This window comes from Candidatus Gorgyraea atricola, assembly GCA_030765235.1.
GTDB lineage: Bacteria > Omnitrophota > Gorgyraeia > Gorgyraeales > Gorgyraeaceae > Gorgyraea > Gorgyraea atricola.
Genome location: JAVCCW010000008.1, coordinates 1 through 53,252, shown reverse-complemented (window position 1 = coordinate 53,252; position 53,252 = coordinate 1). Strand labels below are relative to the sequence as shown.

General features: G+C 42.2%; 57 protein-coding genes and 3 tRNA genes. 10 read left to right on the top strand and 50 right to left on the bottom strand.

From position 1 onward, the window contains the following. Nucleotides 1-313 precede the first annotated feature (313 nt). The 21 genes from P9L93_01965 to polX all read right to left on the bottom strand — a co-directional run bounded on the left by P9L93_01965 (nt 314) and on the right by polX (nt 17,846). Nucleotides 314-387: transfer RNA gene (locus P9L93_01965), tRNA-Gln, on the bottom strand. A 78-nt stretch (nt 388-465) separates the two neighbouring features. Continuing rightward, nucleotides 466-819: a PilZ domain-containing protein gene (locus P9L93_01960; protein MDP8229849.1), complete on the bottom strand. Its 354-nt coding sequence runs from the start codon at nt 817-819 to the stop codon at nt 466-468. A 23-nt stretch (nt 820-842) separates the two neighbouring features. Then, a complete protein-coding gene (gltX, locus tag P9L93_01955; protein MDP8229848.1) occupies nt 843-2,120 on the bottom strand; it encodes a glutamate--tRNA ligase in 1,278 nt (425 codons plus the stop codon). After that, a complete protein-coding gene (locus P9L93_01950; GenBank protein ID MDP8229847.1) occupies nt 2,107-2,646 on the bottom strand; it encodes a 2-oxoacid:acceptor oxidoreductase family protein in 540 nt (179 codons plus the stop codon). The genes gltX and P9L93_01950 overlap by 14 nt, the downstream gene beginning before the upstream one ends. Next, nucleotides 2,643-3,371, bottom strand: coding sequence for a thiamine pyrophosphate-dependent enzyme (locus P9L93_01945; protein MDP8229846.1), 729 nt, complete (start codon nt 3,369-3,371; stop codon nt 2,643-2,645). Before P9L93_01945 ends, P9L93_01950 begins: the two co-directional genes overlap by 4 nt. Then, entirely contained in the window at nt 3,352-4,443 is a 1,092-nt protein-coding gene (locus tag P9L93_01940; GenBank protein MDP8229845.1) for a 3-methyl-2-oxobutanoate dehydrogenase subunit VorB, read from the bottom strand. Before P9L93_01940 ends, P9L93_01945 begins: the two co-directional genes overlap by 20 nt. Before the next feature lie 64 nt (nt 4,444-4,507). Next, nucleotides 4,508-4,714, bottom strand: a complete 207-nt coding sequence (locus P9L93_01935) for a 4Fe-4S binding protein (protein MDP8229844.1) — start codon at nt 4,712-4,714, stop codon at nt 4,508-4,510. Then, nucleotides 4,702-6,594: a 1-deoxy-D-xylulose-5-phosphate synthase gene (dxs, locus tag P9L93_01930; protein ID MDP8229843.1), complete on the bottom strand. Its 1,893-nt coding sequence runs from the start codon at nt 6,592-6,594 to the stop codon at nt 4,702-4,704. The genes P9L93_01935 and dxs overlap by 13 nt, the downstream gene beginning before the upstream one ends. Then, nucleotides 6,587-7,369, bottom strand: a complete 783-nt coding sequence (locus tag P9L93_01925) for a polyprenyl synthetase family protein (GenBank protein MDP8229842.1) — start codon at nt 7,367-7,369, stop codon at nt 6,587-6,589. The genes dxs and P9L93_01925 overlap by 8 nt, the downstream gene beginning before the upstream one ends. Next, the gene (gene xseB, locus P9L93_01920) at nt 7,366-7,587 is read right to left on the bottom strand and encodes an exodeoxyribonuclease VII small subunit (GenBank protein ID MDP8229841.1); all 222 of its coding nucleotides are present in this window, start codon (nt 7,585-7,587) and stop codon (nt 7,366-7,368) included. The genes P9L93_01925 and xseB overlap by 4 nt, the downstream gene beginning before the upstream one ends. Nucleotides 7,588-7,847: 260 nt before the next feature. Further along, complete coding sequence (gene xseA / locus P9L93_01915; GenBank protein MDP8229840.1) at nt 7,848-8,975, bottom strand: exodeoxyribonuclease VII large subunit; 1,128 nt, start codon at nt 8,973-8,975, stop codon at nt 7,848-7,850. 1 nt (nt 8,976) lies between these two features. Continuing rightward, nucleotides 8,977-9,771, bottom strand: coding sequence for a TIGR00282 family metallophosphoesterase (locus P9L93_01910; protein ID MDP8229839.1), 795 nt, complete (start codon nt 9,769-9,771; stop codon nt 8,977-8,979). Between the two features lie 3 nt (nt 9,772-9,774). After that, nucleotides 9,775-11,346 (bottom strand): ribonuclease Y, encoded by a 1,572-nt coding sequence (rny, locus tag P9L93_01905; protein MDP8229838.1) that lies wholly within the window; start codon nt 11,344-11,346, stop codon nt 9,775-9,777. A 40-nt stretch (nt 11,347-11,386) separates the two neighbouring features. Then, nucleotides 11,387-11,947, bottom strand: a complete 561-nt coding sequence (locus tag P9L93_01900; protein ID MDP8229837.1) for a 5-formyltetrahydrofolate cyclo-ligase — start codon at nt 11,945-11,947, stop codon at nt 11,387-11,389. After that, entirely contained in the window at nt 11,944-12,342 is a 399-nt protein-coding gene (nifU, locus tag P9L93_01895; GenBank protein ID MDP8229836.1) for a Fe-S cluster assembly scaffold protein NifU, read from the bottom strand. Before nifU ends, P9L93_01900 begins: the two co-directional genes overlap by 4 nt. Nucleotides 12,343-12,346: 4 nt before the next feature. Next, entirely contained in the window at nt 12,347-13,006 is a 660-nt protein-coding gene (locus P9L93_01890; protein ID MDP8229835.1) for a methylenetetrahydrofolate reductase C-terminal domain-containing protein, read from the bottom strand. Further along, nucleotides 13,003-13,512 carry a TlpA disulfide reductase family protein gene (locus P9L93_01885; GenBank protein MDP8229834.1) on the bottom strand — a complete coding sequence of 170 codons (510 nt, stop codon included), beginning with the start codon at nt 13,510-13,512 and terminating at the stop codon, nt 13,003-13,005. Before P9L93_01885 ends, P9L93_01890 begins: the two co-directional genes overlap by 4 nt. An 11-nt stretch (nt 13,513-13,523) precedes the next feature. Continuing rightward, a complete protein-coding gene (locus P9L93_01880; protein ID MDP8229833.1) occupies nt 13,524-14,240 on the bottom strand; it encodes a cytochrome c biogenesis protein CcdA in 717 nt (238 codons plus the stop codon). A gap of 16 nt (nt 14,241-14,256) precedes the next feature. Next, entirely contained in the window at nt 14,257-14,487 is a 231-nt protein-coding gene (locus P9L93_01875; GenBank protein ID MDP8229832.1) for a hypothetical protein, read from the bottom strand. Between the two features lie 369 nt (nt 14,488-14,856). After that, nucleotides 14,857-15,804: a hypothetical protein gene (locus tag P9L93_01870; GenBank protein MDP8229831.1), complete on the bottom strand. Its 948-nt coding sequence runs from the start codon at nt 15,802-15,804 to the stop codon at nt 14,857-14,859. Nucleotides 15,805-16,142: 338 nt separating this feature from the next. Continuing rightward, entirely contained in the window at nt 16,143-17,846 is a 1,704-nt protein-coding gene (gene polX / locus P9L93_01865) for a DNA polymerase/3'-5' exonuclease PolX (GenBank protein MDP8229830.1), read from the bottom strand. A 54-nt stretch (nt 17,847-17,900) separates the two neighbouring features. Here polX and P9L93_01860 point away from each other — a divergent pair, with 54 nt between their 5' ends. Then, nucleotides 17,901-19,451, top strand: a complete 1,551-nt coding sequence (locus P9L93_01860) for a SurA N-terminal domain-containing protein (GenBank protein ID MDP8229829.1) — start codon at nt 17,901-17,903, stop codon at nt 19,449-19,451. Nucleotide 19,452: 1 nt separating this feature from the next. Here the strand turns inward: P9L93_01860 and nrdR are convergent, their stop codons facing one another. From nrdR to eno, 14 genes are all read right to left on the bottom strand, one after another. Then, nucleotides 19,453-19,911, bottom strand: coding sequence for a transcriptional regulator NrdR (nrdR, locus tag P9L93_01855; GenBank protein MDP8229828.1), 459 nt, complete (start codon nt 19,909-19,911; stop codon nt 19,453-19,455). After that, nucleotides 19,908-21,155, bottom strand: coding sequence for a serine hydroxymethyltransferase (gene glyA / locus P9L93_01850; protein MDP8229827.1), 1,248 nt, complete (start codon nt 21,153-21,155; stop codon nt 19,908-19,910). Before glyA ends, nrdR begins: the two co-directional genes overlap by 4 nt. A 77-nt stretch (nt 21,156-21,232) precedes the next feature. After that, on the bottom strand, nt 21,233-21,655 hold the full coding sequence (gene rpiB, locus P9L93_01845) for a ribose 5-phosphate isomerase B (GenBank protein MDP8229826.1): 423 nt from the start codon (nt 21,653-21,655) through the stop codon (nt 21,233-21,235). Beyond that, nucleotides 21,652-22,686: an L-threonylcarbamoyladenylate synthase gene (locus P9L93_01840; protein MDP8229825.1), complete on the bottom strand. Its 1,035-nt coding sequence runs from the start codon at nt 22,684-22,686 to the stop codon at nt 21,652-21,654. Before P9L93_01840 ends, rpiB begins: the two co-directional genes overlap by 4 nt. Before the next feature lie 115 nt (nt 22,687-22,801). Further along, entirely contained in the window at nt 22,802-23,218 is a 417-nt protein-coding gene (gene purE / locus P9L93_01835) for a 5-(carboxyamino)imidazole ribonucleotide mutase (GenBank protein ID MDP8229824.1), read from the bottom strand. A gap of 132 nt (nt 23,219-23,350) precedes the next feature. Further along, nucleotides 23,351-24,625: a phosphoribosylamine--glycine ligase gene (purD, locus tag P9L93_01830; GenBank protein ID MDP8229823.1), complete on the bottom strand. Its 1,275-nt coding sequence runs from the start codon at nt 24,623-24,625 to the stop codon at nt 23,351-23,353. Then, on the bottom strand, nt 24,622-25,581 hold the full coding sequence (gene purM, locus P9L93_01825; protein ID MDP8229822.1) for a phosphoribosylformylglycinamidine cyclo-ligase: 960 nt from the start codon (nt 25,579-25,581) through the stop codon (nt 24,622-24,624). Before purM ends, purD begins: the two co-directional genes overlap by 4 nt. 97 nt (nt 25,582-25,678) lie before the next feature. Beyond that, nucleotides 25,679-26,383, bottom strand: coding sequence for a phosphoribosylaminoimidazolesuccinocarboxamide synthase (locus tag P9L93_01820; protein ID MDP8229821.1), 705 nt, complete (start codon nt 26,381-26,383; stop codon nt 25,679-25,681). Nucleotide 26,384: 1 nt separating this feature from the next. Then, nucleotides 26,385-27,677 (bottom strand): adenylosuccinate lyase, encoded by a 1,293-nt coding sequence (purB, locus tag P9L93_01815; protein ID MDP8229820.1) that lies wholly within the window; start codon nt 27,675-27,677, stop codon nt 26,385-26,387. A gap of 139 nt (nt 27,678-27,816) precedes the next feature. After that, nucleotides 27,817-28,107 (bottom strand): GIY-YIG nuclease family protein, encoded by a 291-nt coding sequence (locus tag P9L93_01810; GenBank protein ID MDP8229819.1) that lies wholly within the window; start codon nt 28,105-28,107, stop codon nt 27,817-27,819. A gap of 245 nt (nt 28,108-28,352) precedes the next feature. After that, nucleotides 28,353-28,429, bottom strand: a tRNA-Met gene (locus tag P9L93_01805). 44 nt (nt 28,430-28,473) lie between these two features. Continuing rightward, entirely contained in the window at nt 28,474-30,708 is a 2,235-nt protein-coding gene (gene purL / locus P9L93_01800; GenBank protein ID MDP8229818.1) for a phosphoribosylformylglycinamidine synthase subunit PurL, read from the bottom strand. A 202-nt stretch (nt 30,709-30,910) separates the two neighbouring features. Then, nucleotides 30,911-31,177: a septum formation initiator family protein gene (locus P9L93_01795; GenBank protein ID MDP8229817.1), complete on the bottom strand. Its 267-nt coding sequence runs from the start codon at nt 31,175-31,177 to the stop codon at nt 30,911-30,913. Further along, complete coding sequence (eno, locus tag P9L93_01790; GenBank protein MDP8229816.1) at nt 31,165-32,451, bottom strand: phosphopyruvate hydratase; 1,287 nt, start codon at nt 32,449-32,451, stop codon at nt 31,165-31,167. Before eno ends, P9L93_01795 begins: the two co-directional genes overlap by 13 nt. 222 nt (nt 32,452-32,673) lie before the next feature. On the opposite strand from eno, the gene P9L93_01785 reads away from it, so the two are divergent. Together P9L93_01785 and P9L93_01780 are read left to right on the top strand one after the other, a co-directional pair. Next, entirely contained in the window at nt 32,674-34,299 is a 1,626-nt protein-coding gene (locus P9L93_01785) for an AAA family ATPase (GenBank protein ID MDP8229815.1), read from the top strand. After that, on the top strand, nt 34,296-35,528 hold the full coding sequence (locus tag P9L93_01780; protein ID MDP8229814.1) for a hypothetical protein: 1,233 nt from the start codon (nt 34,296-34,298) through the stop codon (nt 35,526-35,528). Before P9L93_01785 ends, P9L93_01780 begins: the two co-directional genes overlap by 4 nt. Here the strand turns inward: P9L93_01780 and purN are convergent. The 10 genes from purN to P9L93_01730 all read right to left on the bottom strand — a co-directional run bounded on the left by purN (nt 35,521) and on the right by P9L93_01730 (nt 43,210). Continuing rightward, nucleotides 35,521-36,120, bottom strand: a complete 600-nt coding sequence (gene purN / locus P9L93_01775; GenBank protein MDP8229813.1) for a phosphoribosylglycinamide formyltransferase — start codon at nt 36,118-36,120, stop codon at nt 35,521-35,523. The two genes, P9L93_01780 and purN, sit on opposite strands and share 8 nt — an antisense overlap. Beyond that, entirely contained in the window at nt 36,120-36,437 is a 318-nt protein-coding gene (trxA, locus tag P9L93_01770) for a thioredoxin (protein ID MDP8229812.1), read from the bottom strand. Before trxA ends, purN begins: the two co-directional genes overlap by 1 nt. 139 nt (nt 36,438-36,576) lie before the next feature. Beyond that, nucleotides 36,577-37,374: an RnfABCDGE type electron transport complex subunit B gene (locus P9L93_01765; protein ID MDP8229811.1), complete on the bottom strand. Its 798-nt coding sequence runs from the start codon at nt 37,372-37,374 to the stop codon at nt 36,577-36,579. Between the two features lie 2 nt (nt 37,375-37,376). Next, nucleotides 37,377-37,985, bottom strand: a complete 609-nt coding sequence (locus tag P9L93_01760; GenBank protein MDP8229810.1) for an RnfABCDGE type electron transport complex subunit A — start codon at nt 37,983-37,985, stop codon at nt 37,377-37,379. 2 nt (nt 37,986-37,987) lie between these two features. Beyond that, entirely contained in the window at nt 37,988-38,578 is a 591-nt protein-coding gene (locus P9L93_01755) for an electron transport complex subunit E (GenBank protein ID MDP8229809.1), read from the bottom strand. Beyond that, nucleotides 38,575-39,501 carry an RnfABCDGE type electron transport complex subunit D gene (locus tag P9L93_01750; protein ID MDP8229808.1) on the bottom strand — a complete coding sequence of 309 codons (927 nt, stop codon included), beginning with the start codon at nt 39,499-39,501 and terminating at the stop codon, nt 38,575-38,577. The genes P9L93_01755 and P9L93_01750 overlap by 4 nt, the downstream gene beginning before the upstream one ends. Continuing rightward, the gene (locus P9L93_01745; GenBank protein MDP8229807.1) at nt 39,491-40,084 is read right to left on the bottom strand and encodes an RnfABCDGE type electron transport complex subunit G; all 594 of its coding nucleotides are present in this window, start codon (nt 40,082-40,084) and stop codon (nt 39,491-39,493) included. Before P9L93_01745 ends, P9L93_01750 begins: the two co-directional genes overlap by 11 nt. Before the next feature lie 61 nt (nt 40,085-40,145). Beyond that, complete coding sequence (gene rsxC, locus P9L93_01740) at nt 40,146-41,426, bottom strand: electron transport complex subunit RsxC (protein ID MDP8229806.1); 1,281 nt, start codon at nt 41,424-41,426, stop codon at nt 40,146-40,148. Between the two features lie 258 nt (nt 41,427-41,684). Beyond that, nucleotides 41,685-42,917: an MFS transporter gene (locus P9L93_01735; protein ID MDP8229805.1), complete on the bottom strand. Its 1,233-nt coding sequence runs from the start codon at nt 42,915-42,917 to the stop codon at nt 41,685-41,687. Between the two features lie 220 nt (nt 42,918-43,137). Further along, nucleotides 43,138-43,210, bottom strand: a tRNA-Thr gene (locus P9L93_01730). A 128-nt stretch (nt 43,211-43,338) separates the two neighbouring features. Here P9L93_01730 and P9L93_01725 point away from each other — a divergent pair. Genes P9L93_01725 through P9L93_01695 form a run of 7 tightly spaced genes read left to right on the top strand, consistent with a single transcriptional unit; the run spans nt 43,339 to nt 47,742 of the window. Next, on the top strand, nt 43,339-45,480 hold the full coding sequence (locus P9L93_01725) for a PKD domain-containing protein (protein MDP8229804.1): 2,142 nt from the start codon (nt 43,339-43,341) through the stop codon (nt 45,478-45,480). Between the two features lie 47 nt (nt 45,481-45,527). Further along, nucleotides 45,528-46,040: a hypothetical protein gene (locus P9L93_01720; GenBank protein MDP8229803.1), complete on the top strand. Its 513-nt coding sequence runs from the start codon at nt 45,528-45,530 to the stop codon at nt 46,038-46,040. A gap of 3 nt (nt 46,041-46,043) precedes the next feature. Next, on the top strand, nt 46,044-46,481 hold the full coding sequence (locus P9L93_01715) for a hypothetical protein (GenBank protein MDP8229802.1): 438 nt from the start codon (nt 46,044-46,046) through the stop codon (nt 46,479-46,481). A gap of 20 nt (nt 46,482-46,501) precedes the next feature. Then, nucleotides 46,502-46,840 (top strand): hypothetical protein, encoded by a 339-nt coding sequence (locus P9L93_01710; GenBank protein MDP8229801.1) that lies wholly within the window; start codon nt 46,502-46,504, stop codon nt 46,838-46,840. Then, the gene (locus P9L93_01705; GenBank protein ID MDP8229800.1) at nt 46,807-47,037 is read left to right on the top strand and encodes a hypothetical protein; all 231 of its coding nucleotides are present in this window, start codon (nt 46,807-46,809) and stop codon (nt 47,035-47,037) included. Before P9L93_01710 ends, P9L93_01705 begins: the two co-directional genes overlap by 34 nt. A 7-nt stretch (nt 47,038-47,044) precedes the next feature. Next, the gene (locus P9L93_01700) at nt 47,045-47,395 is read left to right on the top strand and encodes a hypothetical protein (GenBank protein MDP8229799.1); all 351 of its coding nucleotides are present in this window, start codon (nt 47,045-47,047) and stop codon (nt 47,393-47,395) included. Then, nucleotides 47,392-47,742, top strand: a complete 351-nt coding sequence (locus tag P9L93_01695) for a prepilin-type N-terminal cleavage/methylation domain-containing protein (GenBank protein MDP8229798.1) — start codon at nt 47,392-47,394, stop codon at nt 47,740-47,742. The genes P9L93_01700 and P9L93_01695 overlap by 4 nt, the downstream gene beginning before the upstream one ends. A 1-nt stretch (nt 47,743) precedes the next feature. On the opposite strand, the gene P9L93_01690 is transcribed toward P9L93_01695, so the two are convergent. The 5 genes from P9L93_01690 to P9L93_01670 all read right to left on the bottom strand — a co-directional run bounded on the left by P9L93_01690 (nt 47,744) and on the right by P9L93_01670 (nt 52,845). Further along, nucleotides 47,744-48,160 (bottom strand): methyl-accepting chemotaxis protein, encoded by a 417-nt coding sequence (locus P9L93_01690; protein MDP8229797.1) that lies wholly within the window; start codon nt 48,158-48,160, stop codon nt 47,744-47,746. 16 nt (nt 48,161-48,176) lie between these two features. Next, entirely contained in the window at nt 48,177-48,548 is a 372-nt protein-coding gene (locus P9L93_01685; GenBank protein MDP8229796.1) for a prepilin-type N-terminal cleavage/methylation domain-containing protein, read from the bottom strand. A gap of 4 nt (nt 48,549-48,552) precedes the next feature. Then, entirely contained in the window at nt 48,553-49,233 is a 681-nt protein-coding gene (locus P9L93_01680; GenBank protein ID MDP8229795.1) for a hypothetical protein, read from the bottom strand. A 222-nt stretch (nt 49,234-49,455) separates the two neighbouring features. After that, complete coding sequence (locus P9L93_01675; protein ID MDP8229794.1) at nt 49,456-50,559, bottom strand: site-specific integrase; 1,104 nt, start codon at nt 50,557-50,559, stop codon at nt 49,456-49,458. Between the two features lie 444 nt (nt 50,560-51,003). Then, complete coding sequence (locus tag P9L93_01670) at nt 51,004-52,845, bottom strand: AAA family ATPase (protein ID MDP8229793.1); 1,842 nt, start codon at nt 52,843-52,845, stop codon at nt 51,004-51,006. Nucleotides 52,846-53,252 lie beyond the last annotated feature (407 nt).

Below are 53,252 nucleotides of genomic sequence, written 5' to 3'. Positions count from 1 at the left end.
TACAGCTGTTGGTGCAGATTGTTTTTATGCTAATTAATTATATCACAAACTGTCATAAAAATATCCCTTAATAGCCATTTACTACAGCTCCTTTACTAAACCGCAATATGGAGATAAAGAGATGGTTCGATGAGATTTTTTTGGGTATTTTTGTATAAAATCGAGATTGCTTCGGCCTGCTCTGCAGGCCTCGCAATGACATGGCGGAATAATTTCCCTAACCCTTTGGAACATGCGAAGATAAAAAAGCCCTGACGAAAATTACTTATCAGGGCTTGCGTTATCTCTCCCTCTGGAATTAGAGAGATTTATGTGGCTGGAGGAGATGGATTCGAACCATCACGACGAGTTCCAGAGACTCGCATCCTACCATTAGATGATCCTCCAATTTTGCGAAGCAAATTTGATCCCGAGCAAACCAAATAATGCGAAGCATTATTTGGTGCGTCGAGGGACCAAATCTTACTATTGCTTTCTTTCCCTTATCTCATTCGCTATATATATCTTAAGGCGGTTTTGGTCTTTTGGGTCGACCCTGGTAAACTCCACACCTACCTCAAATGTCTTCTCGTGTTCCTGGCCTGTATTTCTAATCCATGCTACCTTGCCATTTGCGAATATAGGCAATGAATCAAAAGGAGTCTGGATCTGCATGTTGAGTTTTGTGCCTTTAGCAAGTCTCTCATAGACAACAAAAGAGACCCCACCTTCACTTATATCTTTGCCAACAATCTGATCCTCGGTAAAGGGCTCCTCAAGCGTAGTGTAAAGCACGATAACTGGCCACTGGATCCTTACAAACCTTCTCTTCTCTTGCATAATATACCTATTGTAGGGCAGGTTTAAACCTGCCCTACTGTGTGGATAACTTTCTCTAGTCTTCTTATGGTTTTCTCTTTACCTAAAATCGCCAGGACCTCAAAGATGCCTGCTGAAACACTCTTGCCTGTAACTGCGACTCTTAAAGGATGTATTAAATCCCCGCCCTTGATATTCAAATCCTTCATGAGGGCCCTCATCTCAGCCTCTATTTTTTCAGGGCTGAAATCTTCTATTCTTTCCAGGCGTTCTCTAGCTAACTTTAGTATATCTAAAACTCCCTCTTTTTTCAAAAACTTTTCCTTTGCCTCTTCTCTATAATTCACCTCGTCAGATACAAAGATATCGAGTTCTTCTTTAAATTCAACAAGGGTCTTCACCCGAGGGTGGTAAAGCTGGGCAAGCTTTTTAAACCATGCCGCGTCATATTCGCCTTTAACAAAAGGTGTAACCACCTCTATAAATCTATTTACATCCATTTTCCTTATGTGCTCGCCATTAAGCCAGCGTAGTTTATCCTCATCAAACTCAGCCCCGCGCTTATTGACGCGTTTAAGGCCAAACTTTTTTATTATCTCTGGCGTTTCCATGAATTCCCTGTTATCTCCAGGAGCCCACCCTAATAGCGCAAGATAATTAACCATTGCGTCTGGAAGATATCCTTTTTCTCTATATTCAGAGATCGCCACTGCGCCGAATCTCTTGGAAAGCCGAGACTTATCTGACGCGAGTATCAATGGAATATGCGCAAATTTCGGAGGTTTTACCTTGAGCGCGTTGTACACGGCGATCTGCTTGTTCGTGTTGGAAATATGGTCATCCCCTCTTATTATATGCGTGATCTTCATATCCATGTCATCGATTACACACGCAAAATTATAGGCAGGTGTCCTGTCTGATTTTATCAAAACAAGTTCGCCGATAAGGGCATTGTCTATTTCTATCTCGCCATGGACAATATCGTACATCTTTATCTTTTCAGCAGGCACCTTAAATATGATCGCCTCGCCGTCTTTATACGCGGCTCCTTCTTTGACCAATTTCTCAGCGTGCGAAAGATATATATCCTGGCGTTTGCTCTGAAAATATGGGCCTTCATCCCAGTTCATGCCCAGCCACTCGAGGCTGGAAATGATCTCTTTTAGGTACGCCTCGCTTGAGCGCTTCTTATCTGTATCTTCTATCCTGAGAATAAATTTCCCTGACTGCGCCCTTGCGTATAGCCAGTTAAAAAGCGCTGTCCTGGCGCTTCCTACATGCAAATTCCCTGTGGGGCTTGGCGCAAACCTAACGCGAACCATATTCGTAACCCTCTCTTATTGCCTTTTCATTTAAAGGTATCATGCTGTGACGAGATTTCGGAATAACATCTTTTAAAGAATCTATCAATGCCTGCACCGGCAATATGCCCTTCTTTGATAGAAGCGCGCCAAGCATGATCATGTTTGCAATGCGCTGGCTCCCTAATTTAGAAGCCATATCTGTGGCAGGGATATCTAATACCTCTATATCGTTTCTCTTTGATCCATCTTCTGCCAAAGATTTATTTATGAGTAAAATCCCTTTTTCTTTGACCTTGGCCTCAAATTTCAAAAGCGAAGGCTTGTTCATGACTATGCAAATGCTTGGCTCCCGTACAATAGGAGAAGCGATCTCTTTATCTGAAATAACCACCATGGAATGCGCAGTTCCGCCTCTTACCTCCGCGCCATAAGAAGGCATCCATGTAACAAACTTTCCTTCTTTCATCGCGGCACAAGAAAGGGCCTTCCCCATCAGCATTATGCCCTGGCCTCCAAATCCCGCAAAGACGATTTCTTCTCTCACTTAAATACTCCCAAAGGATATTCTTTTATCATGGTCTCGCCCATCCACTTGACAGCCTCTTCAGATGAAAGTCCTAGATAAGTAGGGCATGCTGAAAGCACTTCAACAATAGAAAGGCCCTGACCATCAAGCTGACTTTGAAACGCCTTTTTTATCGCTCTTTTTGCCTTTAAAATATTTTGAGGAGAATGCGTGGACACCCTCTCTGCATATGAAACACCTGGCAGTGTAGATATGAGTTCGCATACCTTGAGTGGAAAACCATCTCGTTTCTGATCCCTGCCAAAAGGTGAAGTAGCTGTTTTTTGTCCAAGCATCGTGGTCGGCGCCATCTGGCCGCCTGTCATCCCGTAAACCGCGTTATTGACAAAGATAATGGTTATGTTCTCTCCCCTGTTTGCCGCGTGCACGATCTCTGCTGTGCCTATTGCCGCGAGGTCCCCGTCTCCCTGATATCCAAACACTATATTCTCAGGACTCATCCTTTTTATACCTGTAGCAACTGCTGGCACCCTGCCGTGCGCTGCCTCTGTCACATCAAAATCCCAGTAGTCATATGCTATAACTGCGCAGCCAACAGGCGCAATGCCTATGACTTTTTCCCTTATACCAAGATCATCTATTGCCTCGCAGACAAGACGATGCACTATACCATGACCGCATCCAGCGCAATAATGGGTAGATATATCTCTCATGCTGTTTGGCTTACAGAATATTTTTTTCATAAATATAACTGATTATGTCTTCCTCTGTAGGGACCCCGCCGCCTGAACGTCCATAAAAATAAACTGAGCGCTTACAGTCTATGCCAAGCTTGACGTCTTCCACCATTTGTCCGCAGTTCATCTCTACTACTAAAAATTTTTCAATCTTTTCGGCTAACTCTTTCAATTGTTTCTCTGGGAAAGGCCACAGGGTCAAGGGCCTGACCATGCCTATTTTTTTTCCGTCACTGCGAAGTTTTTCAACAACGCTCCTGCAGATCCTGCTGGTCGTGCCATAACTGACTATCATGATCTCACTATCATCTCCGTGCAAGATCTCGCAACGCACCTCTTTTTCTTTAATCTCTTCATATCTTTTCTGCAGTTTCTCATTAAATCTTTCTAATTCGCCATCACCCAACAAAAGCGACTTTATCACCCGCGGCTTCCTGCCTTTACATCCATCCAAGACCCAATCCTTTTTTGCCTGCCCCGTACTGGAGCGAAGCGACTGGTTCGGGGTCCCTTGTCCCTTGTCTCTTGTCTCTAATATCACCGGCTCCATCATCTGCCCCAAAATACCATCGCTTAAAATCATAACAGGCATCCTGTATTGATCTGCTAGATCAAACGAAAGCACAGTCAAATCCACTATCTCCTGCAACGAGGCTGGCGCCAGCACTATCTGACGATAATCGCCATGGCCTCCGCCCCTTGTAGCCTGAAAATAATCACTTTGACTCGGCGCTATATTCCCAAGGCCAGGTCCGCCTCTCATTACATTTACTATTACTGCAGGAAGTTCACAGCCAGCAAGATACGATATGCCTTCCTGCTTAAGGCTGATGCCTGGGCTTGAAGAAGATGTCATTGCCCTCGCGCCTATAAGTGACGCGCCAAAGACCATATTGATGGCGGAAATTTCACTCTCTGACTGCATAAACACGCCTCCTGATTCTGGCATGCGCCTCGACATGTAAGCTGGAAGTTCATTTTGCGGAGTAATAGGGTAGCCGGCGTAAAACCTGCATCCTGCCATTATCGCAGCCTCTGCCAAAACCTCATTACCACACATCAATACTTTTTTAGCCATTGTCTCACCTAACCTTCTTCCTCTGTAGGCCGGGTTTAAACCCGGCCTACAGAGGAAGAAGGAATCATTTATACACTGTTATGCACAGGTCCGGGCATACAATCGCGCAAAAACCACATCCTGTGCATTTCTTATCTTTATCTATAAACAAAACCGGATTAGCCCCTCTTTTATTAATAGAGTCGTCTGATTCAATGCAGGCCTTGGGACAAAATACCACGCAAAGCCTGCAGCCTTTACATTTTTCTCTACCTATCTCTACTTTAGGCACAATAATACCTTTTCCTTGATACGCTCTGCGGAAAGTCCATATTTATCCAATAAAATGTCTCTATCCCCATGTTCAATAAATCTATCTGGAAGCCCTATTGTCTCCATTATAACCTTTTTCCGCGCCTTATCAATAAGAGATTCTGAAACAAAAGAGCCAAAACCCCCGCTCGCTATACCTTCTTCGATTGTAAAGAGTCTCCCTGTCTTTGAAATAGAGTTTAATATTAATTCCAGGTCTAATGGCTTGATAAATCTGGCATTTATAACTTCGCAATCCACACCTTGAGATGATAATAATTCTGCCGCGTGCAAGGCAACACGAGACATATAGCCAACACATAACAACGTAACATCCTTGCCTTCCCTCAATATCTCTCCTTTACCAAAGCCGAGGTCCAGCCTCGGCTTTTCAAAAAGCCGAGGCTGGACCTCGGCTTTTTCGGCACGATAGCTCCCTCCCCTGGGATACCTGATAGCAATGGGTCCATCATTATAGGAAATAGCAAACTTAAGCATCTCTTTTAATTCTTCTTCATCCTTAGGCGCCATCACTACCATATTTGGCATATTCCTTAAATACGAGATATCAAACACGCCGTGATGCGTGGGCCCGTCTTCACCCACAATACCTGACCGGTCCAGCATAAATATCACATTGAGATTCTGCAGGCACACGTCGTGTATTATCTGGTCGTAAGAACGCTGCAAAAAAGTAGAATACACCGCTACGACTGGCTTTAGTCCTGCGCTTGCCAGGCCTGCCGCAAAACCCACTGCATGCTGCTCTGCCATACCAACATCAAAAAATCTATCAGGGAAGATACTTGCAAATCTATCCAGGCCTGTACCTTCTGGCATCGCGGCAGTTATAGCAATGATCTTATTATTTGCTTTTGCGGCATCTATCATTGCTTCGCCAAATGTATTGGTAAAATTCTCTTTGGCTGGCTTTTTCGCGCCAGTAGCCACGTCAAATGCTCCCACGCCGTGAAATTTTTCAGGCACGTCTTCCGCATACGAATAACCTTTGCCTTTTTTTGTCAATACATGCAAGAGTACTGGCTCATTCATATTGATTATATTCTTCAATGTGCTGACTACCGCGCGCACATCATTGCCATCAATGGGGCCAAAATACCTAAATCCTAATTCTTCAAAAAACATACCCGGCACCAAAAGGCTCTTCAGTCCTTCTTCTAATCGCCTGGCTGCCCTTATCACCCCGAAACCGAATCTTGGCACGCGTTTCAAAAGCGCCTCTACATCTTTTCTGATCTTATTATATCTGGGGGCTGTTATGATCCTATTTAAATATTTACTTAACGCGCCTACGCTTCGAGATATGCTCATCTCATTGTCATTAAGTATTACAAGAAATTTTTTGCGAAGATGTCCCGCGTGATTGAGCGCCTCAAAGGCCATGCCTCCTCCTAAAGACGCGTCACCTATAACAGCTACCACCCTATGCGATTTATTTTCCAGGTCTCTGGCAGCGACCATGCCAAGCGCGGTAGAGATAGACGTAGATCCATGCCCTGTAGTAAAAACATCAAACTCGCTTTCAAATCTATTTGGAAATCCGCTCAGGCCCCCAAGCTGCCGTAATGTCTTAAACCTGTCCTTCCTGCCGGTCAACAGCTTATGCGCATATGCCTGATGCCCTACATCCCATATAATAATGTCTTCAGGCGCGTTAAAACAATAATGTATGCCTGTTATAAGCTCTGCCGCGCCAAGACTCGAGGCAAGATGCCCGCCAGAATTGGAAACTGTCTCAACAATAGCATCCCTTAACTCCTGAGTCAAAACTGGCAATTCATCTACGCTCAGCTTTTTTAAATCAACTGGGTTATTTATATTATCAAGCAACTTAGTCATGTCTTTTCAATATAAGATCTGCTATTTCCTGTAAGATCTTGGCTTTTTTGCCAAAAATATCCAGGTGGGCCTTTGCGCGTCTTGTCAAAAGCTCTGTCATTTTTCTGAGGTGAGGCGCCCCGTAAACTTTTACATAACCATCTTTATCTATCAGGTCATCTATGAGTTGAAATGTAAAACCAATATCTCTACCAAACTTGCTAAGGGCGGTTAGTTTTTTCTTTCCAACGCCTTTAAACATGCCTCCGGCCTTTAGCGCAACTTCAAAAAGCGCGCCTGTCTTGTGACTTGTAACATAATCTAAATCCTTCTTACCCTTGGCCATATCTAAGACCTGGCCTCCTATAGTGCCCTGGCTCCCTATGGCCCTTGAGACTTCCTTTACGATATCCGACTTACTTGTTAACTCAAAGCCCAGTGTCAATAGCGCATCTCCCGCCAAAAGCGCGATCGCCTCATTGAATTTCTTATGGCAGCTCAATTTTCCACGCCTATAATCATCATTATCCATGCAAGGCAGATCATCATGAATAAGCGTATACGTATGTATAAGTTCTATCGCGCAGGCGACTGGCATAATAGCATTTCCTTTTCCCTCGCATGCCTCAAAACTAGCAATAGTCAAAATAGGCCGTATCCTCTTCCCGCCCGGAAGCACTGCATACCTCATAGCCTTGTGGATCACTGCCGGCTTTGTCGTTGCGCAAGGCAAATACCCATCCAATGCCTTATCTATAACCTTTTTCTTATTCGTAATATATTTTTTGATGTTCATTCCTCGAATGGCTCCGTTGTAAGCTTGCCGCCTTTTTTAACCAGGACCTCGACCTTGCGTTTTGTCTCGTCTAGCCGCTTCCTGCATTGATGAAGAAGCTTAACACCATCCTCGTATTTCTTCAATGACTCATCCAGAGGCATCTCGCCACTCTCTAAATCATTCACGATTGTCTCCAGATTTTTCATCATCTCTTCGAATTTTAATTCCTTTGCCATTATAACCCCCTTCAATGAGCAGACAAGTTACGAAAATTGAAAATTTTCGTAACTTGTAGCCATTGGCATCGCAGATGCCAATGGCGTCTGCGAATTGAACCCCGTTCCAAATTCTTAAAGATCATCAAACAACCTATCAGAATTGTACGCGAGTAGTTCCAAAAAATAAATCGCGCATCACTCAGAATTTGGAACGGGGTCGAATTCGGACTAATAAGTTACGAAAATCATAGATTTTCGTAACTTATGTCCTCATTCGACTACTCTACTCTGCTTCTGAAGTTTCCTTTTGAAAGTCTCGTCTCTATCATATCCCCTGTCTTGAGAGATTTTACGTCTTTAAGGACTTTTCCTTCTGGCAATTTAAAACTAATGCTATACCCGCGGCCTAAAATTCCCAGAGGGCTTAATATCTCTAATTTCTCAGAAAGCAGCCTAAAATTCCCTTCCTTGATCTCAATATAATGCCTGAATCTCAGACTCAATCCATCTTCTATATCATCTAATCGCTGCTCATATTCCTTTACTATATTCAAAGGATACTCCTTGAGCCTTCTTTCCAGATTCTCCAATCTCTCAGCGATCTCCCCTTTATTCGCAATAGCGCGCTCTGCAGCCACAGAAGGTGTTGGCGCCCTAAGGTCTGCTACAAAATCACTGATCGTCCAGTCTATCTCATGGCCCACAGCGCTTATAACAGGTATCTTTGAAGCATGTATGGCACGGGCAACTATCTCTTCATTAAACGCCCACAGATCTTCTAAGCTTCCGCCGCCTCGTCCTACTATCATTACGTCAATATTGCCCAGCTTATTAAAACCCTCTATTGCCCTTACTATCTCTTCTTTTGCTCCCTGGCCCTGCACCTTTACAGGATTTATCACTACTTCTACATTTGAAAATCTCTTGTCCAATACATGAAGCATGTCTCTGATAGCTGCGCCAGTCGGAGAAGTCACTATACCGATCCTGTTCGGAAGCATTGGTATTGGTCTTTTGCGCGCCTGGTCAAACAGGCCTTCTTTAAAAAGTCTCTCTTTTAATTGTTCAAATGCCAGCTGCAAGGCCCCTACGCCCTTGGGCTCCATCTTTATGACATTCATCTGATACTGGCCTCGCTTTTCAAACACACTCACCCTGCCAAAACATATCACCTGCATGCCATCCTGTATTTCAAATTTATTTTTTACATTACAATTTTTGAAAAATGTGCATTTTAATTCACTCCTGTCATCCTTTAATGTAAAATAAAAATGACCTGATGAATGACTTTTAAAATTAGAGATCTCGCCTTCCACCCATATATTGGAAAAAGAGGACTCAAGAACTGTCCTTATGCCTGAGGTTAATTCGCTTACCTGGTATACAAAGGTTCCTTCTTTGACCATATTATAAATAGCTTTCTATTTTTTCTTTCACTCTTTCTATAGAGACTGCCTTGCCTGTCTTTTCATCTACCTCAACTATCGCCCCCTGAAGCTCTACATCCTTATCTGCCATCTCGAATTTCGTTGGCATATAGGTAAGAAAATGCTCTACAATAGGCTCTACCTTTCGACCTATAACTGAATCTTGAGCGCCTGTCATGCCCAGATCTGTTATATAAGCGCTTCCATACGGCAGGATCTTCTCATCTGCTGTCTGGACATGCGTGTGGGTCCCGAATATCGCGCTTACCTTTCCGTCGAGAAATCTCCCTAAAGCTATTTTCTCGCTCGTAGCTTCCGCGTGTATATCCACCAGGATGATCTTTGTCTCTTCAGAAAGTTCTTTTACTTTTCTTTCTGCGGTCTTAAAAGGACACGCGTCAATGTTATTCATAAAAACCCTGCCAAGCACATTTACCGCGCCTACCTTTTTACCAGAACCCAGTTTAACAACAGTTGACCCTCTACCAGGACATTCGTCTGGATAATTTGCTGGCCGCAAGATCCTTTTATCTTTCTCTAACTTCTCATATATCTCTTTTTTCTTCCATATATGATCTCCTGCAGTCAATACATCCACTTTAGCGTTTAAGAGCTCGTCCGCAGTATCAATAGTAAGACCTGAGCCGCCAGCAATATTCTCAGCATTCGCAATGACAAGATCTATACACCTATCCTTGCGAATCTCAGGCACTATTCGCTTAACAGCCTCTCTTCCAGGCCTACCAACTATGTCACCAATCAGTAGAATTTTCATATTTTATTTTGCGTACTCTATCGCTCTCGTCTCCCTGATCACAGTCACCCTTATCTGACCAGGGTATTCAAGGCCTTCTTCTATTTTCTTACTTATCTCTCTGGCAAGGCCTATTGCCTGCAGGTCACTGACCCTGTCTGGCTGGATCATTACTCTTATCTCCCTGCCTGCCTGTATAGCATATGCCTTTTCAACACCCTTGAACGAATCCGCTATAGCCTCTAATTTCTCAAGGCGTTTTATGTAGTTCTCAAGCGTCTCTCTTCGCGCGCCAGGCCTTGTCGCGCTGACTGTGTCAGCAGCCTGTAAAAGTATGGCGTAGATAGAGCTTGGCTCTTCTTCCTCGTGGTGAGAGGCGATCGCGTTCACGATCTCCTGAGATTCGCCATATTTCTTTGCTAGCTTTGCGCCTATCTCAGCGTGCGGGCCTTCTACTTCGTGAGTAACTGCCTTTCCTATATCATGCAAAAGCCCTATGCGTTTTGCCAGAGTCACGTCCAGATTTAATTCCCCGGCCATAACAGCCATGATAATGCTTACCTCTTTCATGTGCTGTAAAGCATTCTGGCCATAACTGGTCCTGTATTTCAGCCTACCTATAAGCCTGACGATCTCAGGATGCACGCGCTGAAGGCCTAATTCAAAAATAGTATGCTCGCCTTCTTCTTTTATGGTATTATCCATCTCGTGCTTTACCTTGCCTACGACCTCTTCTATGCGGCCTGGATGAATCCTGCCGTCCTGCAAAAGTCGCTCAAGGCTTGCCCTGGCTATCTCGCGCTTTACCATATCAAAACCAGAAAGTATTACTGCCTCTGGAGTATCATCGTTGATCACGTCAATACCTGTGGCGACCTCGAGAGCCCTTATGTTTCTGCCTTCCCTTCCTATGATCCTTCCTTTCATCTCATCATTCGGAAGAGGCACCACAGACACAGTGGTATTAGTGACATGCTCTGCGGCGCATTTGTGTATAGCGCTTGATAAGACCTCTTTTGCCTTCTTGTTCGCAGACTCCTTGGATCTGTCCAGGATCTCCTTGAAAAGCTTCTGCGCCTCTTGCTGCGCATCATCTTCTACCCTGCGCAAAAAGAGTTTCTTTGCTTCTTCTACGCTAAGGCCTGATATCCTCTGAAGTTTTTGCCTTTCCTCCGCGATGAGCCTTGAAAGATCGTTTTGTCTCGTTTCAATAGACTTCTCTTTACCCACAAGAAGGCCTTCTCTCTTCGAGATATCCCCATCCTTCTTATCAAGTATATCTACTTTGCGATCGATATTTTCCTCTTTTTGCAAGAGCTTCTTTTCAAGATTTGTGATCTCGAGGCGCTTTTCCTTTGTCTCGCGCTCAAAATCTGAACGGACCTTATATTTTGAATCCCTTGCCTCAAGCTCAAGCTCTTTCTTTCTATTATCCAGCTCCTTCTTTGACTCCTCTAAGATCTTTTTCGTCCTCTCCTCGTTCTCTCTCAGATGTTTTTCAGAAAAGAACTTTCTTATAAAATATCCCGCGAAAAACACCAGGATAAAAACCAGGACCTCTATTACAGAGATGATCGTCTTAATATTCGATTCCATTGTAAACACCTCCTGACTGTATATGTAAAATGTGACTTGCCTAGTTAGTGATGACAGCAGTGAGAGGGATGTCGCGAGCAGTGGTAGGTATTTTATCCAAAACCTGAAATCTAAAGCCTAGGCCTATCTTAGGCGTATCCTTGGGTATGCGTTTTAAAAAACTATCATAATAGCCCTTACCACGACCGAGCCTGTTGTTCTTTTTATCAAAAGCTACGCCAGGTACTATTATCAGATCTACCTTCTTCGCATTAAAAGATTTTCCAGGTTTAGATTCTCTTGGTTCGTAAATACCATACAGGCTTTTTTTCATGCCCTGCTTGAAACCTGTAAAACAAACAGGCCTCAAATTCTTCTCTCTCACTAAGGTAACTGGTAAAACCACCTTTTTGCCCATTGAAAGGGCCTTTTTTATTATAGGACCTGCCTCTACTTCGGCCGTGCCCTTTGAAACATAAAGCATCACGCACTTTGATGTTAAAAATTCTTTTTGTGAAAATAGCTTTTTTTGTATAGCTTTGCTTTTGATTCTCCTTTCCAACTTTGTTTGACGATTTAATAGTTGTCTCATTTTTTTCCTTAAGACTTCTTTTCTATTCATGCCTTTTTCTTGCCACTCTTTTCTAAATAATCATCGATTGCTGATTTAAGTGCCTGCTCTGCGAGCAGCGAGCAATGCATCTTTATAGGAGGTAATCCCCCTAGCGCCTCTGCAACAGCCCTGTTAGAAAGTTTCAGTGCCTCGTCGACAGTCTTTCCCTTGACAAGTTCTGTCACCATACTGCTAGTGGCAATAGCTGCGCCACATCCGTACGTTTTAAACTTTGCATCCACAATTATATTGTCTCTCACCTTAATATAGAGCTTCATGATGTCTCCACAGACTGCGTTTCCGACATTCCCAATTCCATCTGCGTCCAGAATCTCTCCCACATTCCTGGGATTCCTGAAATGCTCCATCACCTTTTCACTGTATTGAGTGTTAAACCCTTCCATGACCTTATTCTCCTTTTACTAAAAGTTTTCTCGGCTTAGTAGTCTTAGAATAATCCTTTGCTGGCCTTCGCTTCTTCATATTCTCTAAGCTGCCTAATTCCTTAAGCCTATTATAGATCAATATCCATGCGCAGTCCTGATCCTTATCTATTTCGCATTTTCCCTTATCTGAACCACCGCATGGCCCGTTTAAAAGACCCTTTGCGCACCTTGTAACAGGACAAATGCCTCCTGTAACATTAAGCACGCATTCCCCGCACATTGCGCATCTTTCGAAAAATCCAACGCCAGTCTTATCTACTATAGATCCGAACAGCGTATCGCATCCCGTACAAACAAGTCTCTTTGCCCTGTCATTATCCAGAACAGACTGTACTCCAAGACCACATGAAAGCACTAAAAACGCGTCAGATGCGTCGATTGCCTTCTTGTTCTTTGCAAAGACCATCTTTGTCTGGCTTGCAATACACGGAGAATCAGGTATTGCCCATCCAGTAACAGTCTTGCCATTTTCTTCCAGGAGTTTTTTCATTTCCAAAACTTCTTTTTCTCCACCAGTCTTGCAAGTAGTAGCGCAATCCCCGCAGCCAACTAAAAAGACATTCTTCTTTGACCCCAACGCTTTCAATATTTCTTCAAAGGGTTTTTTTTGACTGACGATCATAAAAGCTCCTTTATGTCTTTCTCAAATACTTCTTTTCCCTTGTAACCTATATATCTTTTTCTTATGCCGCCATCTCTATCTATGACAAAGGTTGTAGGTAGAGACATTATGCCGCCATATAGGTCGCTGACCTCGTCTGTCCCTATTAAAAGCGTGTAATTAATGCCATTCTCTTCTGCAAAACCGCCTAATATCCTCTCTGCATTCCAGTCAAATGAAATACCTATTATCTCAAGACCTTCATCTCTATACTCATCCTGAAGCTCTATAAAGTGCGGTATCTCTGCCTTGCAGGGCGGACACCATGTTGCCCAAAAATCAAGTATCACTATATTGCCTTTCAAATTAGACAGAGTAGTTTCATTACCATTTATATCCAGAAGCGCAAAATCAGGGGCAGGCCTATAAACTACCTCGGGCACCTTATTGATCCCGCTGAACCAGGTGAATAAAATAATAGCTGTCAAAACAAGGACTGATATAATAATAATGGTTTTCTTACCCATGAACTTTCCCTCTATGCAGCAAGCATGCCTGCAAGTTTTGAAAATATCCCTAAGAATAGCAGTATGCCTACGCCTATTAAGAATACTCCTGTAATTATCGGGACGAATTTCATAAAACCCTTGAAGCGGTTAAATATAAAAAGAAACTGGTTTATCAAGAGACTCGAGATCAAAAACGGTACGCCCAGACCCATTGAATAAAACGACAAAAGCATTATTGCCCTGGGCAGGCTCTCGAGCGTGGACGCGTATATAAGTATTGTTGAAAGTATAGGGCCCACACACGGTGTCCAGCCAAAAGCAAATGCCATACCTATTAACAAAGAGCTAAAATAACCTGTTTTTCTTTTAGCAAGGGCTGTTTTTTTCGCTCGACTCAAAAAACCCAGATTAAACACGCCAGCCATATGCAGGCCGAATAGAATTATGAGTATCCCGCCTGCTTTTTCCAGCCAGCTCTTTCTTATGCCAAAGAAGCTTCCCAGGTACGCGAATGTGATACCGAGAAGCATAAATACGATAGAAAACCCGAGTATGAAAAATAAGGAATGTAAAACAGTGATCTTTCTTATATTAAAGGAAGATCCGCCAGTCTTTAAATCCTCAAAAGACCGCCCTGTTATATATGTTATATATGAGGGAAAAAGAGGTAGGACACACGGAGAAAGAAACGTCAAGAGCCCGGCCACAAAAGATACAATAATAGAGACTTCGCTTGTACTAGTCATAGTTTCTCCTTGGGTTCTATCGCGAAGCCCTGACCCTTATTATATCCTGCTGCGCCCGTACATCCTCGAGACGCGCTATCATATCCTGTTGATTCTTTAAAACTTCATCTATCTTCTCTGAGAGCTCTTTAATGTCTTTGGCATCACTGGAAGATTTTTGCTCCCTGCCAAAGCCCTTAAGAGTGAACACCCCCAAAGAGATTATGATCGCCAGAAAAAGCGACAAAAGCCATGCTCTTCTCGCCATAATTCACCTCTTTCAAATGAGCACGCAATTTACGGAACAACGTGAACGTAAATTGCTGTGCGAATTTGCCCCGTTCCAAATTCTTAAAAATCATCGAATAACCCATTAGAATTGCACGCAAGTAGTTCCAAAAAATAAATCGCGCATCACTCAGAATTTGGAATGGGGTAACTTATATCTGTATTCATTATAACAAATCAAGAGTAGGTAGTCAATAGTAGGTTTTGGCAGGGCCGGGCTAGGGCCTTCGGCACTGGAGAGATTTTGCCGTCCGCTACGGTCCGCCTTAGGCGGATCCTTGCGGACATTTGCCAAAACCTTCCTAATGTGCCTACGGCCCCAGCCCTGCCAAATATAAACAAATTAAGCTTACATCCCCTTTCTGACTTGTATTTCGGGGATAACCACTTCTTCTACAATCTGTTCTGTCTGTTTTTTTGATATTTTCTTTGCAAATAAAGTTTTTTGTCTCTCAAAGATTTCTTTTGTGTCTGTATTTGTTTCAGAAAAGATAACCAACTCAAATGGTTTTCTGATATTAATTTCTCCAACAAAAATACTTACCAAGAAAAGTATATCTATTATAGGCTCGCTAACTTTAAGTGATAAAACAAGTCTGCCATCCTTTTCAGCTTGATGAGCTTCTTTTGTCTCAATTAAATCTTTCTGTTTCAATGCCTTCAATAGTTGCCTTAGAGCTTCTTCCTTCAAAACCAAAGTAGCGCGGTTTTGATAAATCGAAGTAAAGTCTGCTCCTAGCAAAATCTCACCAGCTATTTCAGTATAAAACTCATGCACTTCTTTATCTTTCAAAATACTAAATGACAATTTTGTCTTGCATTCTGTATCTGGATGAGGGTAAGACTCTACCTTTGCGAAGCTATCGTAAATATAAGATAATCGTTTCCGAGGTAACGCCTTAGAATCTATAGAGATGTGATAATAATCCCCGTCTCCGGTTACACTACCTTTAACATAAATATACCTTCTCAATTTACCTAGTCTAACAAGAGCTCCTAAGCCATATTCATAGCCAGAGAGTTCGGACATAGTATCAATGTTTTCGCCTTCTAATATCCTTTCACGTAGCCTATTAACTTCAAAATAAGGATCGTACTTTACTTCTAAACCAGAGGAAATCATAATCACTCGTGCAAAATCAAGACTGTTGACATTTTCCCTTAGATTAAAAGTGGACATCATCGGTATTCTTAATGCATAGGCAAAACTCTGATACGCCAGTATTGCTATTGTCATAAATACTAAGGCTATATTAACCCTCAACCTAAAATTATACCTTTTTCTAAACTTCCTCATAATCCACCCAAAAAAATAGCCTTTGCCTTTCTCTTAACTAGTTTTTATTATAACATAAAAAGCGTGATTATTAAAGGTTTTTTACGTGTCTTAAACCCAAAAGGAGGCCTGGTCGCTCCCCTGCACCACTCAGACCAAGGGGTATTGGGGCTTCTTTTACGCGAGCGGGCACGGTGCTAAAGTAGACAAAACAGTCAGTGACTGTTTTGTCTACTTTAGCGAGCGAGCGTAAAAAAAGAGCAAAATTTTCACGCTGGGAAAATTTTGCGTCCCCAAGACCCCTTGGTCTGAGTGGTGCAGGGGAAATTTTCACCTGAGCGACCAGGCTTCCTTTTGGGTTAAAGCCTATCCCTCAATTTCTCAAAGGACAAAGTATTTATTACATCCTTTTTCTCAAGCCAGCCTCGGCGGGCTACGGAGATGCCTAGGTTAATATTATCAAGTTCTGCGGCAATGTGCGCGTCTGTATTTATTGCTATTTTAACGCCCTTTTCCTTTGCCATGCGGCAACCTGTGTCATTTAGGTCCAGCCGCTGGGGATAACTATTTATCTCAATGGCTGTATTTGTATCCCTACATACCTTAAGTATCTCTTCGAGCTCTATCTCATACGGCTCTCTTGCGCCCCAGAGCCTACCAGTAGGATGCGCCAAGATATTAACATACCTGTTCTGGCATGCCTTAATAATACGCTCGGTTATCTTCTCCTTTGACTGCTTAAACCCAGAATGTATTGCAGCTATAACAATATCCATATCCTTTAAGATATCGTCAGGATAATCCAGGTTCCCATCTGAATCAATGTCCACCTCTGTACCATATAATACCTTTATATCCTTATACTTCTTGTTCAGGCTATCTATCTCTTTTTTCTTGGATTTTAGTTCATCCCTATTTAAGCCCTGTGCTATCTTAAGGCCCTGCGAATGATCTGTAATAGCAATATATTCATAACCCAGTTCTCTTGCCTTTAGAACAACCTCCTCTATGGAACTCCCACCATCAGACCATTTAGAATGCGCGTGCAGATCGCCTTTTACGTCCTTTAGCTCCACGAGCTTTGGAAGATCCCCTTCTATGCTCGCCTCGACTTCACCCCTGTCCTCTCTTAGCTCAGGAGAGATATAGCTAATGCCTAATTTCTTGCATATTTCTATCTCGGTCTTGCCTGCTATTGCCTTTTCCTTCCTGAATAAGCCATATTCATTCAGCTTCAGACCTTTTTTTATCGCCAGCTGACGTAATTTTATATTATGCTCCTTTGAACCAGTGAAGTACATAAGCGCGGCGCCGTATGAAGCATTTTTTATTACCCTTACATCTACTTGTATGCCATCTTTTGTAACTATTGACGATTTTGTTGGGCCTTTTGCAAGTACGTCTCGCACATCTGGTAGCCTCGTAAAACTATCCATGACCTTGCCAGGGCTCTTCGAGGAAACCAATATATCAATATCCCTCACTGTATCCTTCATTCGCCTCAGGCTGCCAGCAGGATCTATCCTTTTTACTTCCTTTAACTTTTTAAGCTGCTCGATAAAATTCTGGGATGCGTCCATTGCTGTCTTTAGATCCATCCTGTCTCTACCTTTTTTAATAAGCTCTATGCCGCGCAGTATATTTTCAACGGTCTTCTGTTTTATGCCAGGGACATCTTTTATCTTTCCCATGTGAGCCATTCTCTCAAGCATCACCATGTCCTGTATCTGTAATTTATCGTATAATAGCTTTGCTGTCTTAGGTCCTACGCCCGGTATAGATAGCATCTGAATAAGTCCTTTTGGCGTATTCTTCTTCAGATCTTCTAAATACTCAAGCCTCCCGCTTGAAACAATCTCTTTTATCTTTTCTTCCAGGTCTTTTCCAATGCCAGGTATGGCTGTGAGTCTCTCTTCTTTTACAAAAACCTCTATATCTTCAGGCATAGATTCTATGTTGCGTGCTGCGCGCTCATACGCGCGAACCCTGAATACGTTCTCTCCCCTTACCTCAAGGATCTGTGCAATCTGTCTAAAGACCTCAGCTATCTCTTGGTTTTTCATCATATGAATATTTTAACATAGATTTTTCAATACATAAAGTGTATAATGGTTAGCATGTTATTAAAATTCCTACGCAAGAAAAAGAATATGAAGCGCATAGTTTGGGGGCTGGCTATAATAATAATCCCTGCCTTTGTCGTATGGGGAGCTGGCTCGACTGGAAAAAAAAGAGGCAAAGGTCCAAACTACGCAGGAAAGATCTTTAATAAAAAGATCTCTTTCGATAAACATGCTGATATGTGGCGCGTCGCAAGAGATCAGGCCATAAGGACATTTGGCAACAATGTGCCTGCTGAATTCATTGACCAGATGGCATGGAACCGTTTGCTTTTATTGGAAGCGGCAAAAAGAGAGAAGATATCCGCTAACGATAGTGAAGTAGTAGAAAGGATCACCTCAGCTCCTGCCTTCCAGCGCGATGGTAAATTTGATAAAAAATTATATAAATCAATGCTTGGCCAGGCCGCGCGTTCGTGGGAAAACAAACTGCGCGATGATATCCTTATCTCCAAACTCAGAGAAAAAGCCACCTCCAGCGTCTCTATAACTGACGAAGAAGTAAAAAAAGAGTACAGGAAAAAATTCGAGAAGATAAAGGCGTCTTATATATCAATACCGTTTGGCGAATTTGAAAAGGATGTACACTATCAAGAACTAGATCTTATAAAATTCTACAAAGAGAACAGGGGCTTGTTCAGAAAGCCTGAGGAAATCAATGTAAAATATATAGAAGTCCTTTTTTCTCAATTTGATAAAGAGGTCTATGTGGATGAAGAAGCTATTAAGAGATATTTCGAAGAGCATATCGCGGATTATGAAAAACCTGATTCAGAAGAAATGCCGGTGTTGGACGAGACAATAAAAAAGAGTATATCTGAAAAACTCGGCATGGAAAAAAAGACCAGCCTTGCGGAAGAGCTGTCTTATAGGGTCCTGGATAGTCTTTTGGATAAAAAAGATATGGAAAAAACTGCTAAAGCGTTTGCGCTTGAGGCAAAAGAAACAGGCTTTTTTAATATGCAGGAGGAGATCCCAGACATAGGCTGGTCATATGAATTTACAAAGAGGGGTTTTGAGCTGGGTGATGGAGAAATATCAAATGTCCTTATTAAAACTGATAAGGGTTTTTACATGATAGGGTTGGAAGAGAGAAAGGCCTCTTATATACCTGAGTTTTCAGAAACACGCGATACTGTAATAACCTCTTATACAAAAAATAAATCCATAGGGTTATCTGAGAAGGAAGCTAAGAAAATTCACGCAAGAATAAAAAATGGGCAAACCCTCGAGAGTATCGGAAAGGAAATCAAAGAGACTGATCTTATAACCAGAAACGACTACATACCTGCATTAGGCCCTGCCAAAGACTTTGTAAAAGCGTGCGCCTCATTAAAAATAGGCGAAATACCAGGCCCTATAAAAATGGCAGAAACATGGGCCCTATTAAGGCTTGATGAATATCAGGACATGGATGAGATCAAGTTTATTGAGGAAAAGGAAGGCTTTAAAGAAGAGCTTCTTGCAAAAAAGAAACAAGACAGTTTTAATAAATATTTCGAGGAATTAAAGAAAAAGTCGGATTTTGTAAGTTATACCGCGGAATAAACTACTTACTATGGCTCAGGAGGCCCTTGAGCTCCTTCATAAATTGATTTATATCCTTAAACTGCCTGTAAACAGAGGCAAATCTCACGTAGGCAACCTCATCTAATTTATAAAGTTCCTCCATTAGCAGCTCGCCTACCTGACTAGCGTCTACTTCTTTTTCAAATTTACTCTGAAGTGTATATTCTATTTTTTCCGCGAGGTCTTCGAGCTGCTGCATGCTTATTGGTCTTTTCTCGCATGCCTTTTTAAGTCCCGCCAATACTTTTTTCCTGTCGAATGGTTCGCGCCTGCCATCTTTTTTTATTACCATGAGAGACGTCTCTTCTATATTTTCGTATGTTGTGAAACGCCTCTTGCACTTGAGGCATTCCCGACGACGCCGGATCGAACGACCCTCTTCAGAAGAACGCGAATCAATGACCTTATCTTCCTTGTGACCGCAGAATGGACATTTCATAATTTTACCTCCCGGTAAAGAGGAAACTTTTTAAGAAGCGCTGATATCTTTTTTGCGCATTCATTTAAGGCTGAAGTATCGTTTTTCTCTGTCAATGCGCAGTCTATTATTGCTGCTATTTCTTTCATCTCTTTCTCAAGCATACCTCTTGTCGTGACTGCAGGCGTACCCAGCCTTACGCCGCTTGTAACAGCAGGGCTCTTTTTATCAAAAGGTATTAGATTCTTATTAACAGTTATATGCACCTTATCGAGGATCAATACTGCCTCTTTTCCAGTAATGCCTTTCGGTCCCAAATCCACCAGCAAAAGATGCGTATCTGTTCCTCCAGACACTATCCTGAAACCAGAATCTTCAAGAGACTTCGCCAATGTCTTTGAATTCTTTATGATCTGGGCTTGATATTCCTTAAATTCTTTTGCCTGCGCCTGTTTAAATGCCACTGCCTTACTGGCTATGACATGCATTAATGGCCCACCCTGGACACCTGGAAAAACCTCTGTGTCTATCTTTTTAGCTAATTCCTTGCGACAAAGTATAAGGCCACCTCTTGGGCCGCGTAAGGTCTTATGCGTGGTAGCGCTCACCACATCTGCATAAGCTACGGGATTTGGATGAAGGCCCGCGGCCACAAGTCCTGCAAAATGCGCCATATCCACAAAGAGATACGCGCCTACAGAATCTGCTATTTGTCTAAATTTCTTAAAATCTATGGTGCGCGGATACGCGCTTGCTCCTGCCACGATCATCCGTGGTTTATTCTTGCTCGCAAGAGAAGCTACTTCATCATAATCGATCTGCTCAGTCTTTTTATTCACCCCATAGGATATAAAATTATAAAACTTCCCTGAGAAATTATGCCCCAGGCCATGCGAGAGATGCCCTCCACAGGCAAGGTCCATTGCAAGGATCGTATCACCTGGTTTTAGCAATGCGAAATACACAGCCATGTTTGCCTGTGTGCCTGAATGCGGCTGCACATTGGCATGTTCTGCGCCAAAAACCTTTTTCGCCCTTTTGATCGCTAAACGCTCTGCCTCGTCAACATGTTCGCAGCCACCATACCAGCGCTTTGACGGGTACCCTTCAGCATATTTATTAGTCAGGACAGACCCTTGAGCCTCCAGCGCGGCAAGGCTTGCAAAATTCTCGCTCGCTATAAGCTCAACATTATCCCGCTGTCTGACTAACTCCTTTTTGATAACCTCGTAGATCTCCGGATCGATTTTTTTTAATGAATTCATGTCGCCTCCAAAAATTCCGCTCTTATTGTCACAGTTTTTGGCACACTAAAGTGTGCCCTACAGCTGCTATAAGCTGCTTAGATTTTTCGAACGCGCCTTTGATGTCTCCCGCCAAGGGCGCGTGTTGAAAGCCAGACAGCTGCTATTCTTTTTGCTTTAGAGGGCGCAGTGACTTTTGACGCTAATACTAAAACATTGGCATCATTATGTTCTCTACTTAAACGCGCAATATCTGTTCTATCGCAAAGCGCGGCGCGCACGCCCTTGACCTTATTGGCGACCATTGACATGCCAATGCCTGTAGTACAGATAAGTATTCCCTTAGGAAATCTAGCGCGGCCAACTACCCTTGCAACCTTGTAGCCATAAATCGGATAATCACAACTCTCTTTTGAAAATGTACCAAAATCCTTTACGCTGTGACCTTTCTTCTTTAAAAACTTTACAAGCCCTTGTTTTAAATTAAAACCGCCGTGATCTGCGCCAATAGCTATCTTCATCCCTTATTCTCCTTTTTAAATAATTCTAAAAATATATTCTCAACACTATCCTTTATAATATCCCTGATGCGCCTGTATTCTTCGATAGACTTTCCTATTGGATCAGGTATACCACTAGCTTCTTTAAGAAGCCTTGTCTTTAAGGCTGTCTTTGGTAAAGCATTCACTATATATCTTTTGTGCACATCTTCCATGACAAAGACAAAATCTGATTTTTTCAATAGCGCAGGACTTATTGGTTTTCCTCTATGAGCTGAGACATCCACGCCCTCTTCCTTCATGACCTCTATTGTATTTGTCGCGGCAGGTATCCCTGCAAATCCTCCTGTGCCAGCAGAATCAACACGCACCTTCTTAGACAAGCCAGCCTCTTTTAGAAACTTCTCCAGCATCCCCTTTGCCATGACACTGCGACAGCTGTTGCCAGTGCATACAAAAAGCACGTGGTAGTCAGCCAAAAGATCTTCTCCTGAAAGCGCGCCTTTTCTCAATATCTTAAAAGGATTTACTGTGACGTCTAATACTGTTGATTCTATGCCGATTGCCGTATTTCCACCGTCTAATACCATATCAACATCAAGAATTATTTCCTTAGCTGAAGTAGGCGGGTTTTTCCCAGAGAGATTTGCGCTGGGCGCGACTATAGGTAGAGATGCCTTATCTATAAGCGCTAACGCCACTTTGTTATTAGGCATGCGGATGCCTATTTTTTCCTTTTTCTTGTTGAGTACCAGGACTGTCAGAGGACCTGGCCAGAATTTTCTAACGATCTTTTCTGCACGTTCCGACAAATTAACCTTTAGCTCCTTTAATGCCTCGAATCTTGCGATATGAATGGTAAACGGCTTACCCTTTGGCCTTTTCTTTATCTTATAGAGCCTGTCGATTGCCTTTTTATCCAAAAGATTCGCACCAACCCCATACACAGTTTCTGTAGGAAAGGCAACAAGTCCTCCCTCTTTTAAGAGACGAGCCCCTTCTTCTATAACATGCGGCTCTGGAAAATTAGGATTTACTTTTACAACCTTCATCCTCATTCCTAACTTTATGCTCCCCCTCTGTAACTTTACACTTCCCCTCTGTAGTAGGCCAGGTTTAAACCTGGCCTACTACAGAGGGGAAAAAGCCCACAGGGGGAGCAAGTTGCTACAATGCTAAAATGCGACTGGCTAGTATAGCGGCGTTCTTGGCGCCTGCTTTACCTATTGCCATGCATGCAACAGGTACGCCTCCTGGCATCTGCACAGTAGAAAGTAAAGAATCTACTCCATTTAAAGCCTTGGTGTGCATTGGAACACCAATGACTGGCAAGTCCGTATAAGCACTGACAACTCCTGCTAAGGCCGCAGACATGCCTGCCCCGCATATCAAGATCTTAATGCCTTTTTTCTTAGCAGCCTTGGTATAAGAACGTACTTTTTCAGGATTCCTGTGAGCTGAAATAACATTTATCTCATATGGAATCTTGCGCTCCTTTAAGATCTTCTCTGTTTCAGCCATTGTCTCTGCATCAGATTTACTACCCATCAGTATACCTACCACTGGTCTCTTTTTAGTAACCATATCGCCTCCGTTATCAAACCCTAAATCCGAAACACTAAACTCTAAACAAACACTAAATCCCAAACTATAAACAGCTGTTTGGAGAATTTGAGTTTAGGGTTTGTAGTTTGTTTAGTATTTAGAGTTTAGTGTTTAGAGTTTTCTAATTGCCTTATCTCCTATGTCTTTTCTATAATACATGCCGTCAAATTTTATCTTCTCTATTGCTGTGTATGCATTTTGTTTTGCAGTTTTAATGCCTTCTCCAAAACCTGTGACAGCCAGGACCCTGCCTCCACTTGTAAAAATCTTTCCGTCCTGGGCTACAGTGCCTGCATGAAACACAACTATATCTTTTTTATCCTTGAAATTCCCTGTCCCGATTATCTCTTTATGTTTCTCATATGTCCCAGGATATCCCCCAGACGCGGCAACAACTGCTATACAGGTTCTATTATCCCACTCGAGTCTTATCTTATCAAGTCTTCCATCAATGCACGCCAGCATCACATCTACTAAATCAGATTTTAATCTTGGTAAAATGGCCTGCGTCTCAGGATCACCAAATCTCACATTGAATTCCAGGACCATTGGTCCCTTTTTTGTAATCATAATACCGCCGTATAAAACACCCTTAAAAAACTTTCCTTCTTTTGCAAAACCATCAATAATAGGCCTAAAAACCATCTCTATTATCTCATTGAATAATTCCTGCGAGACAACTGGCGCTGGAGAATACGCTCCCATGCCGCCAGTATTAGGGCCCTTATCATTGTCAAAGATCCTTTTATGGTCCTGTGAGGAGACAAGTGGCGCTATTGTTTTCCCGTCGCTAAAAACAAGGATGGATGCCTCTTCGCCTTCAAGGCAATCTTCGATAATAATCCTGTCTCCTGCTTCGCCAAATATCTTTTTTACCAGCATGCTATCTATAGCAGATTCTCCCTCTTCAATACTCTGTGCCACCACAACACCTTTACCTGCTGCAAGGCCGTCTGCTTTTATAACTATAGGTGTGCCCTTTTCTTTTAAATATTTCTTCGCGCTGGGCGCATCACTAAAGACCTTAAAATCTGCTGTAGGCAAACCAAACTTCTTCATGGCCTCTTTTGCAAAAATCTTGCTGCCCTCAAGCATGGCAAGCTCTTTAGATGGACCGAATACCTTTAGTCCTTGTTCGTTAAATCTATCGACTATGCCCTGGACAAGCGCTACCTCAGGCCCGACCACAGTTAAATCTATTTTACTTTCCTTTGCAAACCCTAAAAGACCATTAATATCATCTGAGCTTATATTGACTAGCTCGGCGATTTCTTTTATGCCGCCATTGCCAGGCGCGCAGAATACCTTATCTACCTTTTTGCTCTGGCTGATCTTCCATACCAATGTATGTTCCCTGCCGCCTGAGCCAATTACCAAAACCTTCATATTACAACTTCCCCTTTTCCTTTAATTATCTCGCCTATTGTCCATGATTTAAGCTTTAGACTCTTAATGACAGCGTGTGCCTTGCTTAGATCTTTCTTATTCACTACAATTGCCATACCAATGCCCATATTGAATGTGCGATACATCTTTTTATCGTCTATCTTTGCCCGACGTTGGATCTCCCTGAATATGCCAGGGACATGCCATGAATATTTATATACGAGCGCTGATGTTTGTTTCGGCAATACGCGTGGGATATTGTCATAAAAACCGCCGCCTGTTATATGGGCAATAGATTTTACTTTAACTTTCTTTAATAATTTCTGAATCACCTTAACATAAATTATCGTAGGCGTTAAAAGTGTCTTTCCGGCTTTACCTTCTAATTCGCTTTTCTTAAAGACTTTTCTGGCAAGACTGAATCCATTCGAGTGCAGGCCACTTGATTGAATCCCGATAATCCTATCCCCAGGTTTTACAGAGTCTCCGTCTATGATTCTTTTCTCTTCAACCACGCCCACGCAGAAACCAGCCAGGTCATAGTCCTCATTCTTATACATATCTGGCATCTCTGCTGTTTCTCCGCCTATAAGAGCGCAGCCTGCCTGACTACAGCCATCAAAAATGCCCTTAACAATATTTTTGGCCTTTTTTCTATTAAGTTTTCCTGTTGCAAAATAATCTAAGAAGAAAAGCGGTTCAGCCCCGCAGACTACTATATCATTTGCGCACATGGCAACAAGGTCTATTCCCACTGTAGTGTGCTTATCTAATAGATTTGCGATCATTAGCTTTGTACCCACGCCATCAGTTGACGAAACAAGTACAGGATTTTTATATTTCTTGGGAATCCTTGTAAATGCGCCAAACCCACCGATGCCGCCAACCATCTTCGAAATATCCTTTACAAACCTATTTGATTTATCTATATCCACACCTGCTTTTTTATAGTCGATCATCTCTCGCCCCTCCCTCAGATGAAATAATAAAGACCTGGTTTGATTTCAAATACATTGCCAGGTCTTTAATATCTCTCTTTTTATCACTTCTATCTTAAGCTTTTATCCTTTTAAGAACTTCCTGGTAGGCCTCTTCGATTCGCCCAAGGTCCCGCCTGAAACGGTCTTTATCAAGCTTTTCATTCGTCTTCTTATCCCATAGCCTGCATGTATCAGGAGATATCTCATCTCCAAGCAACATCTTCCCCTTATGCCTCCCAAATTCGAGCTTAAAATCAACTAGCTTTAAGCCAGCCTTATTAAAAAAATCCTTGAGTATCTCATTGATGCTAAAAGAATAATCTTTTATCTTCTGCATCTCCTTGGCACTGGCAAGGCCAAGCATCTCTATGTGATAATCGTTTATCAATGGATCATGCAGATCATCTCTTTTATAATGATATTCCAGGACAGGCTTCTTTAAAGAAATACCCTCATCAATACCAAGAAGCTTTGAAAGCCCGCCTGCTGAAACATTGCGAATCGTCACTTCGACAAGCACGATATTCAGCTTTTTAATAAGCATATCCCTGTCGCTCAATTTCTTCACAAAATGCGTGGGGATGCCTTTTGATTCCAAAAGCTGGAAAATCGCGCATGAGATCTCGTTATTTATCACGCCTTTTTCTTTTATAGTGCCTCTCTTTGTAGCGTCAAACGCGGTCGCGTCGTCCTTAAACTCCTGAATAAATAAATCAGGTTTGTCAGTTTCATAGACTTTCTTTGCCTTGCCTTCGTAGATCTGTTTACCTTTTTTCATGCTATATACCCACTTTCTTAAAGATTCTATCCACGTGTTTCGTGTAATACCCCAGGTCGAAAAATCGCTCGAGCTCCCTTGATTTTACTACCTTCCTAAAATCCTTGTCCATCCACAGCGCTGCCTTGAAATTCTCATTCTTCTTCCAGACCTCCATTGCGCATCGCTGGATAATGTCATAGGCCTTGCGCCTCTCAACGCCTCGCTTCTCAAGCTCTACTAAAATCCTTGCTGAAAATATAAGGCCTCGCGTCTTAGCCAGGTTATTTCTCATATTCTGTGGATAGACATGCATGTTCTTTATGATAAATATCATGTCATTCAGCATGTAATCCAATAAAATAGTGCTGTCAGGTACAATAACCCTTTCAACAGAAGAGTGACTTATATCTCTCTCGTGCCATAGCGCGACATTTTCCATTGCTGCCAGCGCATTTGTGCGTAAGACCCTTGCAAGCCCTGTAATCCTCTCGCACATGACAGGGTTACGTTTGTGCGGCATTGCACTCGAGCCTTTTTGCCCCTTTGAAAACGGCTCTTCAACTTCGCGCACCTCTGTCTTCTGAAGATTACGTATCTCTACTGCTATCTTCTCAAGCGTCGCCCCTACCACAGCGATCTGCGACATATATTCTGCGTGTCTATCTCTCTGTAAAACCTGCGTCGAGATATTAGCAGCTTTTAAGCCTAATTTCTTACACACATAATTCTCTACGTAGGGCTCGACATTAGAATACGTACCAACAGGCCCTGAGATCTTGCCAACGCTTATTATGTCCTTCGCCTTTTCAATCCTATCAATGCATCTATTTATCTCGTCAAAAAATAGGGCAATCTTTAACCCAAATGTAGTTGGCTCAGCATGTACACCATGACTCCTGCCAACCATTATGGTCTTCTTGTATTTCTTTGCCTTTTTGCGCAGTTCGGACTTTAACTTCTTGAGGTCATCGAGCAGTATCCCAGCTGCCTCTTTCATCATCAAAGACAAGGCAGTATCCAGCACATCACTTGAGGTAAGCCCCTGGTGCACAAACCTTGAAGCGCTCCCAACATGCTCTGCTATATTGTGTAGGAATGCAATTACATCGTGGCGGGTCTTCTTCTCTATCTTCTCTATTCGCTTTACGTTAAACCTTGCCTTAGACTTGATTTTCTGTAGTTCTTTCCTCGGCACCTTGCCCAGATCAGCCATTGCCTCACAAGCAAGGATCTCAACATCCAGCATCTTCTGAAACTTGTTCTCCTCGCTCCAGATACTAGCCATCTTAGGAAGCGAATATCTCGGTATCATAGCAGGCATAATATACCATATATAGATGAATAGAGTCAATAGAAAAGAGCTAGATATAGCGTCCTAGTGTCATTCTCAACCATATGTCATTCCCGCGAAAGCAAGAACAACCATATGTCATTCCCGCGAAAGCGGGAATCTAATTAATAATCTCATAATACAAATCCCTCCACTCAGCATTAAGCCCCTCTATCAATTTAATCTTCCACTGCCTATTCCATTTTTTTATTCGCTTTTCTCTAGTAATAACTTCTAGGGTATCATTGGATTCTTCATAATATACAAGGCTGTATACGTTATATTTCTCTGTAAATCCTTTAATGATATTAGTCTTGTGCTCATATACTCTTTTTATTAAATTACTTGTTATGCCGGTATAGAGAGTACCGCTTTTCTTGCTTGCTAATATGTAAACATAATAAGTGTTCATATTTCTTTATTTATGGATTCCCGCTTTCGCGGAAATGACACTATGGGGTATATATTAGACACATTGAAAGGCCTATTTTCTTTCACCCCGTTCCAAATTCTTAAATATCATCAAATAATTTGTCAGAATTGGCTGCAATTAGCTACAAACAATAAATTGATTATCGATTAGAATTTGGAACGGGGTCAAAAATTTTCAAAAAAATAAAAAAGCCAGCTTTTCTAACTTGAAAAGCTGGCTTCAAATGGTAGCGGGGCTTGGATTTGAACCAAGGACCTTCGGGTTATGAGCCCGACGAGCTACCAGACTGCTCCACCCCGCGATATTTACTTGTGTGCTATATTATAAAGAACTACGACCTATACGTCAATCAATATTTGTCCTGTTAGGAATAGCGTTCCTCCACGCATCACTCAGATTCTTCACAGGAGTGTCTATTGCATCCTTGATGACAAGCTTGTCTCCGCCAACTTTACCAAGCTTATAGCACGCAACTGAGTACTTCTTTGCTATCTCTTCGAGCTTTCCTGAATCAGCGCTTTTCACAGAAACCACTATCCTTGAAGGCGCCTCGCCGAATAAAAGATCATCCAGCCTCATGCCAGCTTTAGTCGCGCTCAAATCTATGACAGCGCCTTTCATAGTAGAGCCATTCGCGATACAAGACTCTGCCAGACACACAGCCAATCCGCCCTCTGAAGTATTGTGAGCGCTCTGGATAATGCCTGAGTGTATTGCCTCAAGGCATGCGTCCTGTACTGCCTTTTCCGCTTTCATGTCAATCTGCGGGTCTCCTTTTTTCTGTTTGTGTACATGATAGAGGTATTCACTGCCTCCAAGGCCTGGCGTGTTTTCGCCCAGAAGCATTATTTCATCGCCGTCGTTCTTAAAATCCTGCGTCACGGCCTTTGTCGCATCCTCGATCAATCCGACCATTCCCACCATCGGAGTCGGGTCAACTGCTCCCTTAGGATTTTCATTGTAAAAACTCACGTTGCCGCTTATAACAGGTGTACCCAGCGCCTTGCACGAGTCAGAAAGTCCTTCTATGCACTTGTAGAATTGCCAATAATTCTCAGGCTTCATGGGGTTTCCGAAATTCAATCCATCAGTAATCGCGAGCGGCCTTCCGCCAGCGCATACAACATTCCTCGCTGCCTCTGCCACAGCCATCTGCGCGCCATTATAAGGATTTAAGTAGCAGAACCTGCCATTACAGTCCACGCTTATTGCCAGCGCCTTTTTCGTTCCTTTTACTTTAACGATCGCGGCGTCTGAGCCAGCGCCCTGCATGACCTCATCTTTTTTCACGAATGTAAACTTTTTATACGCTGATTCTTTGCTGGCAATGGTAGGGATATCCAGGAGCTGCAGCAACACCTTATTGTAATCATCCGGCTCCGGCAAATTCTTAAAAGAAGCTGACTTTGTCTCCTTTAAATAAGCAGGTTCTTTGATCTCCCTGTCATAGAGCGGCGCCTTTTTTGTCAATGCCTCTGCAGGCACCTCACATACAGTAACGCCGTTTTCCTTGACTCGCATGATACCGTCATCTGTTACCTTGCCGATCTCAACAGCCTTTATCTTCCACTTGCCCAAAATAGAAAGCGCATCTTTTTCAGATCCCTTTTTAAGGATAGCGAGCATCCTTTCTTGAGATTCTGAAAGAAGGATTTCATATGGCGTCATGTTTTTTTCTCTCTGTGGAATAAGCGCCACGTCTATTTCTATGCCTGTGCCGCTCCTCGCTGCTGTCTCGCACGAAGAACATGTAAGCCCTGCCGCGCCCATATCCTGCATGCCCACCACGAGTTTTTTATTGATCAACTCCAGGCATGCCTCGCGCAAACGCTTGCCAAGCTCTGGATCTCCGATAGCTACAGCATTAGGATCTGAACCTGAATCCTCCGTGATCTCCTTAGACGCAAAACTCGCGCCGCCTACGCCGTCTCTCCCGGTGTCCCCGCCGATATAGTACACGGGATTACCCTTACCTGACGCCACACCTTTTACAATATCTCCATGCTTCACTACCCCGACGACAAACGCGTTCACCAGAGGATTGCCTTCATAGCTCTCATCAAAATACGCATCCCCGCCCACAGCGCTTATCTCTGCGACATTAGCATAATGAGCAAGGCCCCTGAATACTTCCTTGAATAAAAATTTCACCTTCTTGTTTTCCAGCGTACCGAATCTCAACCCGCCAAGAACAGCAATAGGCCGCGCCCCGGTTGTAAATATGTCGCGCACGCATCCGCCAATACCTGTCGCAGAAGCCTCAAATGGCTCCACTGCAGAAGGATGATTGTGCGATTCTATCTTAAACGCGACCCCTAACCCATCCCCGATATCGACGATGCCAGAATTTTCCTCGCCTGCGCCAACCAGGACCTGCTTTCCTTTTGTCGGGAACATCCTAAATAATTTTCTGGAATTTTTATAGCTGCAGTGCTCTGACCACATAGCTGAAAAAACTCCAAGTTCCGTTGTGTTTGGCGTCCTCCCGAGCAATTTTTTTATGCTGTCAAATTCCTGCTCTGTAAGTCCCATCTCTTTTGCTAATGCAGCGTCTACTTTAATAGTATTTTTTGTTGTCATGACACAGTCCTCTCTTTTCTATTACGATTATTCTTTACAAAAAAATACCAAAAAAACAAGCACTTCTCTGTGTCTTGCTGCGTTTCTTCTTTGCGCTGAAATAAACATCTTTGTCTGACAGATAACTACATCATTGTAGTCCCACATATATTACTACAATATAAAAGACGGGGCAAGGGAAAAGTGCAGAAGGATAGGATTTTTATTGCTCTATCTTTATGGGGATCTCACCCTCTCGTGTGACGCCCATGGAGTCGCGCGCTACTTTCTCAACATATTCTATATCTTCTTCTAGCTTTTTCTTTTCCTTACAAAGTGTTGTGTTCTCCTGTTCCAGACGTTCGATTTTCTCTTCAAGAGCTATATTTTTGGACCTTAGATCCATGAACTTTGCAAATCCTGGCAGAAAAACCACAATGAATACAAATACTATACCTATATATAGTGGTCTTATCCTTATCTTGGCCATGGAAGTGTAGGGTAAATAGCCTTTGACCCAAGGTCCTCTTCTATTCGCAGCAATTCATTGTATTTACAGATCCTGTCAGTCCTGCAGATAGATCCTGTTTTTATCTGGCCAGTGCCCATTGCCACTACCAGATGTGAGATCGTAGTGTCTTCTGTCTCGCCTGACCGATGCGACACAACCGCGGTGTAGCTATTTTTCCTGGCAAGCTCTATTGCCTCTATTGTCTCTGTAAGAGTGCCTATCTGGTTCACCTTTATAAGAATTGAATTTCCTATACCTTTTTCAATCCCCATCTTCAAGCGTTTTACATTGGTTACAAATAAATCATCTCCTACTATCTGCACTTTTTTGCCTATCTTATCTGTCAAAGTCTTCCATCCATCCCAGTCATCTTCAGCCAGGCCATCTTCTATAGAACAAATCGGATATTTTGACACCCAATTAGCATAAAACTCCACCATGTCCCCAGCATTTTTTTCAGGTTTTGCCTCAGCCCTAAGCATATATTTCCCATTCTCGTAAAAAGAACTTGCTGCCGGGTCAAGAGCAATAAAAATATCCTTGCCTACCTTATATCCTGCCTTGTCTATTGCCTGTAAAATTACCTCGATTGCCTCTTCATTAGACTTTAAATCAGGCGCGAACCCGCCTTCGTCTCCAACAGCTGTTGAGAGCTTTTTTGACTTAAGGATCTTCTTGAGATTTTGGAATATCTCGGAACCCATGCGCAGTCCTTCTGAAAAACTCTTTGCACCTTTAGGCATTATCATGAATTCCTGAAGATCCACATTATTATCAGCATGCGCGCCGCCATTCATGATATTCATCATGGGGACAGGAAGTGTGTTTGCCTTTTCTCCGCCCAAGTATTTATAGAGCGGAATTTTTTTGTAATTCGCAACTGCCTTTGCTGCTGCCATTGATATACCTAAGATCGCATTTGCGCCTAAGCGAGATTTATTTTCTGTAGCGTCAAGCGCTATCATTGCTTTATCCAATGCAGTCTGGTCTGACGCATCCTTGCCATTTAGCGCAGAATTAAGCTCTCCATTCACATTCGAGACTGCTTTTAAAACACCTTTTCCCATGTAGCGCTTCTTGTCTCCGTCTCTAAGTTCTACTGCCTCGTGCTCGCCAGTAGAAGCACCACTTGGCACAGCAGCCCTGCCCATTACACCTGATGCAAGCACTACATCCACCTCGACTGTAGGATTGCCTCGCGAATCCAGAATCTCCCGTGCTTTGATCTGTTTAATAGTTGTATCTTTTGACATAAATCCTCCCCTTGTATATTTATGGAAGGATATAGTAACACAGCTCGTTCCTATTGTCAAATGGCAAGGCTGCTCTGGCAAGACTGCTCTGGCAAGGCTGGACCTCGGCTTTTAAAAAAGCCGAGGTCCAGCCTTGCCAGAGCAGTCTTGCCAGAGCAGCCTTGCCATTTGACACTCTTTTACTAATATGATATACTCTATTTCACAATAGGAGATAATACTATGGATATTTTAACACTTCGTAGATTCAAGATGCACCTCGCGATGCATAAGGTCAAGATCATCATAATCTTTGCAGTCAGCTCTCTATTAGTATTAGCTGTATGGGGCTTGTCATCTTTGGAATCCTTCTATCGCCATCTCACCCTTGCGCAAATGCCCATAACCCTGCTTTTATCAGGAGTCCATGCTGGCATATTTGTATTTATGTATATGGTGTTTTTAAGAGGTGGGTTCACGAAGATCAAGCAGACGACAATAAAAGGTCAAAAAGTAAATATACACTGGGATGACGTTATCGGCATAGACGAGGCAAAACAAGAGGCATGGGAAGTGGTGCAGCTCATAAAAGACCGCACACTGCTTCTTAAGATCGGCGGAAGAATACTACGCGGACTTCTTATGGTAGGGCCTCCTGGCTGTGGTAAGACATATCTCGCAAAGGCCATTGCAACAGAAGCAAACATCCCTTTTATATCCATGTCAGGAAGTGAATTTACTGAGATATTTGTAGGCGTGGGCGCTTCCCGCGTAAGAAAACTATTTAAAAGAGCCCAGAATCTTGCGTATGGACACGGGGCATGCATTGTATTTCTGGACGAGCTGGACGCCATAGGCAGGGCGCGCTCGTTTAGTCATATGGGCGGCGGTCAGGAGACAAACGCAACACAGAACCAGCTCCTTGTAGAGATGGACGGCCTGAAAGAAAAAGATTTTAACGTTATTGTAATAGGCGCGACAAATGCCGCGGAAGGTGTGCTGGACACAGCACTCTTAAGGCCTGGCAGATTTGACAGGAAGATCTATATTGACAGGCCAAGTCTCGAAGGAAGACAAAAGGTATTTGAATATTATCTTAAAAAAGTAAACTATGATAAAAATATAGACATAGGCAGGCTCGCGCGAAAGGCAGTATATAAAACACCTGCTGAAATCGATAATATAATAAAAGAGGCTGCTCTCATAGCCACAAGGAATAAAAAAGATACAGTAAGCCATAAAGAGTTATCTGAGGCAATGGAACGCATTGACATGGGCATGAAACACAAGAAGCAAATGACTAAGGAAGAAAGAAAAATGATAGCGTTCCACGAATCCGGCCATCTGGTTACAATGTATATATTACATCCTACAGAAGATGTTTTTAAGGCCTCGATCATATCTCGCAAAGAAGCGCTTGGCGTAGTATATGGCCAACCCAGAGAAGAGCTTTATACACGAAGCAAAGAAGCCTTGCTCGCGGATATAAAGGTAAGTCTTGGTGGATATGTATCTGAAAAAATGCACTCTGGCACTACAAGTAGCGGTGTGAGTTCTGATTTTAATAAGGTAATGCAAAGGGCCCACACCATGGTGTGGAGACTAGGCATGAGCGATGCTGGATTTGTAGGCGACTACAGCGTAATACCTCCGACCCAGATATCCGAGTCGCTTAAAGAAAAACTTAACGCTGAGACAAGTAAGATAATGAAGGCTTGCCTTAAAGATGTCGAAGAGCTCCTGAAAAAAGAATGGACAATAGTAGAACGCTTTGTCAAAGAACTGCTCGAAAAAGAAGAATTAGAATATGACGAGATAGAGGCTATATTTAAGGAATACGGTAAAACTCATTATTCCAAGTCTAAATGAACACCCGCCTATTAAAATCTTTATTAGCAGTTGCGCTTCTTATTACTTTATCTTCCTGTACGCCAGCAACCTACTCTAAAGAAAAAGTAGAAGAATCCATAAGAGATCTCTGTAAAAAAGAATACGATCTGGATGTAACTACAAAGATTACTGGCTCTACACTCGGCGTATATATTCCCGTAGAAGGCCTTATAGACAAAGATCTAAAACTCGACCCAGATGCAGGTGAAAAAATAGAAGATGTTGCGCTATCCATACACCGAGTCAGTATGAGTACTGACAGGCCCTTAAAATTTTACACACTTAGTGCCAGAGATATCGACATGCCAGGCGCGGAATTTGTGCTGACAGGCTATACTTACGACGTAGTGCGTGTGAGGCTGCTAGACATCTCAAGGGGTGAATATCACAAAAGGATCCTTAGAGACTTTAGGTTTAACCCTGTCACAGTTGGCCAAGCAAAAATAGAGGAACTCTTTCAAGGCTTAAATGAAAATTCACCTTTGGCGCAAAATATTAAGCATATCTTTTATCCTATCTATGCCTTTGGCCAAGAAGGCAGTCAAAAAATCGAGATAATAGACATTGATTCAAAAGAGATCTCGGAACAGGAAGCGCTTTTCTATATAAAAACAAGGGAATTTTACCAGCCAAGACCTGATTTTGAACCATACAGGGCAATATTTCCCCCGGGATTCCAGAATGAATACCTGCTTCTCGTCAATATATCAATGCTCCCGAACCCAATAAAAGAGATCGTTGCAAAATATTTCTATTCTGGCAATGAGATAAGACAAAGAGATCTAGAAAAGACTTTTTCTCAGTATAAAGATCTTGGATACATTGGCCAAAATGGTCTTCCTAAAAAAGATCTGGACGAAGGATGGTTTTTAAGCCGGCAGATTGCAAGAAGGATCAAGATGACCTTTGAGGAGGAAAAACGTCTAAAGAATAGATTTATAGTCCAAAGTTCTGAAGGTGCTGTGGAAGATCGCGTATTCCAGTTTAAGTTTTCGATTCTCTCGGAAGAGGCATCTGAAGATGACACTGAAGTCATATTCTCAAAGATCCTGAAACTTGTCGGGGGTATTCTAAGCAGGTATTATTTCGAAGATTTTGAAGGTGTCGAGCTTATAAATGCACTCCCTGATGGGAAAAAGATATATTTATCAAGAGATGACCTGGAAAGATTTAGAAGGGGTCGCTTAAAAATAAAAGATCTTATTTGATCCTTACTCTTCTGCCTTCTACCTTTAACCTTCCTTCTACAAAAAGCTGTATTGCCCTAGGATATATCTTGTGCTCTTCCTTGTGAATGGCCCCAGCAAGAGATTCTTCTGTATCATCTTCTGTTACAATAACAGCTGCCTGTAAGATTACAGGGCCCGCGTCCATATCTTCTGTCACGAAATGCACTGTTACGCCCGTGACCTTTACGCCATATTCAAATGCATCCTTTATGCCATGCGTACCTTTAAATGACGGCAGAAGCGCGGGATGTATATTCATGATCCTATTCTTGTATTCCTTTATAAAATCTCGCGAGAGTAGCCTCATGTATCCTGCAAGCACTATTAAGTCTATTTTCTCTGCCTTCAGCTTCTTAATAATCGCCTTATCAAATTCCGCTCGTGATTTAAAATTTTTCTTTTCAAACACAAGAGTCTGGATCTCTGCCTTTTTTGCCCTTTTAAGCGCAAAACAATCAGGCATATCCGAAACTACAAGCGCTATCTCAGCCTTTATATAACCCTGCTTTTGGCTATCGATTATTGCCTGCAGATTTGTCCCGCTCCCTGAACAAAATATTGCGATCTTCATCAGGCTAAGACCTCCTCTATTTTATCTATAAAGGTATCCTTGGAAGCCACTCCTACCACTCTTGTAAACTCGCCTCCGCCTTTAAAGAAAATCACCGTAGGTATATTCATTACGCCAAATTTTGTTGCTATCTCCATTGCATCGTCTATATTTAGCTTTACGACCTTGCATTTTCCATCGTATTCCTTGCTGATCTCTTCTATAATGGGCGCTATCATCTTGCATGGCATGCACCATGTTGCCCAAAAATCCACAAGTACAGGCACATCAGAACTTAAAACCTCTTGTTCAAAATTCTCATTAGTCAATTCAAGCATGTAACCTCCCTTATTCACTGCTTTTGACGGGCAAAGGCTCTGTCACACTAAAGTGTGACCTACAGCTGTTATAAACTGCTATTGTATGCCCTACATGTTGTAGCAGAGACCTTTCCTGTAGGCCAGGTTTAAACCTGGCCTAGTTATTAAAGGTCTCTGCCTTTATACATTTGGTAGGGCACTTATCAACACACAGCTTTAAAGCTGTAGTATCGTTTACTTTACTATAATCCAATCGCGACAGATTATTTTCTATAACGAATGCACCCTTTGAAAGCTTCTCACAGATTTTACATCCTATACAACCAGCCTTGCAAGCATTTTTTACAAAAGTTATCTTATCCTGGGACATACACTTTACATAATATCTCTCTAAAATATGCCCGAGGGATATAATATTTTTTGGACACGCCCCAACGCATTTTCCGCATGAGGTACACTTATCAGCGTCGATCACAGGCACGCCTTCTTCTCCCATGTGGACCGCATCAAAAGGGCATTCCGCAACACAATCGCCAAAACCAAGACATCCGAAGCCGCATAATTTCTGGCCGCCTGAGATAAGAGCTGCTCCAGCACAAGTCTTAACGCCCTCGTAAATATACTTATCCTTTGCATTCTTTCCACCGCCACATCTTACACGTACGATCTTTTTAGCAACACTAGACTTCTCCTCGCCTAATATCTCGGCCAATTTATGAGATACTTCCTCGCCTCCTGCTGGGCAACTAGTAAGACTCATATCCCCTGCTGCGATTGCCTCTGCAAGAGCTGCGCATCCTGCCTTTCCACATGCGCCGCAATTAGATCCAGGCAAAACAGCAAGGACTTTTTCCATCTTCGGATCTACCTCGACCCTGAAAATCTTTGAAGCAAAGGCCAGGCCTAGACCAAACAAAATCCCCATCATTGACATTACAATTATCGCTATCAGCATAATTAAAATCTAAACCCGGCAAAGCCCATAAAGGCCATGGACATAAGACTCGCCACGATAAACGCTATTGCCATGCCTCTCATAGGACGCGGCACATCGCACAGCTCGAGCCGTTCGCGTATACCTGACATGAAAAGTAGCACTATAGTAAAACCTACGCCTGCGCAAAATCCCTGCGTCACACAAAATAGAAGCGCGCTATAAACATTGTCTGCTGCCTTAAGAAACATCTCGCTATTTAAGACTGCCACACCAAATACAGCGCAGTTCGTTGTAATAAGCGCGAGATATATGCCAAATACTCTATACAATGCAGGGCTAAATTTCTGTATAAACATCTCTATGAGCTGCACAAAACTCGCGATTACAAGTATGAATGAAAGCGTCCTCAGATATTCTATATGAAATGGTTTTAATAAAAAGATATACACTGCCCATGTGATGATAGAAGACGCTGTCATGACAAATGTCACTGCAAGTCCCATGTAAAATGCAGAGCGAGTCTCTTTAGATACACCTATAAAAGGACAGAGCCCTAGAAATTTAGATAGAATAAAATTATTGATGAATATGACGCTTATCACTATCATCAATAATTGATTAAATTCCATGCCTACCTCTTCTCTGATGCGTAATTCACAATACCTATTAAGATCCCTATAACCAAAAGCGCGCCTGGCGCGAGTATAAATAAAAGCGCTGGATCAAATCCTTTTACAATCGTAAGGCCCAGCACAGTACCATTGCCCAATGCCTCTCTTATCGCTGATATAAGCACAAGCGCCAATGTAAAACCAGCGCCCATGCCCAGGCCGTCTAAGATCGACTTCAAAACGCCGTGCCTTGAAGCAAATGCCTCTGCCCTGCCCAGGACAACGCAGTTTACGACTATAAGAGGCACAAATATCCCAAGTGATTTTGAGAGCGCTGGAAAATATGCCTTCATTGTAAGCTCGACTATGGTCACGAATGTCGCTATTATAACAATGAAACAAGGGATCCTTATCTTAGCGGGGATAAAATTTCTAATGCTGGCGACGATTATGTTTGATCCCAACAATACAAATGTCGCTGCCACACCCATGCCAAAACCATTTGCTACACTTGTTGATACAGCAAGTGTGGGGCACAGTCCCAGAGCGAGTCTGAATGTCGGATTTTCTATAAAAATACCTTTTGAGAATTCCTGAAATAGTTTTTTCATTTTTTTACAAATCCATACTTTCTCGTCTTTGTATATCTATCTATTATTGGCACCACGGCGTTCATGAAAAGTATTGCGTATGAAACACCCTCTGGATAACCGCCTTTGAGCCTGATTAAAACAGTCAGCACCCCGCACCCGATTCCAAAAATTATCTTACCTTTTTTCGTAAGAGGGCATGTCACATAATCTGTTGCCATAAAGAATGCGCCTAAAACCAACCCGCCCGCCAACAAATGAAACATAAAATTTTCTCTAAAGATCAAACTCAGCACCAAAACAGTGCCTATGTAACTTCCGGGCACATGAAAAGAGATAATATTTGTAAAAAGTAAAATTGCCGCGCCTATAAGTAGCGCCAATATACATACCTCTCCGATACAGCCACCCTGATTTCCCAGGAAAAGATCCATGTAACTAAATGAACGCGCGCCCTCCTTGGCAAGCGGCGTAGCAGTTGAGACAGCATCCACTAGCCATCTAGGATTCTTCCATGTAGTCATGTAAACTGGCCAGGAGATCTGTAAAAACACCCTGCCTACAAGAGCAGGATTAAAAATATTATGCCCGAGCCCGCCAAATATCTGCTTTCCTATGACAATACTGACTATGCCTCCTATTATAGGTATCCAGAACGGAGTCTCTGGCGGAAGATTATATGCCAGAAGCAGTCCTGTTAATAAAGCGCTGCCGTCTAAAACAGCCTTTAGGTCTTTTTTCCTAAATTTCAAAAATATGGCTTCGCTAATAACACACGAGAGCATAGAAAGAAGCATTACTTTCAGACTACACATGCCAAATATGTATATGCCTGCAATACCAGCTGGTAAAAGCGACAGTGTCACAATATACATTATCTTCTGCGTGGTCTGTTTCGACTGAATATGCGGAGATGACGATACTGTAAGATTCTTATCTGGCATTTAATATCTCCGATCCCTTTGACTTTATTGAATCCACCACAGCCTTGCTGGATATGGTCGCGCCTGTAATAGCGTCAATGTTTGAAACATCTATTGATTTTACGCTGCGCTCTTTAAACTGCTCTGTAAAATAAGGTGATAATTCTTTTTCAGGCGCTTTTTCTTTTGAAAAAATACCTTTGATAGCTTTAGTAATAGTTTTATCAGATACTATCTCTACTATCTTTGCGCCCAGACCAGGTGTCTCGTTATGATTTAATATAGCTACGCCTGTTATGGTGCCATCTCTTTTCATGCCCACCATTGTCTCAATAACACTTGAATAGCCGTATTTCCTGGCAATAAATATATACCCTCTCGCTTTGCTGCTTGAACCTTTATAGACCTTCCAGTATTCTTCACTAACAGCTTCGATTCTATCGCCTACTGACTCAGGCATGACTTCTTTTAGGGCCTTTTCTCTGACCAATGCCTCCTGAGCCTCTATCCTTGGCTTTGTAAGCCTATACACCCCTGCCAAAATAGACGCTGCCACAAGATTCACCAGGAACAAAACTATCACAAATCTCAAAACACTCTTCATCTTTCCTTTGCTATTTTTATGAGTAATAGTAGGCCAGGTTTAAACCTGGCCTACTATTACTTCATCTCTTTTTCGCCAGTTTTATGAGCTGTACAAGTGGTATCTTTGACGGGCACACATAACCGCATGCGCCGCATTCTATGCAATCCTTAGGTTCATACGAACTTGCTATATCAAATCTATTGTTCTGTACTCCTATTCCGATCATGCATGGCATAAGACCAGCTGGACACCCGTCAATGCAGCGCCCGCATCTTATACAGTCAAGCTCTGCACCAGCTTCAAACTCTTTACCCAAAACCAAAATCCCTGACGTACCCTTTATTATAGGTACATCCAGGCTATATTGCGCAACTCCTGTCATGGGCCCGCCCATGACTATCTTATAGACATCGACTGTTTCATTAAACCCGCAGAATTCCAACAGATCCTTTATAGGTGTACCGATCCTTACTAAAATATTCTTTGGTTCTTTTAAGAAGCTTCCAGCAACTGTAACAACCCTTTCGTATAATGGCTTTCCAAAATATACTGCCTCGTAAATACTGAACACTGTCTGCACATTGCTGACCACACATCCTATATCAAGAGGCAAACCACCCGAAGGCACTTCGCGATTAAGAAGCACCTTAATAAGCTGCTTCTCTCCTCCCTGCGGATACCGCGTCTTTAGCTTCACTACCCTTACCTTGTCCCTTGTCCCTTGTCCCTTATCGCTAAATAAAGCTGACCCAAGCGCCTCTATCGCATCCATCTTATTCTCTTCAATCCCCACTATAACATCCTTTACGCCCAGGACCTTTGCGATTAGCCCGATCCCCAAGAGTATCTCTTTGGGCCTCTCGAGCATCATGCGATGATCACAGCTTAAAAACGGCTCGCACTCAGCGCCATTTATGATCAAGGTGTCTATCTTTTTTCCAGGAGGCGGACTAAGCTTTACATGAGTTGGAAACGCAGCCCCGCCAAGACCCACAATTCCCGCTTCTTTAACTATATCTATGATCTCTTTGATGGATAGACTAGAGACATCTCTGCGCATCTCAGAAAACTCTTTTTTATCCTGGCCATCAGATTCTATAGAAATGCCTGCTCTATTATCAACAGCAACTACCTTCCCAGAAATACTCGAATGAAGATTACTAGAGATAAAACCTTTTGAACGGCCAATGAGCGTGCCTGCTTGAACAAGATCTCCTACCTTTACTAGAGGCTCTGAAGGCGCGCCCGTATGCTGAGATAAAAGGATAACTACCTTCTTAGGTAAAGGAGCTGCCTCTATCTTCTTATGACGCGTTGATTCTTTAAACTCTGTAGGGTGGATAAAGTTCATTTTTGGCATGACTTATATTATTATACAAAAAAGTGGGGTCCTTGACAACTCTTTTACATTAAGGCATACTTGAGTTAAGAGGTGATATAACATGGGTAAAGGAGATTTTGGACATTGCTGTACTGACTGCCAGGTCTACTGGACCTGCGAAACCAAGTGGTATAGAGGCGAACGCCATGAGGAAAACATCTGCTGCAATATCTGTAACTACTACACCGAATGTCAAAAGAACTGGAAAGAGAAACAAAAAAAGAAACAAAAATAGATTTATTTTTTAATGAGCTTCACTAATCCAATAAAAGAAAATATTATTCCTACCCCTGCAAGTATCAATCCTTTGTCCACCCATTCCGCGATCATTGAAGTCAAAAGCATAAATACCAAAAATCCTACATGCATTATTACATCGAGCGAGCTGAAGATCCTGCCCCTCATATCGTCCTTCATCACCTCATGAAGCAAGGTATTTGCCGAGACCACGATCGGTGAAGCAAACATTCCAAGAATCGCTGAGAGAATACCTGCTACTAAAAAAGACGGCCAGAACATAAGTCCTACAGAAAAGAGAACTATAATAAGACCAGTGAAACACAGTCCAAGATTTATTACCCTTCTTTTACAAAACCTCGTCCCAAACTTCCCATACACTATAGATCCCAGAAATAACCCTGCGCCCAAACACATGGCAAGAAGCCCCAGATGTTCTGTTGAAGAACGCAACACCTCCTGCACAAAGACTATTATGATAATATAGATAGAGCCCACACCTGCCATAAGCAAAAACATGGTATTCACCACCATCCTTATATCCTTATGGCCTTTGATGTATAAAATCCCTTCCTTTATATCGTCCAGCACTGTCTTTTTTATAAGTTTCCTGAGTTTCTCCCTTGGTCCTGAGCCCTTTGCCGCGCCCCTAAACCTCATTACAACAAAAGAGATCATTACTGCAGAAACAAAATATGTAACTGAATCCACATAAAACCCGCCCTTTGCGCCCACCAGTCCCACTATTATGCCGCCAAACCCAAATCCTACTATAGTGGCGATCATCATGGTAGTGGATGTCAGAGAATTTGCCAGCAAGAGTTTATCCTTATGCACAATATCAGGTATTATGGAAAACTTTGATGGCAGAAAAAACCGAGTCGCAGAAAACACAATAAATACCATCATATAAACAGGCAGCATACTTTTAGAATGCATAATAACAAAAGGGATGAAAAGCACCAATATCCCCCTTAATAGATCACAGAATATCATAGTGCGCTTTCTATTCCATCTATCTACATATATGCCAGCTATTGGTCCTATAATAAAAACAGGGATGATTGTAAAGGAAAGGAGTTTGGCAAGCTCTATCGTAGACCCTGGCGTACGGGCATACACAAGACCTATCAATGCCATCTGATTAAGCCTATCCCCAAAATTAGAGATGATCTGCGAAACCCAGAGAAGTGAAAAATCTTTATCTTTTAGAAGATCGCGTAGTCGGGTCATTTAGATTGATGGCTTGCCACCCGCCACTCACATATAGCGATTCTTCGTAGCATGTTATGGGTGGTTTACCACCCGAAGCATGCTACGAAGAATCGCTATATTTGAGCGTAGGTCTCCTACGCTCATGTGCTGCTAGTCTCCGAAGCATGCTTCGGAGACTAAAGGTGGTTTACCGTCCGAAACATGCTTCGAAGATTCACCACATGTGAGTGTAGGACGGAGCCGATGAGAGGATTTGAACCTCCGACCTGAGCTTTACGAAAGCCCTGCTCTACCAACTGAGCTACATCGGCGTATTATTCTCTTTATTATAGAGGCTTTCTCTCAAAATATAAAGCAAATTTTTCACATTTTCATATTAGAATATCTCAAATATATATGGTATACTTATAGTATAGGGGATTTTCCCTTAATATTGCCTATGAGTAGACATAATAAAGGCCTTACCTTAATTGAAATAATCGTAGCAATGCTCATTCTGAGCTTTGGGATAGCTGCGTCCTTAAAGCTATTCGCAGTGCTTGACGAGAGAATGGTTACAAGTTCCTACTTTTATACTGCCACGAACCTGGCAAGGGATGTGATAGAATTCGGGGAAAGCGTGGATTTTGCTAATCCATTTAAGATGCTATATAAACATGCGCCTGGAGAAAAAGATTACGGCAGCGGAGTAGATACTTCAGAAGGTTACGGACTAAAGGAATGGGAAAACTTTGACCCTGCCAGCTCCATCCATCCATTTGCGCTCATGGGAGAGATCCAGGAAAAAGAACTTGTCCCTACTGAAACTCCTGAGAGCGTAGAGATCTCTTACGAAGTCAAAGAAGATACAAACTTCTACAAGGCCTACAGGCAAGACATAAATGTCTCGTGGAATGTTAAGGACGGGGAACAGGATGAGATAAAAGTCGCTGCAATACCCATAACCACAAATAACCAGCTTAAATTAGAGATACAGGATTTCTGGTGGGAAAAAGGCAAGGATCTGCCAGTTGTGCCTCCACCGCCTCTTAATAAAGCACCTATAGCTAATATTAGTGCCAACCGCACTTCCGGAGACGCGCCTTTAACAGTAACTTTTAGCGGAGCTGGTTCTGAAGACCTTGATGGAGAGATTATCGACTATTTTTGGAAATTTGGAACTGGCGATACAGCTAGGGGCATAACTGTAACCTATGTCTATAACTCTAAAGGAACATATACTGCCAGTCTCACAGTCACTGATGATGAGGGCGCGACAGATACAGAAACTATTGAAATCAGTGTCACTGAAGCCCCTCCTTCATTAGAGCCACCTGTAGCTGTTATTATCGCCACCCCTACATCTGGACCAGAACCTTTAGAAGTAGCCTTTGACGCCTCTGGATCCTACGACCCTGATGATGCAAATAAAAGCAATCTCTCTTATTTCTGGGATTTTGGACATGGGAGAACAACTACCAGTGTACAAGATACACGCAGCTTTACCTGTGGAACAAACCAGACTGTTAGTAATTACCCTGTCAGTCTTGAAGTCACTGATAAAGATGGTAAAAAGAACACAGCAAGTGTCACTATAACAGTCTATGCTGGTACTCCTCCTACATTAGAATCACCTGTAGCTGTCATCAGCGCCATCCCTACTTCTGGAGAAACACCTTTAGAAGTAGCCTTTGACGCCTCTGGATCCTACGACCCTGATGATGCAAATAAAAGCAATCTCTCTTATTTCTGGGATTTTGGACATACTAGAACAAGTAGCAAGGCACAAGATACACGCAGCTTTACCTGCGGAACAAGCCAGGCTGAGTACCCTGTCAGTCTTACAGTCACTGACAAAGATGGCAAAACAGGCAAAAAAAGTGTCACTATAACAGTCTCTCCTGCTTCAGGAGAATCACTTGAAGCTGACATTATCGCTACCCCTACATCTGGACCAGAACCTTTAACAGTAGCCTTTGACGGCTCAGGATCCTCAGGAAGCATTGCCTCTTATAAATGGACATTTGGTGATGGAGAAAATGCCACTGGCTCAACCACCAGCCACATCTATAACTCTGAAGGAGCATATACCGCCGAGCTCAAAGTAACTGACGATGATGGGGAGATAGACACAGCAAGTGTTGACATAGAGGTTATTGAATCCGGGCCAATAACTAAAGAATTTGGTGTATCAACATGGGTAAATGATAAGTACAAAGAAAGACTACCAATCGCCATTGATGTCCCCAGAGAAGATACCTATGAGTTATTGATCCTTGCTCAATACACAGGCGAAGCGCAGATCGGAGAAAAATATTGTCTGCAAGTAAATAATGGCATTACTGGTTCTATAATCTCGGATAAATATAACGGCTCTAATGGTCCAAAGGAAGTATGGGTATCTCATGGTTCTTATGACCTAAAAAAAGGCAGCAACACTATCACCTTCCGTTATGGAGGTCAGCCAGACAGGGATCATGACAAAGGCCCCGGAGACTGGCACGACTGGAACCCTGACGCCCCAGGCTACGACGCTAACGACTGGACATGGTACCTTGGAGGAAGCGTCCACTTTAAGAAGATAAAGATACAAACTAACTAATAATGTCACACAAAGCGACTCCATCTCCATTAAAAACAAAAGGTTTCATGTTAATAGAGCTGATACTCTCAGTGCTGTTGCTGGGGTTTATAGTAGCGACTGCGTCGCTCTATGGAAAATACATCGGCATCATCCAGAGAGACGTGGACAAAAATGTATTGATGTCCATGTCTAAATTAGGCAGTGGCCTTGAATATATGGTCCAGAGGGTACTGCGCAGTGACAATGATCCAATAGTCAGCATGAGTGGAAAAGATGTAAAGTTTGATGTGCTCTATGGCGGGAAGAAAAGGACAGCCAGGATCTACTACAATGATAATACAAAAGAAGTCCTGTATGACTATGATATAGATGATGGCGCGCCAGCAAAGGCATTCTTGACAGATATTGAAAGTCTAAAGTTCATTGAAGAGGTTGTTGCAAGAGATGTTGATGGAAATCCTACTGAACAGCGTTTGGCCATAGAGATAGAGGCCAAGCACGAGGAGTCATATCCTATAAAACTAAGAACGTCTCTTGTGGGAAGAAATAGGGTAAACCCAAAAGCAATAATCAACTAAACCATGATGAAGCTGCGAAATCCAAAAGGTAGTGTGGCTATTATGCTTGTCTCGAGCATAACGATCGTGCTTACACTGGCTGTACTATATCTCTATATACTCATCAATGCAAGAATAGACTCAATACACGGTTATAAAGACAGATTTCTCGCGTATTACCTGTGCGAGACAGGCATATCCATTGCCATGCTTGATTTTGGCGAAGGGAACATAGGTCCTTCCAGAAGGCAGTGGACAGAAAGAAATCTGGAATTCGAAATAGATGGCAAACCTTATGCTATTTATTATAATATAACAAAGGCCCCTGGCTCTGCAAATTATAAAATACTCAGCATGGTAAAATCTCCCTTTGGCCTGGATAGGACTTATTATATGACTGCTTCTGGCCCAAGGGCATTTCCTTTATATATCAGAGGATTTGGAGGCGCAGGAGGAAAATAACTAAAACAAGGAGGGTAAAGATGAAACTTCACAAGTCATTGTTTTTAGCAGCATCTATTGCATTATTTGTTTTGGGCGGAGTTTTAGGGATTTTTTCTAATAACCTGCAGGCCTCTCCGCCTGAAGGAGAGGTCTCTGGCGGAGAACAGCCAGCCAGCGTCTACTATGACGAGCACTGGAAGGCCACACAATCATACGTGGCTACAAAAAATGGTTATGCTTCTTTTGATCCATCTAGCCGCATGGATACACCAGTAACGGGTGAGATAGAAAGAACACCAGAAGGTCCTTATTGTATTCTCCAACCAGACATGGTGATAACAAAATGGAAAGTTCACGGCCATATACATTTCGAATAATATTACTGATAGCGCTCTTTGCATGCGGATTCGCGTTAGGTAAAGGCGTTATTGCGCGTAAAGATCATGATGAGGCCTCTAAAAAAAAGTTGAGTTCTATACCCAGGCAAAGATTTCAAGCAATAGAAAAGGCCCTTAAAGAGGGAAAAACAGAATATGAATTTGAGGTCGGATATACTCCGGCCTTAAACAAGTGAGGTGATTATGAAGACGCTAATAACAATTATTTTTTGCAGCATGATAGTCCTGGCATTTGTAAATGACGCGAAAGGAGATGACGCAGGAAATCCCCCCTCTTCTAAATCAAAGAGTACTATAAAAGCCTGGTATGACGAGACCTGGGAGGCTGCGCGTTTCTATCGTACTACTAGGGTGCCTGGGACAGATAGCCTTAAATACACATCTACATCTACCCCTGGAACAACAGGAAGCCCTCCAACCTATTCTATTCCACCTAACCCCGCCACCGGTGCGCCCGGCGCTACCATTTCATCTGACCTGGTAGTTACAGAGTGGAAAGTCACAGGCCATACGCATTTTAGCAGCGGCATATGAAAAAAAACTCTGGCTTAACCCTGATCGAGATCATCATCTCTGTAATAATCATTGGAATACTATCCTCTATAACACTCGTAGGTATCTCAAAATACATAGAGACCTCTTGGGAAAAAAAGGCAAAGCTCAATCTCAAACTCCTACTTGAGGATGAAAAAGACTTCTATGGATACCATGCAAGATTTACTGACGAGTGGAATCTTCTATCTGTAAAAAAACCCGTGGATGAAAAATACGCTTACGAGATAACAGAAGCCACCTATAATGATGTGGAGATAACAGCTACCTTAAAAGATGAGGATAGAGGTTTTACTATAAATACCGACGGGGAAATCGAAGAGTTCTAGATCACTTCTTATCTAATATCTTATTCACTGCTTCAGCTATAAACGCGAAATCATCGCTCTTACGCATTCTTATCCTGTGATTTATATCGCCATCCGCGATCTGCTTTAAGTCCTTCTTGATGCGCTCAACAGGTCCAATAAGCTTCTGCGAAATATAGACCCCTATCATTAGAAAAACAACAAGTATAAAGAAAAGCCCGACTGACATCATCAAATTCACCTTTTGCAATAAGGGAAATAAGTTATATGCGATAGGCCCGCGAGCGCCCATGCCCTGGCTCACTATCATAAACATAAAATAATACATACAGATACCTATAAATACACTCGGCACCAACATGCAAAACAAGAGCACCACTGCATACTTAAATTGCAGTTTGCTTTTTATCGTAAAAAGGCTTCTTGTTCTCTTAACCATACCTTCCTCCTTAAAACTACATAGGCCCTGAGACTACACCATCCTTGTGTATTGTATATAAAGGCGTGCCACCAGGTCTTCTCTTTGCCTTTGCCTCAAAATTCGGGAGATCTGTTAAATATTCGTGTACAGAATAATCAAAATATCTACTGGCATCTGCATTTGGATCATCCATCTCCAAATCATTTATGTCATAGGTAAACGAGCCATTCCTGGAAAAGAATCTCTTCTCTTCCACCTGGATCAATCTAAGAGTGCTTAAAGCCTCCCCTGCCCTTCCTTTTTCAATGGTTTTAGTATAGACAGGTATAGCAATGGCAACAAGTATGCCCAGGATTATAACAACTATCAAAAGCTCTATTAAGGTAAATCCTTTTGGTCGGAACATAGGTCTATTTCTTCTTCAGCGAATAAAGCACAAGGCCAAATATCAAAATAGCCACGATCAGAAGAAGCACGCTGGCATTCTGCATAAAAGCGCTGGAGATCTTACCAGAGCCTTGTTTTGCGATAAGGTCGCCGTCTTTATCAGAGGTGGGTTTTCCCTGTTTCAGGCGCAAGCTTCCAGTAGAGTCTATCCACAAGAAATACTCTTGACCCTGGCCATCAGTCAAGACCAGGTCCTTTTTTAGGATGAGAGAACCTGACATGACTGAATCTATATCATTTCGTAATAGCTGGCTTGAATCCAGCATATCAATGCTTTCAGCATTCATCGCATAGGCAGAGCTTGCCAGCTTTATGCGCGGCGACATCTCGCCATCACTCGCGATCTCTATACCCAGCCAAAGATTCTTATTAAAATCTACATCAATAGGCTTTATCGAACCTAAAAGCGCGTTAAAAAGTCCATTTTGTATGGTAAGAATATGGCCTTCCTCCCAGAGAATATTGCCTCCTGAAGCCACATCATAGAACCTGAATGTCGTTAAATAATTTCCAGCAAGAGGATTGTCGTCTTTATCAGTAAATTTACCCTGATAATTAATAACGCGGGGAACATCAGCAAATGCAAGAGTAGCAATACATATCATTCCAACTACAACCAACATCACCAAACGAAACTTCTTCATAACCCCTCCTTTTTTTAGGTGGTTTACCACCCGCCACTCACATATAGCGATTCTTCGTAGCATGTTATGTGTGGCTTGCCACCCGAAGCATGCTTCGAAGATTAGCCCCATATGAGCGTAGGGTGGTGCCGAGGCCCAGAATGACTATTTTTTATAGCCAAAATGACCCTCGAATCACATTTTTCATCACGTTTTTTCTGACTTAATTTCGTTTTTATCATATCACACCACCATTGTTGCCGCAAGAACTTTATTTTGCCCTTCTTTTGTAGTGTGGCTATAATAGCCGATAACAACTTTTATATCTTTAATCCCTGCTATGTTCATAATATCAACTATAGGTGCATTCTCCTTACCGCAGATAGTTAGAAAACGATGGCGAAAATAGTGTGGCGTTATTTTCACTCCTAAAATTTTACTACTTACTTCTTTCAGATAAGTCCTTACGCTGTTCTTGGAGCATTTATTGCCCAGTCTGTTGCAGAATAAATAAATCGTTTTGTGTCGTGAGCCAAGATTATACGCCTGTTTCACTGCATCTTTTAAACCCTCATCAAATGTCTCAATCGGAGCCTTCACCCTTGCCTTTGTGGTCTCGGCCCTGATATTTATCCTGATAGGATTTAAGCCAAGCCAGTTTATATCTTTTCTCTCTATCAAGGTAGTCTCCTTAATTCTCCTGCCTGTCCTGGATATAAAGTAAATCAAGGGATAATAATCGGGTCTATCCCGTTTGATAAAATCCAACAGCTCCTTAAGCTTACTATTAGAAATATCTGGATAGTCTTTCTTATTGTGTGGTGGTCTTTTTATCTCTGCTAAATCTTCTATAATTTCCTTACTACAATAGCCAAGTTTTCTAAAACGCCTCATCATGGATTTTACGCAAGTAAGCTCTGACCGCCAGCCACCTGTAGGGCTATGTCGTAAGTCGTTTACAAAATATGCCTTGTATTCAAGGAAGAACGGCAGAGTCACTTGGCTAACGCTTTTTATATGAGGAAATCTCAAAGTTCTAAAATCTCCAAATAGACGCCTGAAGATTATTTCATGGCGTAACATGTTGCTATGGGAAAGCTTGTCGGAAAGCAAATCAGCGAAAAGCTTTTCACGTACTTCTTCAAAAGGTGCATTCAATCTTTCCTGGACTCCTTGAGGCATAGATACTTGCTTCCTTAGCTCCACCCTCATCTCATCTCTTACATGCCGTGCCTCTTTAAGAGAATCTGCCTCACCACGGACTTGCTTTCTTATACCATTAACCTGCAGGTCGAAGAGATAAGTCTTACCTTTAATATGCGTTATGCCCCTACATTTCTTAGCCATTAAGTCCCCTGAACCATTTTTCTATTTCTGGCCTCAATCCATACAGCCGCTTACCAATTCGTCTCAGCGGTATAGTTGTACGAGTTCTCCACGACCGCCGCCGAACTGTATTCGGTGAAATGCGAAGCAGCCGTGCAATATCCTCTACACACATCATATCGTTATCTGTCATTTTATAACCTCCGTGATTATAGCTCTGTGTCACCATACATCAAGTCAACTTTTGCTGTCTTTCAATCTCTAAAAATCATCTTAGTAGAATCGCACACTCTTTATATATACTTACTACGTTACTACGACTGTCAACAACGGCAGAGATAAGCAGTAAAACTGCTGCTTATTCTTCTGCAGATTGTTTTGTAAGGAAAATTGTATTAGCCCCCTTTTACTACATTACTACGATGTCCCTTTACCTAAATATAAAATCACACACTACCCCTTTTACTACGATGAAATATCATTTAATAAATCCTTTTTAATCAAATAATGAGTCTTTCCTTCTTTATCTATTCTAAACAGGGTCATATCCTTAAGCAATTTCCTCAATGTGGTTTCTGAACATATCCTTTGCTCTTTAGCTTGCTTAATAAGTTTTGGAATCGCTACTTTCTCCAAGCCAAAACTGTCAAAAAGCGTAAGCAGGGTATTTTCGTCAAATTTATTCTCGTAGTCAGCCAAAAACTCAAACCAAAGGTTCTGTTCGTTAATCTTGGTTATAAAGGGCCTAAATCTCGACCTGTTGCGGTTTTTCTGGTTTGAAACGGTAATGCCTGCAGAAGTTCCCTCAAGGGTTATATGACAATCAAGCCAAGCTTCCCATCTATAAGAACCCGCTGCCATCTGACCTCCAGTTCTAAAGGCCTTTGTGGATTTTCTCCAATGGTGGTTTATAAGAATAGAGATTTTATACTTATCAATCAGATTATTCAAATATGCTGTCAATCGGCTAACCTGCTCTTGCTCGTTTTCGTTACCAAGCCAAGCATTGCCTAATGGGTCAATAATAAGCACCTCAATCTTCAGGTCTGTAATCCATCTTTCCAATAACTGATTATCCTGTACCTTTAAAAGGTTCAGTGAAGGTAAATACTTAACAAAGAGATTATCAACAGTAAGATTTTCCTGTGCACGCATCTTTTGAAATCTTTCCTTTAAGGCTGATTCGCCCATTTCCAAATCAAGGTAGAGCACTCTCGCAGGGCTAATGCTGAATTTACCCAGAAAATTCTCTTTGCCAGAAGCCATTGCTAAAGCCAAATTTTGACTCAATATGCTTTTACCGATGTTTGCTTGTGCTGAAACCATTCCTTTGCCCTTTTTGGGAAGCAGGTCTGAAATATAAAACTCGAGAGGAGGGATATCCTGTTTCATAAATTCTGACAATGAAAGAGGGATGCTCTCTCCGCACTTTACTATCTCTGCTTGTCTTATCAACTCCTCAAACTGTTCTTTACTTCCACCATTGTTAAAAAAATCTCTGATATCCTTACCTTCACCTAATTCCTTCGGCAAGTGAATAACTTTTATTTCCTTGGCTATGGACTTTAGTTTTTTAATTAGTCTCTTTGTCCCATTTTCTCCGCCTGAATCCAAGTCATATACAATATTAACTTCTTTATTCATAAAATAAGTAACCCACTCGTCCTTTAAAATAGAAGCCCCAGGAACGCCAATAGAAGGATATCCCTGCACCTCTAAAGCCATCTTTGACCATTCACCCTCAGTTACAAATATCCGATTATTTAATAGTAAATCCTCTATGCCAAATAGAAACACCTCCGCACCTGCGGAAGAAATAGTATCCGAGCCTATTCTTTTTCTTCTAATGTCTCTTATCTTGCCTTCTATATCATATACAGGCAGGGAAAACTCGCCTCTTTCGTTTATTCCAATTTTATATTTTTTCAAGACTTCCACTGGCAAACCTCGCTCTTGAGCAAATTCCTTTAGTTTATCATTTGAAATATTATTAACATAACGCTCGACTAAACCCTCATCAAAATACTTACACGGAATATTGCTGCGGGATGTGGATAAAACATAACCATTGCCATTTATTCCGCATGATTTCAGGCATTCCGTAATCTGATTGTTGTTTTTATGCTCATAGTCTCTTAGATAGGTAATAGCATTACCTTGTATGCCACAGGACTTACAGTCAAACTGACCTGTATCTATACTTGCGTAGAAATGTCTTTCTTTGTCACAAATAGGACAATCACCTTTTATCTGATTGCCTACTATTTCCACATTTTGAATTCTCTCTTCCCAGAATTGCTCGTACATTTGTTTTTTTCACTCCTTTTTGTATCGTCTCGTTTAGGCTCGTTTTAATTCCATCTATAAAATCAAAAAAAGCAGGCAACAACCCTACTGGGATTGTTAAACCTGCTCTGGTAAAACGACAGAAGTCTCCATTAATGTAGAGACGTAAGTCTAAAGTTTTCTCTTTCTGGTCATGATACTGTATTAGCCGAGCAATGATTTCTTTAGGCTCGCCTAACTCCACACTTCCTATCTTCTTCTCAAATACGAATCGGGACATTTCTTATCTCCAGTTTTAATCCAAAAAAAAGCGACTTTCCAAATAACCTAATAGGTTATTCAGAAAGTCGCTCCCTTAACGGGGTCGGCGCGCAGTGCCTTAGGTAAAACGACAGTCCCTTACAAGTCAGTTCACTAACGGGCTTGGT

Excerpts from the sequence above, each read along its gene's own strand:
- P9L93_01960 (MDP8229849.1), bottom strand. The coding sequence starts at position 819 with ATGCAAGAGAAGAGAAGGTTTGTAAGGATCCAGTGGCCAGTTATCGTG.
- gltX (MDP8229848.1), bottom strand. The coding sequence starts at position 2,120 with ATGGTTCGCGTTAGGTTTGCGCCAAGCCCCACAGGGAATTTGCATGTA.
- P9L93_01945 (MDP8229846.1), bottom strand. The coding sequence starts at position 3,371 with ATGAAAAAAATATTCTGTAAGCCAAACAGCATGAGAGATATATCTACC.
- P9L93_01940 (MDP8229845.1), bottom strand. The coding sequence starts at position 4,443 with ATGGCTAAAAAAGTATTGATGTGTGGTAATGAGGTTTTGGCAGAGGCT.
- dxs (MDP8229843.1), bottom strand. The coding sequence starts at position 6,594 with ATGACTAAGTTGCTTGATAATATAAATAACCCAGTTGATTTAAAAAAG.
- P9L93_01925 (MDP8229842.1), bottom strand. The coding sequence starts at position 7,369 with ATGAACATCAAAAAATATATTACGAATAAGAAAAAGGTTATAGATAAG.
- xseB (MDP8229841.1), bottom strand. The coding sequence starts at position 7,587 with ATGGCAAAGGAATTAAAATTCGAAGAGATGATGAAAAATCTGGAGACA.
- xseA (MDP8229840.1), bottom strand. The coding sequence starts at position 8,975 with ATGGTCAAAGAAGGAACCTTTGTATACCAGGTAAGCGAATTAACCTCA.
- P9L93_01910 (MDP8229839.1), bottom strand. The coding sequence starts at position 9,771 with ATGAAAATTCTACTGATTGGTGACATAGTTGGTAGGCCTGGAAGAGAG.
- rny (MDP8229838.1), bottom strand. The coding sequence starts at position 11,346 with ATGGAATCGAATATTAAGACGATCATCTCTGTAATAGAGGTCCTGGTT.
- P9L93_01900 (MDP8229837.1), bottom strand. The coding sequence starts at position 11,947 with ATGAATAGAAAAGAAGTCTTAAGGAAAAAAATGAGACAACTATTAAAT.
- nifU (MDP8229836.1), bottom strand. The coding sequence starts at position 12,342 with ATGGAAGGGTTTAACACTCAATACAGTGAAAAGGTGATGGAGCATTTC.
- P9L93_01890 (MDP8229835.1), bottom strand. The coding sequence starts at position 13,006 with ATGATCGTCAGTCAAAAAAAACCCTTTGAAGAAATATTGAAAGCGTTG.
- P9L93_01885 (MDP8229834.1), bottom strand. The coding sequence starts at position 13,512 with ATGGGTAAGAAAACCATTATTATTATATCAGTCCTTGTTTTGACAGCT.
- P9L93_01880 (MDP8229833.1), bottom strand. The coding sequence starts at position 14,240 with ATGACTAGTACAAGCGAAGTCTCTATTATTGTATCTTTTGTGGCCGGG.
- P9L93_01875 (MDP8229832.1), bottom strand. The coding sequence starts at position 14,487 with ATGGCGAGAAGAGCATGGCTTTTGTCGCTTTTTCTGGCGATCATAATC.
- P9L93_01870 (MDP8229831.1), bottom strand. The coding sequence starts at position 15,804 with ATGAGGAAGTTTAGAAAAAGGTATAATTTTAGGTTGAGGGTTAATATA.
- polX (MDP8229830.1), bottom strand. The coding sequence starts at position 17,846 with ATGAAAAACCAAGAGATAGCTGAGGTCTTTAGACAGATTGCACAGATC.
- P9L93_01860 (MDP8229829.1), top strand. The coding sequence starts at position 17,901 with ATGTTATTAAAATTCCTACGCAAGAAAAAGAATATGAAGCGCATAGTT.
- nrdR (MDP8229828.1), bottom strand. The coding sequence starts at position 19,911 with ATGAAATGTCCATTCTGCGGTCACAAGGAAGATAAGGTCATTGATTCG.
- glyA (MDP8229827.1), bottom strand. The coding sequence starts at position 21,155 with ATGAATTCATTAAAAAAAATCGATCCGGAGATCTACGAGGTTATCAAA.
- rpiB (MDP8229826.1), bottom strand. The coding sequence starts at position 21,655 with ATGAAGATAGCTATTGGCGCAGATCACGGCGGTTTTAATTTAAAACAA.
- P9L93_01840 (MDP8229825.1), bottom strand. The coding sequence starts at position 22,686 with ATGAAGGTTGTAAAAGTAAATCCTAATTTTCCAGAGCCGCATGTTATA.
- purE (MDP8229824.1), bottom strand. The coding sequence starts at position 23,218 with ATGGTTACTAAAAAGAGACCAGTGGTAGGTATACTGATGGGTAGTAAA.
- purD (MDP8229823.1), bottom strand. The coding sequence starts at position 24,625 with ATGAAGGTTTTGGTAATTGGCTCAGGCGGCAGGGAACATACATTGGTA.
- P9L93_01820 (MDP8229821.1), bottom strand. The coding sequence starts at position 26,383 with ATGAAAAAAGGTAAACAGATCTACGAAGGCAAGGCAAAGAAAGTCTAT.
- purB (MDP8229820.1), bottom strand. The coding sequence starts at position 27,677 with ATGATACCGAGATATTCGCTTCCTAAGATGGCTAGTATCTGGAGCGAG.
- P9L93_01810 (MDP8229819.1), bottom strand. The coding sequence starts at position 28,107 with ATGAACACTTATTATGTTTACATATTAGCAAGCAAGAAAAGCGGTACT.
- purL (MDP8229818.1), bottom strand. The coding sequence starts at position 30,708 with ATGACAACAAAAAATACTATTAAAGTAGACGCTGCATTAGCAAAAGAG.
- P9L93_01795 (MDP8229817.1), bottom strand. The coding sequence starts at position 31,177 with ATGGCCAAGATAAGGATAAGACCACTATATATAGGTATAGTATTTGTA.
- eno (MDP8229816.1), bottom strand. The coding sequence starts at position 32,451 with ATGTCAAAAGATACAACTATTAAACAGATCAAAGCACGGGAGATTCTG.
- P9L93_01785 (MDP8229815.1), top strand. The coding sequence starts at position 32,674 with ATGGATATTTTAACACTTCGTAGATTCAAGATGCACCTCGCGATGCAT.
- P9L93_01780 (MDP8229814.1), top strand. The coding sequence starts at position 34,296 with ATGAACACCCGCCTATTAAAATCTTTATTAGCAGTTGCGCTTCTTATT.
- purN (MDP8229813.1), bottom strand. The coding sequence starts at position 36,120 with ATGAAGATCGCAATATTTTGTTCAGGGAGCGGGACAAATCTGCAGGCA.
- trxA (MDP8229812.1), bottom strand. The coding sequence starts at position 36,437 with ATGCTTGAATTGACTAATGAGAATTTTGAACAAGAGGTTTTAAGTTCT.
- P9L93_01765 (MDP8229811.1), bottom strand. The coding sequence starts at position 37,374 with ATGCTGATAGCGATAATTGTAATGTCAATGATGGGGATTTTGTTTGGT.
- P9L93_01760 (MDP8229810.1), bottom strand. The coding sequence starts at position 37,985 with ATGGAATTTAATCAATTATTGATGATAGTGATAAGCGTCATATTCATC.
- P9L93_01755 (MDP8229809.1), bottom strand. The coding sequence starts at position 38,578 with ATGAAAAAACTATTTCAGGAATTCTCAAAAGGTATTTTTATAGAAAAT.
- P9L93_01750 (MDP8229808.1), bottom strand. The coding sequence starts at position 39,501 with ATGCCAGATAAGAATCTTACAGTATCGTCATCTCCGCATATTCAGTCG.
- P9L93_01745 (MDP8229807.1), bottom strand. The coding sequence starts at position 40,084 with ATGAAGAGTGTTTTGAGATTTGTGATAGTTTTGTTCCTGGTGAATCTT.
- rsxC (MDP8229806.1), bottom strand. The coding sequence starts at position 41,426 with ATGCCAAAAATGAACTTTATCCACCCTACAGAGTTTAAAGAATCAACG.
- P9L93_01735 (MDP8229805.1), bottom strand. The coding sequence starts at position 42,917 with ATGACCCGACTACGCGATCTTCTAAAAGATAAAGATTTTTCACTTCTC.
- P9L93_01725 (MDP8229804.1), top strand. The coding sequence starts at position 43,339 with ATGAGTAGACATAATAAAGGCCTTACCTTAATTGAAATAATCGTAGCA.
- P9L93_01720 (MDP8229803.1), top strand. The coding sequence starts at position 45,528 with ATGTTAATAGAGCTGATACTCTCAGTGCTGTTGCTGGGGTTTATAGTA.
- P9L93_01715 (MDP8229802.1), top strand. The coding sequence starts at position 46,044 with ATGATGAAGCTGCGAAATCCAAAAGGTAGTGTGGCTATTATGCTTGTC.
- P9L93_01710 (MDP8229801.1), top strand. The coding sequence starts at position 46,502 with ATGAAACTTCACAAGTCATTGTTTTTAGCAGCATCTATTGCATTATTT.
- P9L93_01705 (MDP8229800.1), top strand. The coding sequence starts at position 46,807 with ATGGAAAGTTCACGGCCATATACATTTCGAATAATATTACTGATAGCG.
- P9L93_01700 (MDP8229799.1), top strand. The coding sequence starts at position 47,045 with ATGAAGACGCTAATAACAATTATTTTTTGCAGCATGATAGTCCTGGCA.
- P9L93_01695 (MDP8229798.1), top strand. The coding sequence starts at position 47,392 with ATGAAAAAAAACTCTGGCTTAACCCTGATCGAGATCATCATCTCTGTA.
- P9L93_01690 (MDP8229797.1), bottom strand. The coding sequence starts at position 48,160 with ATGGTTAAGAGAACAAGAAGCCTTTTTACGATAAAAAGCAAACTGCAA.
- P9L93_01685 (MDP8229796.1), bottom strand. The coding sequence starts at position 48,548 with ATGTTCCGACCAAAAGGATTTACCTTAATAGAGCTTTTGATAGTTGTT.
- P9L93_01680 (MDP8229795.1), bottom strand. The coding sequence starts at position 49,233 with ATGAAGAAGTTTCGTTTGGTGATGTTGGTTGTAGTTGGAATGATATGT.
- P9L93_01675 (MDP8229794.1), bottom strand. The coding sequence starts at position 50,559 with ATGGCTAAGAAATGTAGGGGCATAACGCATATTAAAGGTAAGACTTAT.
- P9L93_01670 (MDP8229793.1), bottom strand. The coding sequence starts at position 52,845 with ATGTACGAGCAATTCTGGGAAGAGAGAATTCAAAATGTGGAAATAGTA.